General features: G+C 34.2%; 59 protein-coding genes and 7 pseudogenes (1 of these 66 running past the window's edge). 45 read left to right on the forward strand and 21 right to left on the reverse strand.

Annotated elements, in window-relative coordinates; translation table 11 throughout:
* The first annotated feature begins 198 nt into the window (after nt 1-198).
* Together ACQKNI_RS00270 and ACQKNI_RS00275 are read left to right on the forward strand one after the other, a co-directional pair.
* Entirely contained in the window at nt 199-1488 is a 1290-nt protein-coding gene (locus ACQKNI_RS00270; protein ID WP_088229834.1) for a VTT domain-containing protein, read from the forward strand.
* Nucleotides 1489-1542: 54 nt separating this feature from the next.
* Nucleotides 1543-1635 (forward strand): annotated as a pseudogene (locus tag ACQKNI_RS00275) (XRE family transcriptional regulator); the annotation flags it as partial.
* Between the two features lie 247 nt (nt 1636-1882).
* On the opposite strand, the gene ACQKNI_RS00280 reads toward ACQKNI_RS00275, so the two are convergent.
* Nucleotides 1883-2386 carry a GNAT family N-acetyltransferase gene (locus tag ACQKNI_RS00280; protein WP_088229833.1) on the reverse strand — a complete coding sequence of 168 codons (504 nt, stop codon included), beginning with the start codon at nt 2384-2386 and terminating at the stop codon, nt 1883-1885.
* A gap of 255 nt (nt 2387-2641) precedes the next feature.
* Between ACQKNI_RS00280 and ACQKNI_RS00285 the strand changes: the two genes are divergently transcribed.
* From ACQKNI_RS00285 to ACQKNI_RS00315, 7 genes are all read left to right on the forward strand, one after another.
* Nucleotides 2642-3043: a DUF2871 family protein gene (locus tag ACQKNI_RS00285; protein WP_098882776.1), complete on the forward strand. Its 402-nt coding sequence runs from the start codon at nt 2642-2644 to the stop codon at nt 3041-3043.
* A 124-nt stretch (nt 3044-3167) separates the two neighbouring features.
* Nucleotides 3168-4559 (forward strand): FAD-binding oxidoreductase, encoded by a 1392-nt coding sequence (locus ACQKNI_RS00290; protein WP_280147228.1) that lies wholly within the window; start codon nt 3168-3170, stop codon nt 4557-4559.
* 4 nt (nt 4560-4563) lie between these two features.
* Nucleotides 4564-5532: a bile acid:sodium symporter family protein gene (locus ACQKNI_RS00295; protein WP_098252703.1), complete on the forward strand. Its 969-nt coding sequence runs from the start codon at nt 4564-4566 to the stop codon at nt 5530-5532.
* A 12-nt stretch (nt 5533-5544) separates the two neighbouring features.
* Nucleotides 5545-5892: a DUF4260 domain-containing protein gene (locus tag ACQKNI_RS00300; RefSeq protein ID WP_098252704.1), complete on the forward strand. Its 348-nt coding sequence runs from the start codon at nt 5545-5547 to the stop codon at nt 5890-5892.
* Nucleotides 5893-5915: 23 nt separating this feature from the next.
* Nucleotides 5916-6443 (forward strand): GrpB family protein, encoded by a 528-nt coding sequence (locus ACQKNI_RS00305; protein WP_098882778.1) that lies wholly within the window; start codon nt 5916-5918, stop codon nt 6441-6443.
* 134 nt (nt 6444-6577) lie between these two features.
* The gene (locus tag ACQKNI_RS00310) at nt 6578-7219 is read left to right on the forward strand and encodes an FMN-binding negative transcriptional regulator (protein WP_280147229.1); all 642 of its coding nucleotides are present in this window, start codon (nt 6578-6580) and stop codon (nt 7217-7219) included.
* Between the two features lies 1 nt (nt 7220).
* The gene (locus ACQKNI_RS00315) at nt 7221-7430 is read left to right on the forward strand and encodes a hypothetical protein (protein ID WP_098252707.1); all 210 of its coding nucleotides are present in this window, start codon (nt 7221-7223) and stop codon (nt 7428-7430) included.
* A 45-nt stretch (nt 7431-7475) separates the two neighbouring features.
* Here the strand turns inward: ACQKNI_RS00315 and ACQKNI_RS00320 are convergent, their stop codons facing one another.
* The 5 genes from ACQKNI_RS00320 to ACQKNI_RS00340 form a co-directional block, all read right to left on the reverse strand.
* A complete protein-coding gene (locus ACQKNI_RS00320) occupies nt 7476-7664 on the reverse strand; it encodes a Phr family secreted Rap phosphatase inhibitor (RefSeq protein WP_098252708.1) in 189 nt (62 codons plus the stop codon).
* Nucleotides 7661-8755, reverse strand: coding sequence for a tetratricopeptide repeat protein (locus ACQKNI_RS00325; protein WP_098252709.1), 1095 nt, complete (start codon nt 8753-8755; stop codon nt 7661-7663). Before ACQKNI_RS00325 ends, ACQKNI_RS00320 begins: the two co-directional genes overlap by 4 nt.
* Before the next feature lie 273 nt (nt 8756-9028).
* A complete protein-coding gene (locus ACQKNI_RS00330) occupies nt 9029-10495 on the reverse strand; it encodes a protein adenylyltransferase SelO (protein ID WP_427282087.1) in 1467 nt (488 codons plus the stop codon).
* Between the two features lie 175 nt (nt 10496-10670).
* The gene (locus ACQKNI_RS00335; RefSeq protein ID WP_427282088.1) at nt 10671-11669 is read right to left on the reverse strand and encodes an NADP-dependent oxidoreductase; all 999 of its coding nucleotides are present in this window, start codon (nt 11667-11669) and stop codon (nt 10671-10673) included.
* Nucleotides 11670-11687: 18 nt separating this feature from the next.
* Complete coding sequence (locus ACQKNI_RS00340; protein ID WP_088229823.1) at nt 11688-12032, reverse strand: ArsR/SmtB family transcription factor; 345 nt, start codon at nt 12030-12032, stop codon at nt 11688-11690.
* Nucleotides 12033-12555: 523 nt separating this feature from the next.
* Between ACQKNI_RS00340 and ACQKNI_RS00345 the strand changes: the two genes are divergently transcribed.
* The 5 genes and pseudogenes from ACQKNI_RS00345 (at nt 12556) to ACQKNI_RS00365 (ending at nt 16480) form a co-directional block, all read left to right on the forward strand.
* A complete protein-coding gene (locus ACQKNI_RS00345; protein ID WP_240522844.1) occupies nt 12556-14175 on the forward strand; it encodes an FAD-dependent oxidoreductase in 1620 nt (539 codons plus the stop codon).
* Nucleotides 14176-14420: 245 nt separating this feature from the next.
* Nucleotides 14421-15128, forward strand: a pseudogene (locus ACQKNI_RS00350) (hypothetical protein); the annotation flags it as partial.
* Nucleotides 15129-15518: pseudogene (locus tag ACQKNI_RS00355) on the forward strand (type VII secretion protein); the annotation flags it as partial. It abuts the pseudogene before it with no gap.
* Nucleotides 15519-15534: 16 nt separating this feature from the next.
* A complete protein-coding gene (locus ACQKNI_RS00360; protein ID WP_098252712.1) occupies nt 15535-16185 on the forward strand; it encodes a hypothetical protein in 651 nt (216 codons plus the stop codon).
* 31 nt (nt 16186-16216) lie between these two features.
* Nucleotides 16217-16480 (forward strand): DUF4176 domain-containing protein, encoded by a 264-nt coding sequence (locus ACQKNI_RS00365; RefSeq protein WP_088229820.1) that lies wholly within the window; start codon nt 16217-16219, stop codon nt 16478-16480.
* Between the two features lie 365 nt (nt 16481-16845).
* Here ACQKNI_RS00365 and ACQKNI_RS00370 read toward each other — a convergent pair.
* Nucleotides 16846-17193 (reverse strand): annotated as a pseudogene (locus ACQKNI_RS00370) (DUF3916 domain-containing protein); the annotation flags it as partial.
* Nucleotides 17186-18037, reverse strand: coding sequence for a LysR family transcriptional regulator (locus tag ACQKNI_RS00375; protein WP_088229818.1), 852 nt, complete (start codon nt 18035-18037; stop codon nt 17186-17188). The gene ACQKNI_RS00375 and the pseudogene ACQKNI_RS00370, both read right to left, overlap by 8 nt.
* Nucleotides 18038-18145: 108 nt before the next feature.
* Here ACQKNI_RS00375 and ACQKNI_RS00380 point away from each other — a divergent pair.
* A pseudogene (locus ACQKNI_RS00380) lies at nt 18146-19354 on the forward strand (MFS transporter).
* A 109-nt stretch (nt 19355-19463) separates the two neighbouring features.
* On the opposite strand, the gene ACQKNI_RS00385 reads toward ACQKNI_RS00380, so the two are convergent.
* On the reverse strand, nt 19464-19694 hold the full coding sequence (locus tag ACQKNI_RS00385; RefSeq protein ID WP_088229817.1) for a hypothetical protein: 231 nt from the start codon (nt 19692-19694) through the stop codon (nt 19464-19466).
* Nucleotides 19695-19952: 258 nt separating this feature from the next.
* On the opposite strand from ACQKNI_RS00385, the gene ACQKNI_RS00390 reads away from it, so the two are divergent.
* The 4 genes from ACQKNI_RS00390 (at nt 19953) to ACQKNI_RS00405 (ending at nt 24768) form a co-directional block, all read left to right on the forward strand.
* Entirely contained in the window at nt 19953-21083 is a 1131-nt protein-coding gene (locus tag ACQKNI_RS00390; protein ID WP_088229816.1) for a serine hydrolase domain-containing protein, read from the forward strand.
* Nucleotides 21084-21366: 283 nt separating this feature from the next.
* Entirely contained in the window at nt 21367-22524 is a 1158-nt protein-coding gene (locus ACQKNI_RS00395) for an agmatine deiminase family protein (RefSeq protein WP_098357612.1), read from the forward strand.
* Nucleotides 22525-22934: 410 nt separating this feature from the next.
* Nucleotides 22935-23906 carry an agmatine deiminase family protein gene (locus ACQKNI_RS00400; RefSeq protein WP_427282090.1) on the forward strand — a complete coding sequence of 324 codons (972 nt, stop codon included), beginning with the start codon at nt 22935-22937 and terminating at the stop codon, nt 23904-23906.
* A 40-nt stretch (nt 23907-23946) separates the two neighbouring features.
* Nucleotides 23947-24768 carry a MerR family transcriptional regulator gene (locus tag ACQKNI_RS00405; protein ID WP_098841003.1) on the forward strand — a complete coding sequence of 274 codons (822 nt, stop codon included), beginning with the start codon at nt 23947-23949 and terminating at the stop codon, nt 24766-24768.
* 132 nt (nt 24769-24900) lie between these two features.
* Here ACQKNI_RS00405 and pepF read toward each other — a convergent pair whose 3' ends face one another.
* Both pepF and ACQKNI_RS00415 read right to left on the reverse strand, forming a co-directional pair.
* Nucleotides 24901-26688: an oligoendopeptidase F gene (pepF, locus tag ACQKNI_RS00410; protein ID WP_088229811.1), complete on the reverse strand. Its 1788-nt coding sequence runs from the start codon at nt 26686-26688 to the stop codon at nt 24901-24903.
* Nucleotides 26689-26805: 117 nt separating this feature from the next.
* Nucleotides 26806-27597: an arylamine N-acetyltransferase family protein gene (locus ACQKNI_RS00415; RefSeq protein ID WP_088229810.1), complete on the reverse strand. Its 792-nt coding sequence runs from the start codon at nt 27595-27597 to the stop codon at nt 26806-26808.
* A gap of 539 nt (nt 27598-28136) precedes the next feature.
* Between ACQKNI_RS00415 and ACQKNI_RS00420 the strand changes: the two genes are divergently transcribed.
* The 3 genes from ACQKNI_RS00420 to ACQKNI_RS00430 all read left to right on the forward strand — a co-directional run bounded on the left by ACQKNI_RS00420 (nt 28137) and on the right by ACQKNI_RS00430 (nt 31440).
* On the forward strand, nt 28137-30038 hold the full coding sequence (locus tag ACQKNI_RS00420) for an endonuclease MutS2 (RefSeq protein ID WP_098252718.1): 1902 nt from the start codon (nt 28137-28139) through the stop codon (nt 30036-30038).
* A 6-nt stretch (nt 30039-30044) separates the two neighbouring features.
* Entirely contained in the window at nt 30045-30569 is a 525-nt protein-coding gene (locus ACQKNI_RS00425; RefSeq protein ID WP_088229808.1) for a GNAT family N-acetyltransferase, read from the forward strand.
* Between the two features lie 160 nt (nt 30570-30729).
* Nucleotides 30730-31440: a histidine phosphatase family protein gene (locus ACQKNI_RS00430; RefSeq protein ID WP_098882781.1), complete on the forward strand. Its 711-nt coding sequence runs from the start codon at nt 30730-30732 to the stop codon at nt 31438-31440.
* 66 nt (nt 31441-31506) lie between these two features.
* Here ACQKNI_RS00430 and ACQKNI_RS00435 read toward each other — a convergent pair whose 3' ends face one another.
* Nucleotides 31507-32472, reverse strand: coding sequence for a quinone oxidoreductase family protein (locus ACQKNI_RS00435; RefSeq protein ID WP_098841000.1), 966 nt, complete (start codon nt 32470-32472; stop codon nt 31507-31509).
* A gap of 120 nt (nt 32473-32592) precedes the next feature.
* Here ACQKNI_RS00435 and ACQKNI_RS00440 point away from each other — a divergent pair, with 120 nt between their 5' ends.
* The 3 genes from ACQKNI_RS00440 (at nt 32593) to ACQKNI_RS00450 (ending at nt 34794) form a co-directional block, all read left to right on the forward strand.
* Nucleotides 32593-33486 (forward strand): LysR family transcriptional regulator, encoded by an 894-nt coding sequence (locus tag ACQKNI_RS00440; protein ID WP_088229805.1) that lies wholly within the window; start codon nt 32593-32595, stop codon nt 33484-33486.
* Between the two features lie 301 nt (nt 33487-33787).
* The gene (locus tag ACQKNI_RS00445) at nt 33788-34300 is read left to right on the forward strand and encodes a YjfA family protein (protein ID WP_098252720.1); all 513 of its coding nucleotides are present in this window, start codon (nt 33788-33790) and stop codon (nt 34298-34300) included.
* A gap of 17 nt (nt 34301-34317) precedes the next feature.
* Nucleotides 34318-34794: a DUF2690 domain-containing protein gene (locus ACQKNI_RS00450; protein ID WP_088229803.1), complete on the forward strand. Its 477-nt coding sequence runs from the start codon at nt 34318-34320 to the stop codon at nt 34792-34794.
* A gap of 113 nt (nt 34795-34907) precedes the next feature.
* On the opposite strand, the gene ACQKNI_RS00455 is transcribed toward ACQKNI_RS00450, so the two are convergent.
* Nucleotides 34908-35396 carry a DinB family protein gene (locus tag ACQKNI_RS00455; RefSeq protein WP_098357617.1) on the reverse strand — a complete coding sequence of 163 codons (489 nt, stop codon included), beginning with the start codon at nt 35394-35396 and terminating at the stop codon, nt 34908-34910.
* Between the two features lie 203 nt (nt 35397-35599).
* Here ACQKNI_RS00455 and ACQKNI_RS00460 point away from each other — a divergent pair, with 203 nt between their 5' ends.
* Entirely contained in the window at nt 35600-36055 is a 456-nt protein-coding gene (locus ACQKNI_RS00460) for a DinB family protein (RefSeq protein WP_098357618.1), read from the forward strand.
* 89 nt (nt 36056-36144) lie between these two features.
* Here the strand turns inward: ACQKNI_RS00460 and ACQKNI_RS00465 are convergent, their stop codons facing one another.
* A complete protein-coding gene (locus tag ACQKNI_RS00465; RefSeq protein ID WP_427282094.1) occupies nt 36145-36909 on the reverse strand; it encodes a DUF817 domain-containing protein in 765 nt (254 codons plus the stop codon).
* 258 nt (nt 36910-37167) lie between these two features.
* Here ACQKNI_RS00465 and ACQKNI_RS00470 point away from each other — a divergent pair, with 258 nt between their 5' ends.
* Both ACQKNI_RS00470 and ACQKNI_RS00475 read left to right on the forward strand, forming a co-directional pair.
* A complete protein-coding gene (locus ACQKNI_RS00470; protein WP_088229799.1) occupies nt 37168-37719 on the forward strand; it encodes a GNAT family N-acetyltransferase in 552 nt (183 codons plus the stop codon).
* Between the two features lie 99 nt (nt 37720-37818).
* A complete protein-coding gene (locus tag ACQKNI_RS00475; protein WP_001047525.1) occupies nt 37819-38046 on the forward strand; it encodes a hypothetical protein in 228 nt (75 codons plus the stop codon).
* Nucleotides 38047-38216: 170 nt separating this feature from the next.
* Here ACQKNI_RS00475 and ACQKNI_RS00480 read toward each other — a convergent pair whose 3' ends face one another.
* The gene (locus ACQKNI_RS00480; protein ID WP_088229798.1) at nt 38217-39542 is read right to left on the reverse strand and encodes an ArsB/NhaD family transporter; all 1326 of its coding nucleotides are present in this window, start codon (nt 39540-39542) and stop codon (nt 38217-38219) included.
* Nucleotides 39543-39793: 251 nt separating this feature from the next.
* Here ACQKNI_RS00480 and ACQKNI_RS00485 point away from each other — a divergent pair, with 251 nt between their 5' ends.
* The 3 genes from ACQKNI_RS00485 to ACQKNI_RS00495 all read left to right on the forward strand — a co-directional run bounded on the left by ACQKNI_RS00485 (nt 39794) and on the right by ACQKNI_RS00495 (nt 42020).
* Complete coding sequence (locus ACQKNI_RS00485; protein WP_000407040.1) at nt 39794-40144, forward strand: YojF family protein; 351 nt, start codon at nt 39794-39796, stop codon at nt 40142-40144.
* Between the two features lie 15 nt (nt 40145-40159).
* Entirely contained in the window at nt 40160-40822 is a 663-nt protein-coding gene (bshB2, locus tag ACQKNI_RS00490; RefSeq protein ID WP_000439461.1) for a bacillithiol biosynthesis deacetylase BshB2, read from the forward strand.
* A gap of 229 nt (nt 40823-41051) precedes the next feature.
* A complete protein-coding gene (locus ACQKNI_RS00495; protein WP_427282096.1) occupies nt 41052-42020 on the forward strand; it encodes a GNAT family N-acetyltransferase in 969 nt (322 codons plus the stop codon).
* A 144-nt stretch (nt 42021-42164) separates the two neighbouring features.
* Here ACQKNI_RS00495 and ACQKNI_RS00500 read toward each other — a convergent pair whose 3' ends face one another.
* Nucleotides 42165-42863 (reverse strand): Type 1 glutamine amidotransferase-like domain-containing protein, encoded by a 699-nt coding sequence (locus ACQKNI_RS00500; RefSeq protein ID WP_427282097.1) that lies wholly within the window; start codon nt 42861-42863, stop codon nt 42165-42167.
* An 800-nt stretch (nt 42864-43663) separates the two neighbouring features.
* Here ACQKNI_RS00500 and ACQKNI_RS00505 point away from each other — a divergent pair.
* On the forward strand, nt 43664-45055 hold the full coding sequence (locus tag ACQKNI_RS00505) for an amino acid permease (protein ID WP_427282099.1): 1392 nt from the start codon (nt 43664-43666) through the stop codon (nt 45053-45055).
* Nucleotides 45056-45104: 49 nt separating this feature from the next.
* On the opposite strand, the gene ACQKNI_RS00510 is transcribed toward ACQKNI_RS00505, so the two are convergent.
* On the reverse strand, nt 45105-46124 hold the full coding sequence (locus ACQKNI_RS00510; RefSeq protein ID WP_427282101.1) for a zinc-binding alcohol dehydrogenase family protein: 1020 nt from the start codon (nt 46122-46124) through the stop codon (nt 45105-45107).
* Nucleotides 46125-46301: 177 nt separating this feature from the next.
* On the opposite strand from ACQKNI_RS00510, the pseudogene ACQKNI_RS00515 reads away from it, so the two are divergent.
* From ACQKNI_RS00515 to ACQKNI_RS00525, 3 genes and pseudogenes are all read left to right on the forward strand, one after another.
* Nucleotides 46302-46415 (forward strand): annotated as a pseudogene (locus ACQKNI_RS00515) (IS3 family transposase); the annotation flags it as partial.
* A 239-nt stretch (nt 46416-46654) separates the two neighbouring features.
* Nucleotides 46655-47002 carry a hypothetical protein gene (locus ACQKNI_RS00520; RefSeq protein ID WP_240522845.1) on the forward strand — a complete coding sequence of 116 codons (348 nt, stop codon included), beginning with the start codon at nt 46655-46657 and terminating at the stop codon, nt 47000-47002.
* Nucleotides 47003-47016: 14 nt separating this feature from the next.
* A complete protein-coding gene (locus ACQKNI_RS00525; RefSeq protein ID WP_016126853.1) occupies nt 47017-47295 on the forward strand; it encodes a hypothetical protein in 279 nt (92 codons plus the stop codon).
* 192 nt (nt 47296-47487) lie between these two features.
* Here ACQKNI_RS00525 and ACQKNI_RS00530 read toward each other — a convergent pair whose 3' ends face one another.
* The 3 genes from ACQKNI_RS00530 to ACQKNI_RS00540 all read right to left on the reverse strand — a co-directional run bounded on the left by ACQKNI_RS00530 (nt 47488) and on the right by ACQKNI_RS00540 (nt 48996).
* Nucleotides 47488-47982: a hypothetical protein gene (locus tag ACQKNI_RS00530; protein ID WP_098357620.1), complete on the reverse strand. Its 495-nt coding sequence runs from the start codon at nt 47980-47982 to the stop codon at nt 47488-47490.
* 89 nt (nt 47983-48071) lie between these two features.
* Nucleotides 48072-48536, reverse strand: coding sequence for a DMT family transporter (locus ACQKNI_RS00535; RefSeq protein WP_098357621.1), 465 nt, complete (start codon nt 48534-48536; stop codon nt 48072-48074).
* Between the two features lie 13 nt (nt 48537-48549).
* Entirely contained in the window at nt 48550-48996 is a 447-nt protein-coding gene (locus ACQKNI_RS00540; protein WP_141552121.1) for a DMT family transporter, read from the reverse strand.
* 110 nt (nt 48997-49106) lie between these two features.
* On the opposite strand from ACQKNI_RS00540, the gene yeiL reads away from it, so the two are divergent.
* The 4 genes from yeiL (at nt 49107) to ACQKNI_RS00560 (ending at nt 51941) form a co-directional block, all read left to right on the forward strand.
* The gene (gene yeiL, locus ACQKNI_RS00545; RefSeq protein WP_098357623.1) at nt 49107-49799 is read left to right on the forward strand and encodes a transcriptional regulator YeiL; all 693 of its coding nucleotides are present in this window, start codon (nt 49107-49109) and stop codon (nt 49797-49799) included.
* Nucleotides 49800-49812: 13 nt separating this feature from the next.
* On the forward strand, nt 49813-50166 hold the full coding sequence (locus tag ACQKNI_RS00550; RefSeq protein WP_098252725.1) for a glyoxalase superfamily protein: 354 nt from the start codon (nt 49813-49815) through the stop codon (nt 50164-50166).
* A gap of 204 nt (nt 50167-50370) precedes the next feature.
* Nucleotides 50371-51414: a flavin-containing monooxygenase gene (locus tag ACQKNI_RS00555; RefSeq protein ID WP_098252726.1), complete on the forward strand. Its 1044-nt coding sequence runs from the start codon at nt 50371-50373 to the stop codon at nt 51412-51414.
* A gap of 278 nt (nt 51415-51692) precedes the next feature.
* Nucleotides 51693-51941: a hypothetical protein gene (locus tag ACQKNI_RS00560; protein ID WP_088229789.1), complete on the forward strand. Its 249-nt coding sequence runs from the start codon at nt 51693-51695 to the stop codon at nt 51939-51941.
* 370 nt (nt 51942-52311) lie between these two features.
* On the opposite strand, the gene ACQKNI_RS00565 is transcribed toward ACQKNI_RS00560, so the two are convergent.
* Nucleotides 52312-53358: a serine hydrolase domain-containing protein gene (locus tag ACQKNI_RS00565; RefSeq protein ID WP_088229788.1), complete on the reverse strand. Its 1047-nt coding sequence runs from the start codon at nt 53356-53358 to the stop codon at nt 52312-52314.
* 60 nt (nt 53359-53418) lie between these two features.
* Between ACQKNI_RS00565 and ACQKNI_RS00570 the strand changes: the two are divergent.
* The 6 genes and pseudogenes from ACQKNI_RS00570 to ACQKNI_RS00595 form a co-directional block, all read left to right on the forward strand.
* Nucleotides 53419-53655, forward strand: a pseudogene (locus ACQKNI_RS00570) (MazG nucleotide pyrophosphohydrolase domain-containing protein); the annotation flags it as partial.
* Between the two features lie 263 nt (nt 53656-53918).
* A complete protein-coding gene (hcp, locus tag ACQKNI_RS00575; protein WP_088229938.1) occupies nt 53919-55205 on the forward strand; it encodes a hydroxylamine reductase in 1287 nt (428 codons plus the stop codon).
* Between the two features lie 464 nt (nt 55206-55669).
* On the forward strand, nt 55670-55990 hold the full coding sequence (locus tag ACQKNI_RS00580) for a PadR family transcriptional regulator (RefSeq protein WP_098267474.1): 321 nt from the start codon (nt 55670-55672) through the stop codon (nt 55988-55990).
* Between the two features lie 75 nt (nt 55991-56065).
* A complete protein-coding gene (locus ACQKNI_RS00585; protein WP_088229787.1) occupies nt 56066-56407 on the forward strand; it encodes a DUF1048 domain-containing protein in 342 nt (113 codons plus the stop codon).
* Between the two features lie 153 nt (nt 56408-56560).
* Nucleotides 56561-57322 (forward strand): ABC transporter ATP-binding protein, encoded by a 762-nt coding sequence (locus ACQKNI_RS00590; protein ID WP_088229786.1) that lies wholly within the window; start codon nt 56561-56563, stop codon nt 57320-57322.
* On the forward strand, nt 57323-57532 hold the start of the coding sequence (locus ACQKNI_RS00595) for an ABC transporter permease (protein ID WP_088229785.1). It continues 540 nt past the right edge of the window; only the first 210 of its 750 coding nucleotides appear in the window; the start codon lies at nt 57323-57325; the stop codon falls past the right edge of the window.

Raw genomic sequence — 57532 nt, forward strand, 5'->3', positions numbered from 1 at the left:
GTTTTATTTATATATATAATGAAAAAAGAGTGGAGTGTTCGTGAGCTTACATGTTGATTTTATCTCGCATTAACGGGCGGCAATACTGCAACTTAACTACTTTACTTTCACCGAATTTTGAGGCGGGAGTATTACTGCCCGCAAATAGTGGGATAAATGAAATAAAAACAAAAAAAGAATGAGGCTCGGAGGAACGACATGGAACATTTAATTTCATTATTTGAGCAACACAGCTATAGTATTTTATTCATTGTTATTTTGATTGAACTGCTTGCGATTCCGATTTCGGCTGAATTTTTTATGAGTTTTGCCGGATATTTTGTGTTTCAAGGAAAAATGGATTACACCTTGGCTATTCTAACAGCTATTGCTGCTGGAGGAGTCGGAATTACAGTTACATACTGGATTGGCAGGTTAGGAGGCTATAAACTGATTGAAAAGTATGGCCGGTATATTCATCTTGGACCAAAGAACTACGAAAAAGTAGCCGCCTGGATGGAACGATCAGGAAGTAAATTGTTGGTAGTTGCTTATTTCATTACTGGGGTTCGGCACTTCACAGGATACGTATCTGGTATTTCAAGAATGCCTTATCGAACCTTTTTTATTCCAGCATATATAGGGGCAAGCTTATGGGCAATTAGCTTTATTACGCTAGGGAAAATATTAGGACCACGCTGGCACGATTTTCATAAATTGGCCGGACAATATCTTATCTACATTGTTTTTGTACTCGCTATCGTTATAGGGGGGTTAATAGTTTATAAATTTTACAAAAAACAAATCAAAAACTTTTTCGTACGACTGCTTAATTGGCTCATTTCCTATTTTCGAACAATCAGAGCAACAGAAGTGTTTCTTATCAGTCTTACACTGGTCTTATTAGGAATAATAACCTTAATGTTGGGAATGGCACTGGATTATTTATATAATGAGTTTACTCAGTTTAACGAGGTTACTACTTATATTGTTCATTCTGTACTTCAAACAGGATGGACAAGTAGTATCAAAGGATTTCTATCGTTGCAGTCACCTATCGCATTTAGTGTTCTCATTATTATTACGATTTTAGCCATTTGGAGAAAAGGAAGGGATAGATGGCTTGAAGGTCTCTTACTTATCGTTTCCATACTTGGAGCACATATATACCATAATGCAGTCTTACACACACTGTCTTATTTTCGTTTTATTGGAAAAGATGCGGCAACACGTTCTTCTGCTTTTCCAGATGAAAAAGCAACAATTACCATTATTGTGTTTGGCACCTGCTTATTTCTAATGGTACGTCACCTGAAGAATAAGTATATACAATTAGGTCTCCCTCTTCTGGGTATCGTGCTTTTGCTAGGTATAGCAATTGCAAACATTGCGTTTTCTCATATACTTCCAAGCGATATCGTAGGTGGATATGTATATGGAGGGATGTGGATCTTCTTGAATTTCTTGCTATTTGAGATGTTTCGCCTTATCGTAAATAAGCAAATTTAATATTCAGTGCACACAGGCATATGACAGACAATGAATGTAGAAAGAAGAGGGAATTATGAAGAACTTGATGGACGTCAACAAGGGTGTTTTACTAAGCAAGTTTCATTGTACGTGAAAATGCTGCAAAACAACAAAGATATACGATGATTTGAATAACCATCTTTTTTCATCTCAATCAATTTTCACTTTACTTCTTCTGGGTAATGTACTCTTTCTTTCAAATGAAAAACACCTCCGTTGAATTTGCATACTTATTATGCGAATTCAGGAGGTGTTTTTTTCATGTACCGCTATTCGGGTTCACTTCAGTACTGCATGAAAGGGTGTTTTAATTTTATTATTTTATTGATTTTCTTAAGTGGATGGCTATGGCCGTGAATGGCGCCCTTTTTTATTATGCGTTATACCCAAATAACTTTAGTTCTTCTCCTGAGTCTGAAATTATTTTTTCGAATCGCAATCCTACTTTTTCTAAAAGCTTACCTGAAGTAACATTATCTGTAGAAGTAATTGCTACAATACGTTTCATTCCTAGCTTCTGTACACCGTATTCGATTACCGCAGAAGCTGACTCGTAGCCATATCCTTTTGAACGGAATTTTTCTAAAAAGGCAAAGCCGATATCGACATCTTCTAATGAATCTCTTTTAATAAGACCGCACATACCAAGTGGAGTGAAATCGTCTTTTCGTTCTACTAAGTAAAGACCAAAGCCCATTTTATTATACATATCGACGGGTCCGTTTAAGATGTATTTTTTTGCGTCTTCTAAGTTTCTAACTCCTTTATCACCAATAAACTGAATCCATGCAGGGTCGTTTACTAATTCGAGAATAAACGGAGCATCTTGTATATCGAACCAACGAAGATTGAGACGTTCAGTTTCTAAAACTATCAATCTATTGCACCACCTTTAAAAGTTATAACAATTAGTATGGATTGAGAAATACAAAAGTGCAACATATTTTAATTATGCACTACTTGTTCACACAAAGTTCGTTTGTTTTATATAAAGGGATATTTTATAATTAGGATTAATTGTAAAGAGTGAGATGCTTATACAATGACTCCTAGGTGACTAGGAGTTTTTACTATATAACTATCATTATTACTAAATATGACACACTACACATTCTACTTAAGGAGGTACATAATGAAGAAATTATATAATGCATCGTTTACTTATTTGATTATTGGTTTATTGTCAGGAATTTTTGCTAGAGAGTATGGGAAATTTAAAGGGATTTTAGGGTCTACTTTGTTAAATCTATTGCACACACATACACTTGTACTTGGCTTTTTCTTTTTCTTAATTGCTTTAGGATTAGCAAAAGTATTCGCATTTCATGAAGTGAAAGGTTTTAATAAGTGGTTTGTTTTACATAATATTGCATTAACTTTAATGTTAGGTTCACTAGCAGCGAGAGGGCTTCTTCAACTAAATGGAGCGGACTTTAAAGGGTTAACTTATATTGTAGGTTTCTCTCATTCGTTGATGGCATTTACTTTAGTTTGGTTTATGCTGCTAATAAAGAAGTCATCTAATATGAAATGAAAAAAGAACTTGTAGCATTCGCTGCAAGTTCTTTTTGTTATGTTTAAGGTTAATAATCTTATTTTTCTAATTATTTTGTATAAAAATGGTATACTTATTTTAAAATTAAAAAGGAGAGATAGTTATGGAAATAACAATTGAACATTTAGTAAATGCATTAAAGGATATACTTCCTGAAGATCGAGTAGTAATCAATACGACAGTAAGAGAGTTACATAGTAAAGATGAATCTTACCATGCTAGTAGTTTACCTGATGTAGTTGTTTTTCCGAAAACGACAGAAGAGGTTAGTGCGATAATGAAAGTAGCAGGTCAGCAAGGAACAGCTGTCGTTCCGTTTGGAGTAGGGTCCAGTTTAGAGGGACATGTAATTCCTTACGAAAAAGGAATTACAATGGACTTTTCGCTTATGAATAAAATACTTGAAATAAGAGAGAAAGATTTTCTTGTGAGAGTACAGCCAGGAGTAACGCGCTCTCAGCTTAATAAAGAATTGAAAAAGTATGGATTGTTTTTTAGTGTGGATCCGGGGGCGGATGCAACGTTAGGTGGAATGGCTGCTACAAATGCGAGCGGAACGACGGCGGTAAAGTATGGTGTAATGCGTGATCAAGTTCGAGATTTAGAAGTGGTACTTGCTGATGGGGGAGTAATACATACCGGGAATTTAGCAGCGAAGTCATCATCAGGTTATCATTTAAATGGTATTTTCGTAGGGTCAGAAGGTACGCTTGGATGTTTTACGGAGTTAACTTTAAAAGTATATGGCATACCAGAGCATGTTATGGCTGCGAGAGCATCGTTTCCGACTATAAATGATGCAGTAGAAGCTGTTATTCATATATTGCAAGCGGGTATTCCAATTGCGAGAATTGAACTTGTAGATGAATTATCTATGAAACAAGTAAATCATTACAATGAAACAAGTTACAGAGAAGAGCCTACATTATTTTTAGAGTTTCACGGTAATGAAGCAGGTTTAAAGCAAGATATTGAATTCACGAAGGAAATTGTTTTTGATCATAAATGTAAAGAAGTTGCTTTTGAAACGGAAACTGCGGCGAGAAATAAATTATGGGATGCACGGCATAATCTAGCATACTCTTACGTTCATAGCTACCCTGGTAAAAAGCTTATGAGTACAGACGTATGTGTACCAATTTCAGAATTAGCTGGTGCCATCCAACATGCGAAAGAGACATTAGATAAGGTTGGTCTTGTTGGTGGTATTCTTGGCCATGTAGGAGATGGGAATTTCCACGTACTTTTAATGGTTGATCCAAACGATAAAGAAGAAGTGAAGAAGGCAGACGAAATAAATGAAAATATCGTTTTGTATGCTCTTAAACGAGGGGGAACGTGTACGGGAGAACATGGCGTTGGAATTGGAAAACAAAAGTATCAAGAAGAAGAACATGGGGCGGCACTATTCATAATGGAGAAAATAAAGACAGCTCTTGATCCACAAAATATTTTGAACCCGAATAAAGTTTTTCAGTTGAAAGATAGGGGATGATTGGGTGAAAGTGCTAGAAGTGATAAGTAATATAGCTGGAAAGTATTTTGCATTTTGGGTTATTTGTATAGCAGTTATTGCATATTTTATTCCTACTCCATTTCTCGGGTTAACTAGTTACATAACAATTTTACTTGGAGTGGTCATGTTTGGGATGGGATTAACATTAAAGGCTGTTGATTTTAAAATCATTGCTACAAAACCATTGCCAGTTATTATCGGTGTATGTGCTCAGTTTATTATTATGCCACTTGTCGCATACGTACTAGCCTACGTTATGAACTTACCAGCCGAATTAGCAGCTGGATTAGTGTTGCTCGGTTCAGTACCGGGCGGCACCGCATCAAATGTTATGGTTTATTTAGCAAAAGGGAACTTAGCGTTGTCTATTGCAATGACGTCATTATCAACGTTACTAGCACCAATTGCTACACCTCTTATTTTATTATTCCTTGCAGGACAATGGATGCCAGTGAATCCTATGTCTATGTTTCTTTCTATCGTACAAGTCATTATCATACCTATTATTCTAGGGTTAGTAGTGAAGAAGTTTTTCCCTACAACTGTTACGAAAGGAATGACCGTTATCCCTTTAATATCAGTTTTAGCAATTATCATTATTGTTTCTGCAGTTGTTTCAGCGAATGTAAGTAGCATTACTTCTTCAGGCCTTCTTATCTTTATTGCCGTTATGCTTCATAATGCTTTCGGTTTTTTACTCGGATATATAACAGCATTCATACTTAGACTAGACGAAGGGACAAGAAGAGCTATTTCAATAGAAGTAGGAATGCAAAATTCAGGCTTAGGTGTTGCGCTAGCAACAGCACATTTTGGGCCAGCCGCCGCACTCCCAAGTGTATTAGCTGCAGTATGGCATAACATTGCAGGACCAATATTAGCAACCATCTGGTCAAAAAATGCGAAGAACACTTTTAGTGATGAAAATGTATCGGTAAATATAGAAAAATAGGAATGATAAAGAATGCAAAAACGTATTGTACATTTTGAAGGACTGGTTGTTTTGTTAGCCACGATTTATACGTATTCCATATATGAATTTAGTTGGATAATATTTTTTCTGTTCCTTTTAGCTCCAGATTTATCAATGTTAGCGTATGGGATAAATAATCATATAGGTGCTAAAATATATAATATATGTCACACGTATATTATATCTATATTAATTGCTATAGTAGGTGTCTATTTTAAGGTAGATACCGTTATAATGATTGGCTTAATATGGACAGCGCATATTGGAATGGATCGAATGTTTGGATATGGCTTGAAATATGAGACGGATTTTAAAGATACTCATATTCAAAGGTTGTAATTGTTTTTGAGGAGAGGGATACTTTGAAACAGAGAATTACTATCGAAGAGTATAACATCAAATGGGAAAGTGAATTTAATAAGCTACAAACTCTCATTAACGATGCAATGGAAGACAGCATTTTATCCATTGAACATGTTGGGAGTACATCTATTAAAGGACTTGCAGCAAAACCAATATTAGATATTGATATCGTAATAGAAGATTATGAGATTTTTCCTGAAGTAGTAAGAAAGCTTGAAGCGATAGGATACTATCATCAGGCAGAATGGAGTTGCAAAGGGAGAGAGGCGTTTGGCAGAAAGGACGATTTCGTTCCGTGGGACGGAGAAAGTACAGATTGGATGGAACATCATTTGTATGTGTGTGATAAAGAAAGTGAAGAGTTAAGAAGACATATAGCGTTTCGTGATTACCTTCGTGAACATGACGGTGTTGCTGTTGAATATGGACATTTAAAGGGAAAGTTAGCAAGAGAGTCAAAAAGTAGAACGAACTATAGTGAAGGTAAGACGAAATTTATTACAAATATATTAGAAAAAATAAACTAAGGCGGCATGGAATACATGCTGCCTATTCTTTTGAAATAGAACGCTGCCATTATAAAACAAATACAAACTGGCCCTGTTGAATGCTACAAGACTTAAATATAATGAGAAATAAAAGACCGGAAAAGAGGGAGATTATGTACATACCAAAATACTTTGCAATACAAGATGAAGAGGTAAAGTATGAAATAATTGAACAAAATAGCTTTGCGACATTATTTTCTCAACATAACGGGGAACCATATGCAACGCATTTACCATTGTTGCTAAATAGAGAAACACTCACGTTACATGGTCACTTCGCACGTCCGAATGAACAGTGGAAAGATAGTGGGAATCAACAAGTACTAGCTATATTCCAAGGGCCACACAGTTACATCTCTCCGTCATGGTATGAAACAAATAACGCAGTACCAACATGGAATTATGTTGCTGTACATGTATACGGTGAATTAGAAATTGTTGAAGATGAACAGGCATTAATAGATTCTCTTCAAGATTTAGTACATACATATGAAGAGCCACAGAGCACCTACTCACTTGATGATGTAGATCCGAATTATATGGCGGGATTAAGTAAGGGGATAGTTGGTTTTAAAATTAAGATTAGTAAAATAGAAGGAAAAGCGAAGTTAAGTCAAAATCATTCTGTGGAGAGACGGAAATTAGTTGTGGAGAAACTTGAGAAAGTTGGTAGTGAGGGGAGCAGGGAGATAGCAGAGTTGATGAAAGAATTTAATGGTAAAAACAAAGATAGGACATTTTATGGGGGGATATAAAATGGAAGTGTTTTTAGTAGCTGCTTTTTCAGCTATTATCATAATGATGACTGTTTTTGTTATAATAAAAGCTTGTTTTACGGGCTACAAGAGGAATGATATATCATTTCGGAAATTTATTCTTTTATCCAGTATGTTAGTTGTGATAGGTTGTTTAGTTTCATTTGTACTACCATTTGGTTATGAGAAAATATTTGATTATATTAACTAAATACGTGCATTTAAAAAGACCTTCTGAATCGAAGGTCTTTCATTTTTAAAGTGCTTTTTCAGCTGTTGTTGAGTTGTAGTCTTTACTAACGTCAACGGATTGAACAAAGTCAGGTCTTTGTGGTGCAGGGAAATCCGCATGGCCTGCTTGATATGTAAATGAACTATTTAGACCGATAGATACAATACCTATAACAGACAACCCTAAAACGACAGAACTAATTTTTTTTATCATTTTAATGCCCCTTTCTCAAACGTTTTTTCTTTTGCTTGTAACGCTTTATGAAAATACTCACTTGCTTTTATATGACTATTTTCATCGTAAAGTTTAATAGCTAACTTTTCTGAATACTCCTGAGTGTAGTTATATAAAGATTCTTTGTCGAAATACGTAATTCCTTCAAGAATAATTTTTTCTAAGTCTTCAGTTGACTCGTTATTGTTAAGAGACTCTAAAATTTTAAAGTGAAGCATATATTCTTCGTTATTTAGTTCTGTACAAATCTTTAATCCTTTTTTAATAAGTTCTGAAGCGATATTTATTTCACCCAGTTTAGAATGTTCTCTTGCTTGTAAGAAAATCGCTTTAAAATGTGTCGGCATTTTTGTTGTCACTTCAGATAGATGACGAATAGCTAATGTCGATAAATTTTGATTGGCATATAGCCATCCTAAGTTATTACGCACTCTTAACAGTAATGATTCTTCATCTTGTTTCTGTAAAATATTGATTGCTGCATTATATTTTTCCTCTGCTTGCTCGTATTGTTTTAAATACACAAAGGCTGCACCTAATACGCTTTCACAAGAGGCGACGTTCTTTTCGTATCCTACAGCTTTTATAAAGAAATCTTTCGCTTTAGTTGCATATTCAATAGCCTCAATTGGCTGATAAAAGTGATAATGGAAAATAGCCAGTCGATAATAAAATTCCCCTTTTTCTAAATCATCAATGGCATTTACTAGTAGTTTCTCAGCCTGTTCATAATGTTCACTTGCTACATTATAGTTTGTTGTTAAAGTAGCATGAATCGCCTTAAACAAATGGTAGTAATAAGAAAGTATAGGATTAGCTGAGATTGCGTAAGAATCTATCATCTCAAAACTATCTTTTGAAATACTTAAACTATCTGTTAAAACTTTATATCGAAAATCTAGTAAGGAATGATATAATGCTACAGTTTTATCTTCCTCAAAGTTTAGTTCCTTTTCCTCAATTTCATGTTTTAAGTTTGTCGCCTGTGAAACATCTTGCTTTAGCATAGCCACATACCAATCATTAAATAGTTTCGTAACTTGTTCATTACCTTGTAGTTGAACGTTCATGAAATCCCCTCGCTTTTTTGAATATTCTTATAAATCATGTTATCAAAAATAACAATATTTAGAAATGGGGTTTTATATTTCTCAATATTTGTTTAGTAGATTTACTATTAAACAAATTGTAATAAAAATAGTTTTGATATTTAGCGTAAAGAAGGGGGATATAGTAAGGATAACTAAAAAATGTTTCAGTCCGCTTTTTTGAAAGTGAAGTAAAGTGTAAAAAAGGTGTGTTCACACAATTTGTATGAACACACCTTTTTACATATTAAACAATCAAGTCCCACAAAAAGTACGATAAGGACGATTCGTCGGTACAGGTGGAACGCCGTATTCTTCTTGATCTGCAGAATACGCATAAGGGTTTGATAAAGCCTCAAGAAGCTTCTCCATTACGCTATAATCTCCATTTGTAACAGCTGCTTCTAATGCTTCTTCTACACGGTGGTTCCTTGGGATGATTGATGGATTATTATTTTTCATCATCTCATAGGCGTTTGTTTTTGATTCTTCTTGCTTTTCTAATCGAGATTGCCATAGTCCGTACCATTCTTTAAATGCTGGACTTTCAAATAGTGGGGTATTTTCTAATGTATCGAGTGTTAATGAACAGAATGTATTTGTGTAATCCGCTTTATATTTCTCCATCATTTTTAAAAGTTTCTCAATAAGTAATTTGTCTTGTTCGTCTTCGCTAAATAGTCCTAATTTCTTTTTCATTCCAAGGAACCAATTATTTTCATACTGTACACTAAATTTTGAAATTTCGTCTTGGGCGATTTTTAGTGCTTCTTCTTCATCTTCGTGCAGAATTGGTATTAAAGATTCAGCTAATCGCGCGAGGTCCCATGCGGCCATATATGGCTGATTTCCATATGCGTAGCGACCTTGTGTATCGATAGAGCTAAATACGGTTCCTTGATCGTAATTGTCCATAAATGCACAAGGGCCGTAATCAATCGTTTCTCCACTAATCGTTATATTGTCAGTGTTCATTACGCCGTGGATAAATCCAACAAGTTGCCATTTTGCGATGAGACTTGCTTGTCTTTCAATGACTGCTTCTAGTAAAGCAGTATATCGGTTTTCATGAGCTTCAATTTCTGGGTAATGTCTTTTTATCGTATGGTCAGCTAGTGATTTCAGGTCCTCGATTGAACCGCGAGCCGCAGCATATTGAAATGTACCGACGCGAATATGGCTACTAGCTACTCTAGTTAAAATTGCTCCAGGTAACTTTGTTTCACGGTATGTAGGTTCTCCAGTTGTGACAACTGCTAAACTGCGGGTAGTTGGAATATCAAGTGCATACATTGCTTCACTTATAATATATTCACGTAGCATCGGACCGAGTGCAGCACGACCATCTCCTCGGCGTGAATAGGGAGTGAGACCGGAACCTTTCAGTTGAATATCAAAACGTTCACCTGAAGGAGTAATTTGTTCTCCTATTAAAAGGGCACGCCCATCGCCTAACATATTAAAATGTCCGAATTGATGCCCAGCATATGCTTGAGCTAATGGATGAGCACCTTCTGGGATTGTGTTACCAGCGAAAATCGCAATTTCGGCTTCCTTCTTCAGTTCTTCAGGGTTAAAGCCAAGAGATATCGCTAGTGAATGATTTAATTTAACTAGCTCCGGCGAACTTACGGGAGTAGGGGGGATTTCTGTATAAAATGATTGTGGTAAAGTCGTATAACTATTATCTAAATTCCAACCTGCTTCATTATTTTTAGTCATTGTATCTCCTCCTTTTGTATTTTTTACTATGTATTTGTACGTATGTATTCTTTGTTAAGTTAACTAAAAGTATAATATATTATTTCCCCTTGCAATCTATTGTAAGGACTTCAGTGTATTGTGTCTATTTTACAGTAAATATAAAAGCTCCATTTTTCAAAATGGAGCTTTTATATTATTTAATTTTTACAATTATTTTTCCCTTTGCTCTTCCAGACTCTGAATATTCCATTGCTTTTTGAGCGTCTTCAAAAGGGAAAATTCGGTCAATTATAGGTTTGATTTTTCCGACTTCAATATAATTTGCAATAATACGTAATTGATCCCCGCTTGGCTTCATAAATAAAAACGAATATTGCGCATTATGTTTTTTTTCAAGTGCAGTAAGTTTTTTACTTGCTAATGAAAATAAGAGTGTTTTAAAGAATCCAGAACCAAATTCTTTGCCAAATCGAGCATTCGGCATGCCTGAAACGGAAACAATGTTCCCTCCGTTTTTTATAATATTGAATGATTTTTCAAGTGTTGCACCGCCGATTGTATCAAATACTGCATCATAATCTTTTAGTACTTCTTCAAATTGTTCTGTTTTATAGTTAATCATTTCATCTGCACCAAGAGACTTTACTAAATCCGCACCAGCTTCACTAGCAGTCGTTGTAACGGTAGCACCCATTATTTTTGCTAATTGAATAGCGAAAGTACCAACACCACCAGATCCAGCGTGAATTAAAATCTTTTGTCCTTGCTGTAAGTGCATGATGTCATGTAATGCTTGATAGGATGTTAATCCAACGAGTGGAATCGAAGCTGCTTCCTCAAAACTTAAATTTTTTGGTTTTAAGGCTATATCATCTTCATGAATAGCTATATATTCCGCAAAAGTACCGATTTTATTTTTTCTTGGACGGGCATATATTGCATCACCAACTTTAAAACGAGTTACTTTTGCTCCAACTTTTACGATGACACCGGAAAAGTCATTCCCAAGGATTAGGGGCATTTCATATTTAAGCAACATCTTTACTTTTCCATCGCGTATTTTAAAATCAATTGGGTTAATACTAGCTGCATGAATTTCCGCAAGCACCTCATACTCATTTATTTCAGGAGTAGGCACCTCTGTCATACGCATTGGGGCTTTCCCATACTTATCAATTATCATTGCCTTCATTTCTTATGCCTCCAAATTTCAATAAAAGTTTTGCAATAGTTTCTCAATATCTAATACAAGATTTTTTAATAAACTTAATTTTGTACGTATATCAATATAATAAAAGTTTTTTGTGCCTTCTTTTCGCATTAAAATAATACCGGCTTCTCGTAAAATCCTAAGGTGATGTGATACAGCAGGTCGAGAAAGGTGTGTTTGCTTCGTAATTTCGCCTACACGTAATCCGGTTTGACATTCCGTTTCCATTAGAACTAACAAAATAGCTTGACGTGTTTCATCACCGATTGCCAATAATACTTTTTGAGAATCAATAAAATCTTTTTTTATAACATTTAATTGTTCTTGTTTATTCATTTCAATCACTTTGCCTCCTGGTAATTAGTCGAAAGGTTTAAAATGATGAACCATTACATCGATACGGTAATGCTACATGATTGTTGTATGAGCTGCAATATTGAGAAAGAAAATCGAGACGAATGAAATTTTTAGTGTTGAAAATTATAGGGGAATAGAAAAGGATTATATACCAGAATGGATGAGGTTTTAAAAAAAGAAAATGATTTAATAATAAGTTGTATCAGATGAGAATGGTTAAGCTATTGAGCAAAAAATAAGTGGTCGTAACCCTGTATAATTTTTAGGGTTACGACCACTTATAATGTTTTCGTTATTTTGGTGTCTACTAAAGTGAGTTCTTTAGTTTTACTTTTTCATACACGCATAATTCACGCGGATTATAGATGTATGAAAAAGTAAAATTAAAAGTAATTTTGGGCGTAATCTATCTATATGATAATTTAAAATGAAATATAAGTCTATATCTTTGTTGTTTTTTTGATTATATTTATATCACTGAGCTCAGAACAATGATGTGGAGGGTAAATATATGAAATCGAATGATGTACCAGTTTTAATTGTTGGAGGGGGATTATCAGGATTAGCATCTGCGTTATTTCTTGCAAAACATAATATTGAGTACTTACTTATTGAAAGGCATCCGTCTACTGCAATCCATCCGAAAGCAGGCGGGCTTACTTTACGCACGATGGAGTTATTTCGAGAGTTAGGTTTAGAAGATAGAATTAAATTAGCAGGAAAAGCATTAGAGAATTGCCGAGGAAGAATAGCGGTTCATACAATAGCTGAGATGAATAAGGAAGAATTGGCAAAATTGAGGACCTCTCAGTATGGAAATGATGAAAAGTTACTTCAAAAAGTAGAAGAGATTAGTCCATCAAAACAAACTGCTTGTTATCAAATTATTTTAGAAGAGATGATGTTGCAAGAAGCACAGAAATTAGGCGGAAAGCTATCTTTTTATTATGAATTAATTTCTTTTGAGCAAAATGAGCACGGAGTAATAGCAACGATTCGAGATCGGGAAACAGAAAAAGAAAGTGTTATACATTGTGACTATGTAATTGCAGCGGATGGGGCAAAAAGTAAAATACGTGAGCAGCTAGGGATTGCGACCGAGGGACGGGGTACAATCGGTGGCTATTATATGAATATTTATTTTGAAGCGGATTTAAGTGAATGTATACAAGGGGACGCATTCGGTTTTTCTATGGTACTTCATCCGGAGGTTCTTGGTGCGCTCATTCCAGTTGATAACGTAAAAAGGTGGATTTATCATGTAGCTTACGATCCATTGAAAGGAGAACGACCAGAGGATTTTACGATGGAACGTTGTAAACAAATTATTCAAACCGCAATTGGAAGTATAAATGTTGAGTCAGAAATATTAAGTGTTTTACCGTGGGAAGCGGCTGAAAGCACTGCTACAAAATTTCAAGATAATCGTATTTTTTTAGTTGGCGATTCTGCACATATTATGCCGCCAACAGGAGGATTTGGTTCAAATACAGGAGTACAAGATGCACATAACTTAGCTTGGAAATTAGCGGCTGTTATAAAAAGGCAAGCAAATCCAAAATTGTTAGAAACGTACCATGAAGAGAGATATCCAGTTGCAAAATTAACGACGGATTATGCGAGTAGTTTGCTGTTCCGTGCTGCCAATAGAGAGGAAGGCAGTTTGAATAATATGGACGGTTTAGCTGTTACTGTTGGGTATCAATATTGTTCAGAGGCAATTATAGATGACTTATCCATTCTACATAGAATGGATATAATAGCGTTGAACGGAAGACCTGGTACGCGAGCACCACATTTTTTTGGAATGTATGAAGGGAAGAAAGCTTCTATACTAGACTTATTCGGTAACAATTTTGTATTACTTACTGGAGTAGAAGATAATTCTTGGGCTGAGGCTGCACATGATGTTTCATCTAAATTAGGAATAAATATAAAAGTGTATCGAATTGGTTTAAGTGGAGACTTTATTGCTCAAGAAAATGTTTTTCGTGAACGATATGGGATAGGTCATGAAGGAGCTGTACTAATTAGACCAGATGGATTTATAGGATGGCGTTCGGAAAAAGTGATAGTAAATCCATATGTAGTGCTTGAAGAGGTAATGGGTAATTTATTATGTGATTTTTAAGTAACTACGGAAGTATGGTCTTATATAGGACGATACTTCTATTTTTTTAGCTTACAAAATAAAAATTATGTAGTGAAGAGACATTATTATTATAAAAATATATTTAAATTAATTCTCTTTCTTTTTGTTTTTATTAGAATGTTTTTAGTTTTTAGTTTTAAGTGTTGGCAATTACTAGATTGAATCATTTTTTTATTGTATTATATTTCTTAGGGATTATATATTACGCTAGAGAGTGGGACTATTTGACTATTGAACCTCTTATTTTATCAAATAAAGAAGTATATGTATTAACTGGTATGTTTGACCGTGAAACTATGATTGGAATTGAGAACCCCTTTGAAAATTGGTCAGATGAAGAAATAGACAAAGAATTAGATGTAATGTACGAGAATTGAAAAAACGAAGAGCTACTCATAATAAAAGAAGATGAAACATTATGTAACAAACAACTTTTAGAATATTTCCGCATTTATTTAACTACAGGATTTGTTATTGAAGTACAGATAGGTAAAAACAGCGCTTTAGAAAAAATTTTCTATTTTAGTAAAAAAAAGGTTATACAAAATGTAATAACAGATGCTAACGGTGAAAAACAATGTACATTTAAAGAATGCGGGACACCGGAGGTAGCTTGGCAATTTATATATCAAGCATTACAGCCTAAAAATTCTTTCTCTCGTCCAAATTATACATTTAAAATCCCTTCTTCTGCATATAAAGAAAACATTTTAAATCAATCAAACAAGCAATTAGTAGATTACTTGAAACTTTACTTAGATGATGAAGCTTCCTTAGAGTTAGCAAACATTATACATAATCGTGAAGAGTTAAATACTGTTCAAGTTCATTATTATATAAAGGACTCATGGTCTACAGACTGTATTCAGTTTTTATATAGTCAGAACCAATATTGGCTAATCCAAAAAGTTTTAGATAATGAGCAAACACAAATTTTATCACCAAAAGAAATTTTAAAGGATTCATTGAAATTAAAAACAAATGCTTTAGGCTATGCAGCTATAGGGTGGGATGTAATTAATGATACAAAGGAAAATATTGAAAATAAAGCTTCAAAAACTAAAATAGCTGGTGATATTATTGGTGATGCAGCAATTGGGATTGGCTCTACTGCTGTAAGTGCCTTTGCGGGAGCCCAAGTAGGTGCAGCTGTTGGAACTGTTTTTGGAGCTTGTTTTGGCTTTGGTGTTTCTATAGGAGCTAGTATATTAACAGATGGAATTAAGTTTAACAAAGGTGATTGGAATCATGATGGTAAACAGGATTCGATAAAAGATAGAGTTAAATCTGGAATCGGAGCAACTTTAGATAAAATTTTTTAGTTTTTGGGAGATTAATATGGAAAAATACCACGGAAAAAGTACAGAACAAATTATTCGGAAATTGATGCCTTACAGTGTTAGATCGAGTGTCATTATGGTGTGGGTAGTTATTAATTTTATGATTTTAACCCCATTTTTATTCCCTCCAACCTTTACCATATACTTATATATAATCTTACCTGTTCTATTGACTGCTAATATATGGGGGGGATGGGTATTTTTTTGTAAACCAAATGAGCCAAGGTTGGTACACATTTTATATAATGGATTTATGGGAATAACTTTTTCTTTTGGAAGCTTTATAGTGATTCAAAAGATTGCATATACTTTTATTAAAATTGAAACACCTCTGTTTTTTATTGTTACTTTTGTGCTTTACATTTTTACAATTTATAAATTGATTTCTATTGGAATGAAAAGTTTTTTAAAGCGATTAAACAATGAAGAAAATGGAAATATAAAAATTTCTCCAATTGTTTATTTTTCAGGATTGGGATATATTATTGGACAGATATGTGTAGGTTCATTATCACAAAATGCTTTAGCGACGGTCTTAATTTTGGTCTTTTCTTTATTGGCTGTTGTGTCTAGTATATATGGTATATATATGTGTGTATATATTGATTTAAAGAAGCGGAAAACCAAGCTAGGTTCCTTAAATTCTTAGCAAAAAACAATTAACAAGGAGGGGCCATACAATGAATTCGCAACTTTTTCCTATAGGCTCTATTGTAATTTTAAAAGAAGGTACAAAGAAACTCATGATTTTCGGGCGGAAACAACAAGTAGAAACGGATGAGATAAGAAAATTCGATTATATGGGATGTCCCTATCCAGAAGGCTATATGAATCCAGATTTCACTTATTTATTTAACCATGATGATATTCAAGAAGTTGTTTCAACTGGATATGAAGATCAAGAAGAACATACTTTCCAAGAAAATGTATTGTCTAAAGTATAATGCATGTTTTCAAAGTTAAGTATAGTTTCAAATATACTTTAAAATAAGTTCCAAGTAAGGATATACGAAACTAAGAATTTGTAATTAAGTAAAACGTAGATATACGTAAATATCAAGTGAAAGTTACTATAAAGAATTTGAACAGAATGTATCCTACATTAATGAGCAGTAAAAACTTCCACTAATAATCAGTAGGAGATGGATAATTCATCCTGATTAAAGCTTCACTTTATTGAAAAAATAATATTCACAAATTTTAATAGGTTTGGTATGATTAAAATCAACAAGTTAATAGAGGCCGGAGATATTTGAGAAAAGCCATAAATTTATTTAGGGATACAGAAGTGTCCTCTAAATAATTTATGGTTTTTTCTATTGAAAAAAGTATGAAAGTAGTCATTATTTTTAAATATGATAATTTGTGAGTTCCATAAATCTGCGATAGAAATCATAACAACAACTCGATATGTATTTGTATCGATTGGTTTCATTTTCAATAATCTATTTGCTTGATTTAATAAAGTTTGAATGCACAATCGCTTTACTTTTCTAGGTGTTTTACGAGAATCGATAAAAGCTTGTGAAACAGGTAACGGTATATACCAATATTCATCATTATGGAAAGTAGAAGGAAACGTTTTTGTATGTTCTTCAATTCGTTTTATCATAGTGTTTGTTCTTCGTTTCATACCACGTATTTTCTTCTCACGCATTGTGGATCATCTCCATAAATTTTTGTAATGCAGCAGAGTGAAAAATATCTTTTCTAGTAATAAAGGTAGTAGGAACTTTTTTGAAGCTGTTTGGTAAAGGGTTGAATGATACGTCATGTTTATGACCGTTTAAGATAGACTTCATCATAATTGCTATGCCCATACCTGATTTTACACATGCAAGTATCGCTTCAATTGTCCCAAACTCTAAAACTCGTTTAGGTGAAACTCCTTCTTCTTGAAGCCAGTCTTCCAATAATCTTCTATAATAGCACCCGTGACTAAAGGCAAGTAAATTCATGCAGTCTATTTCTTTAAAGGAGGATAAAGGATTTTTACTGATGAGAACTAATTCTTCTTCACGAAATATATTTGTGTGAAGTTCAGCGTGCTGAGTAATGCCAGCGATAAATGCCCCGTCCAGTTTTCGTTCTAATACAAGGTGAGTTAGTTGTTCCGTTGTATTTGTTTCTAAAATCAATTCGACTTGTGGGTATTTCTCATAGTAGGTCGCTAATATGGAAGGAAGCCGAACAGCGGTTGTAGATTCTGTACATCCGATTTTTAAAGTTCCTTTTGGCTCGGTTCCGTTACTTTGAACCGCTTTAATAGATTGATCCATTAAGTGGATGATTTGTTTTGCGTATGTTAATAAAATCTCACCATTAGAAGTCAACGTAACTCCTTTTCCATTTCGATAAAATAACGGAACACCTAATTCGTTTTCTAATTGCTTTATACGCATTGTTATGCCAGATTGTACATAGTTCAAATTTTTAGCTGCGTGAGATATATTTCCTTCTTTCGCAACTTCGTAAAAAACAGTTAAATCTTTTACGTCCACGTGTCATCCCCCCGAAAAAGGTATCAATTTTTTTGATGGATTATATGGTTAATCTTTATTTTATATGATATTAAAACTTTCATATAATGAAAGGGGGGAGAGATTTTGATGTTAATGGAAGAGAGTGTAAATAGTACGTATAAGTGGATGGTGTTAATTTTTGCGACGATTGCTCAAGCGACAGCAACACTTATAACGTATGGTGTCGGAGCTTTCGCTTTATTTTGGAAAGAAGAATATGTGCTTACGAATATGGAGAGTGGATTGTTAATAAGTGTTGTAAATATTGGTCCGTTATTTTGTATGCTTTTTGTCGGGCGGTTACTGGATCAATATAATGAAAAAATGTTAATTAGCATAAGTTCTTTTTTACTAGGTGGTTCGCTTTTATTGACTAATATAGTAAATGGATTTATCGGACTACTATTCGTACTTTTATTAGTTGGAACATTTTATAGTGTGTCCCAGCCAGGAGGAAGTAAAGTGATAATAAATTGGTTTCCAAAAGAAAATCGTGGATTAGCGATGGGGATAAGGCAAGCTGGGATACCGATTGGTGGTGCGTTAGCGGGAGTATTGATTCCGTTTTTTACGATAAAATACAATGTGACGTATACGATAAATATTATAGGAAGTATCTGTATAATAGGTGGTCTTTTATTTTATATATTTTATCAGGATCCACCATGTGTTCGAGAGGAAGAGAAACAAGAACGTAGTAATATCTCTTTTTGGATGCATCTAAAAGCAGTGATATGTAAAAAAGGGTTGTATTCAATTTATATAACGGGTATTTGCATGATTTCATTGCAAATGGTGTTAGTTGGACATTTTATAAAATATTTAGTTATAGAACAATCAATTACACCTATTTTAGCTGGGAAAGTATTTTCCGTTATGTTCTTTTCTGGAATGATTGGTAGGGTTATATTAGCAGCTATTAGTGATTTGTTCTATAAGGGAAATCGGCGCATTCCTTTATTTATAACTGTTTGCACTTCTATCTGCTTCATTCTCATGTTAGTAATGAGCATACATGTAAGAACGAATGTATTGTATGGTGTAAGTGCATTGTTAGGGTTCTTTTCAATTGGATGGTTCAGTCTTTTTATAGCCGAAGTTGCAGAATCAGCAAGTGAATAATCCGTAGGGATGACAGTGAGTTTTGCACTTACATTAAATCAAATTGCTATTATTGTTGCGCCTGTTTTATTTGGCTATATTGTAGATGAAAAAGGGTATACGTATGCGTGGCTATGTATAGTTGTATTACTAAGTATTTCAGCGGCCAGCTTATATTGGAAGAATAAAAAATAAAGGAATGTTAGCAATGTAAATTTTTTATGAAGAAAGTCTAAAGAAATGCCATATGAGCGACATTTCTTTTTGAATATGCTGTATAATCAAAAAGAAATGAGATTCGTTTTCAATGACGTTCATTTCCTCTTTTGAAATTACCTGTAACTTTAGCCATAATGAGTTGTTTTTCTTTATCGTTATTTGCATGATGTATTTTGTTTAAAAATTTTTCAGCATCATGTCCTTTTAATAATTTGATCTGTTTTCCGTAATATTCAATTGAAACTATGTTTTTTTTTGTTATCCGATAATGAAACATCCTATCATCTAAACGATTGCGTTTATCAGTATTTTTCATATTACATCTCCATTCTTATAGATATGTAACAAATGTTACATTAGAAATTGAAATTATAGTTGGATGCATCCGATTGTATGGTGTAAATTTTGTAAGAAAGAAATACAATAGAGAGTAGTCAAAAATTGAATATGAAAAAGAGGGATCTAGTTTTAGTAGAGTGAATGTTAGATAATATTATAAAATATTTAAAAATTAAAAGATATAGAATAGAATGGATGCGCGTTAAGTGAAACTAGATAAAAGAGGGTTCCTATTATGTTAAAGAAATGGTTAATCGTTTCCTTTATTTTTGCTGTTTTTTGTGGAAGTGTCGTTGCACTCATACATGCAAATAAAGGTAAGAAATATGATATAAAGTCATTTTCTAATTTAAATGATAAGCGTAAGGACGATATGCAAGAAGTTAGCGTAGCTGAAAAAAAGCGTTATGAAATTGCAGCTGAAAAACTAGATCAATATTTAAAAGATAAAGGATTCAATGGAAGTGTTCTTGTAGCAAGTAAAGATCATGTGATTTTACGAAAAGGTTACGGTTATGCGAATGTGAAGGATAAAGTATTAACGACGCCAAGAACGAAATATCGCATTGGTTCTATTACGAAAACGGTAGTTGCTATATCTATTATGCAACTAAGAGAAAAAGGAAAATTAAATATTGAAGACAATGTAAATAAGTATATTCCATCGTTTCCAGCCGATAAAAATATTACATTACGAAATTTGTTAACACATACGTCTGGTTTGCCGGATCAGGGACAAGGTAGTGTTGACGCAGCTTCACGTTTAAAGTTAGTCACATGGATTGGTGCGCAATCGTTACAATTTCCTGCAGGGACAGGATGGAAATATACAGATTATAATTATATGGTGCTTGCGTATATTGTAGAAAAGATTTCGAATAAACCGCTCGCTGAATATGTGAAAGAAAATATTTTTACGCCTGTTGGAATGCATGAATCTGGAATGGGGGCAACTCTCCCTGAAGATATTTTCTTAGCAGAAGGTTATACGAAAAAGGATAATGAGTTAATAGATGCACCTCGTTTAAAAATGAACTGGCTGTATGGTTGTGGTGAAATGTATACGACTGTTGAAGATATGAAAAGGTTAGATGAAGCTATTATGGACGGTAAACTACTTTCTAAACAAAGCTTAACGGATATGTTTTCTGCATCACCTGCAAGAAAATATGGATTTAGTTTTTATGTTTACCCAGATTATTATCATAACCACGGTGTGTTAGCTGGCTGGAACACATTTAATAATTTTAATTGGGATAAACGAACGTTTGTAATATTATTCTCTAACGTACAAAATGGTATGAATGATGCATTTAATCAAGAGTTTAGAAAAATGGCGAATGATTTAATAGAAGGAAAACAATGATGGGAAAATCGGTATTGATATGTAATTATCAATACCGATTTTTTATTTAGTAAGGTTCTACTTAGTGAACAAACAGCTAGGAGGTAGTTAATAATAGAATAAATTTATGGGGGAAGTTAAATGATATTAATGTTAAATAGAGGAAAGATGCTATATGAAGTTCATTTATTTGTACGGAATTTATGATGAAGAGTAATTGGTAAATTTTATATTTATGAAAAAACTTGAGCTTCACACTATGTGAAGCTTTACATTATTGGAGAGAAGAACAGGAGGTTGAAAAATGAAAAAAATAGTAAAGCTTTGTTTCATAAGTGCATTATCTACAGCGATTATTAGTGGATGTTCTTTTGAGGGGAATCATGAAAATGTAAAAGGGAAAGAGGATGAGAAGGTAGAGGTACAGAAAAACGCTGGGAAATATACGATGCCGGATGAAAAAGGTAAACATGAAGGTACATGGTTGCAATGGCCACATGAATACACATATGGACAAGAATATAAACAAGAAGTCGAACCAATTTGGGTTAAGATGGCAAGTGCTTTAACAGAGGGTGAAAAAGTCCACATTGTTGCATATAATCAGGAAGAAAAAGAGAGAATCAATAAGCTTTTAACAGATGAAGGGCTAAATATGGATAAGATTGATTTCTTTATAGCGCCTACGGATGATGTATGGGCAAGAGATAGTGGACCGATTTTTGTTTATGATAATAATAAAAATTTAAAAGTATTAGATCCAGCATTTAATGGTTGGGGAAAGAAAACACCTTATAAAAATGATGCTCGTATACGTGAGAATGTTAGTGAACAATTAGGGATTGAAAGAATTGATTGGGGAGAATTTGTTCTTGAAGGTGGCGCAATTGAATTAGACAGTAATGGAACAGCTTTATTAACTCGAAGTGCAGTAACGAATAAAAATAGAAACCCTGATTTATCAGAAAAGGAAATTGAAGAATATATAAGTGACCTTGGGGTAACAAACTTTATTTGGTTAGATGGAGTGCCTAATTTAGATATTACGGATTTTCATATTGATGGATTTGCTAAATTCCATGATAAATCTACCATTGTAACGATGAAAGAAGATGACCTAGCTGAATGGGGTTTATCAAATAAAGATATGGATACATTGTTAGATGCGAAAAATGCTTCAGGAAAGAAGTATAAGTATGAATACTTACCGCTTAGTAAAGAAAACGTTGCTTTAGAAAACGGGAAAACTCTCGATTATAAGGGATCATACATCAATTATTATATTGGGAATAAAGTGGTATTGGTGCCTAATTATAATGATCCGAATGACAAAATCGCAAACGATACGATTCAGAAGTTATACCCGGATCGTAAAGTAGTCGGTATTGATGTGAGAGAGCTTTATAAAAATGGCGGCATGATTCATTGTGTGACGCAACAACAACCCGTTAGTTTGAAGTAGTAAATGGAAGTGTAATTATCGGCAGGGATGTCCCATAGTCGACTTTTGGCTAGGTGGCATTCTTTTTTATTTGTATAAAAAGGAGTAACGGTGTTGAAAGAAATCATTTTAATTAGCTTCATAATGATTGGATTTATGATTCTAGTATTTAATTGTATGCTTTAATAATTTTAAAGATTAAATAGGATTCATTACAATCATCAAATATTTATATTTTGAATCCTTTTCAAGATTCAATTTACGGCTTAATGACGGCTTTAAATTTTTTATATAAATATATAATATTTTCCCATGCTATAATCCATTCAAGAAATGTGCACGTTTTAAAAATTGTAATGAAAAGTATTGAGGAAGAGCGGGCGTTTTTAAATCGGCTACTCAATTATTATAAAAAAAGCGAGGTAAAATATATGGAACAAAAGGGAATTATTTTTACTGCGATACCAGATGAATCAAATGAATATTATGAACCGTTTTATGAAGAACTTATTTATTTTAATGAAAATTTAAATGGGAAAAAGGGGGTTACAGACCAGCTTATTTCTTTATCAGTTGAAGAACAAGAATTCCATACGAGCTTTTTTGAGTATGATGATATTTGGTTAAGAGATGTTGCGCCAGTTGTAACGAATCATCTTGTTAAATTTAAATATCTACCAAATTATTTGCCAGAGGATCAAGGACGATATTTAGATCAACAATTTAATAAATGGTTGAAAAAGAACGACTTTGAGTATGTGAAATCACCATTAATATTGGACGGTGGTAATCTTATTTGGAATAAAAAAGATACTGTTATTTTAACAGAACGCATATTTGATGATAACGATGATTGGACAGAAGAGGAAATTATTGAGCAATTAGAGTGGGATTTAGATGTGAGCCGGGTTATTATTATTCCTGCTGAAGAAGGAGATGTACTTGCGCACGCAGACGGAATGGTTAAATTTATTGATGAACATACAATGTTTATTAGTGATTTTCTAGGGGATCATGAATTCAGATATCATGTTCAAGAGATTATTCAAGAGCAAATGCCAGAAGCTGAATTTATTGTTGTTCCTTCGTCATACACAGAGAAAGGGCAATATGATCAAGAAATAGCATCGGCAAAAGGCTTATATATAAATATGTTGGAAACATGTGACGCCATTTATGTTCCTAAGTTTGGATTAGCTAAAGATGGGGAAGTATTACGATATATTCAACAGTATACGGAGAAACAAGTTATTCAAATTCATGTAGGAGAAATATCGACTATGGGAGGCGCAATAAATTGTTTAACATGGTATTGTCCGAGTCATTTGTTACCTTCAAAAATGAAAAGATTAAACAATCAGAATGAAGGTTCTTCAATTAGAAAGTTTTTTGATTGGTTTTAAGAAATAAGCTTATAAGAAAATGTAGCCAAGGGGTATTTATATGTATACAATTACTGAATTTTCGCGGATTTGTAAAATGAGTACACGGATGTTAAGACATTATGATAAAGAGGAAATATTGAAACCAGCATATGTAAATCCAGTGAATGGATATAGATATTATGAGCAAGGACAGCTAGCGATAGCGTTGAAAATTAAAAAGCTCAGGGAGTACAAGTTTCCTTTGCCGAAAATTAAAGTCATTCTGCAGTCATCAGATCAAGATTCCTTTATTCAACATATGCAAGAGCAAATTGTAGAGTTGTCCCACGAGGTGAAACAAAATTTACAGGTTATTTCTGAAATGAATGAAATGGTCAATATGAGTACGGCTTTAAATATTGCTCGCCATAGAAATTACGACATATTAATTGGAATGAGAAATGGAATAACAGTAATTGCTCAACGATTACAAATAGATATAGATGAGATGGATGATTATTTTTATGACTTATATGAAAAAGTACAACAAAATAACTTACAAATAGTCGGTTCTCCTTCTAGCGTTTTTTATGATGAAGAGTATATGGCGAGTCACAGTGATATTGAATTAAGAATACCGATTATGGATGGAGACTATAAAGACGTAATACAAGAGTGCGAAATAAAAAAGTTAAATCAGCATCAATTCGTTACTACTATACATTATGGTAGCTATGACTATATAGGTTATGCATATATGGCATTAGAAGAGTGGGTCGAAAGGAATGGCTATATAATGAAAAGTCCTCCATATGAAGTCTATATAAAGGGACCTGAATGTGATTGTTTAGTAGAGGAGTATGTAACACAAATATGTTTTTTAGTTTCGAAAATAGAATGAGAATATTGTTGGTATATATATTAATGAATTGTATGCGTATGGTGGCATGATTCACTGTGTGACGCAGCAACATATAGGATAAAGTGATTTCAATAAAAAAGCATGCAGATTATATATTCTGCATGCTTTTTTCTACAATGCTGAAAATTCTTCAACAAGTTCACTAAAACGATTTAATGCACTTTCAATCGGTTCTGGTGTAGTTAAATCGACGCCAGCTTTTTTCAGTAGATTTAGTGGATAATCTGAACTCCCGCCTTTAAGGAATTCGATATAGTTTTTCTGTGCATTTGGATCGCCGCTTAACAATTTATCGGCGATTTGAATGGCAGAGGCAAATCCGGTTGCGTATTTGTACACGTAAAATGGACGATAGAAATGAGGAATTCTAGACCATCCGTATTTTACTTCTTCATCAAATACAAGTGAATCACCATTATATTCTCTAAATAGATTTTCATAGATTTCACTGAAGATTTGTTCGTTTAATGGTTTACCTTGCTCAGCCATTTCATGTGTAATTTTTTCAAATTCTGCAAACATAATTTGTGTAAAGAAAGTACCTTTAAAGCTATCGATAAAGTAGTTAATTAAATGATTACGCACGTTCGTTTCTTTCGCTTCTTTTAATAAATAATGGATTAATAACACTTCATTTACTGTAGAAGCGACTTCTGCAACAAAGATGGAATAGTGTGCAGAAATTCTTGGTTGGTATCCGTGCGAATAATGCGTATGCATACCGTGACCACACTCGTGAGTAAGAGTGAACAGGCTATTTAAATCATCGTGATGATTTAAAAGAATGAAAGGATGAACGCCATATACACCAAAGTTATAAGCACCAGAACGTTTTCCAGGCGTTTCTCTCACATCTATATATCGTTTATCTTTAAAGCTTTTTAATGTTTCAATATATTCTTCTCCTAAAGGAGCAAGTGATGCAATCATAATATCAAATGCTTCGTCATATGGAATTTCTTGTTTCACACCCGTTACTAAATCGACGCTTAAGTCGTATTGTCTTAGTTCGTCTACATTTAATTTTTCTTTTCGAAGTTCATTATATGTGTGTAAAGATTGAATGTTTTTCTTCGTTGTATCAATTAAATTGTCATATACTTCTTTCGGAACCATATCACCGAATAATGATTTCTCTAAAGCAGATGGATACTTTCTTAGCTTTGAAACAGTAACGTTATTTTTAATTGCAGCAGATAAAGTAGAAGCGATGGAGTTCTTTAATTGAACATACGGTTTGTAATACGCTTTATACGCTTCTTTTCGCTTATCGCGATTCTCATCTTCTATTAATTTTGCATACATTCCGCGTGTTAAGTTTACTTTCTCACCATTATCAGTCGTCACTTCACCAAAAATAATATCTGCATTATTTAACATACCAAATGTGTGCTGCGGAGAAGAAAGTGCTTCACCCATTTGTGATAAAATTTCTTCCTGATCCTTATTTAATACGTGTTTTTTATAGCGGTACAATTCAAATAAATCTTCTTTGTAATATTGCAAGCCTTCTGTTTCTTCTATGTAAGTATGTAATGTGTTTTCATCGATGCTAAGTAAGAATGGAGAGAAGAATGATTTAGCTGCACTGACTTTCACATGTAATTGTGATACTTTATCAACGAGTGATTGGGAGTTCGTATCACGTGTATCTAGGTCAGATTGTAATCGTGCGTAAGCAAACATTAAAGATAATATGCTAGATACTTCTTCACTCTTCGTTAAATAAGATAGTAAACGATTGCCGTCGTGAATGTTGCCGTTAAATTCTTTTAGTTCGTTTGTTAATAAATCTATTTTTTTATAATCATTTTCCCAATCTTCAAGTGTGTCGTATATATCAGTTAAGTTCCATTTTTCACTATCAGGTACGTTTAATCGATCTGTAAGTTCTATCATAATCATTCCCTTTCTACATATGTAGTTATATTCCTATATAACTATGAAATACAACAAATTGCAAAAAATCCCTGCTGGAAATTGAAAAGCATCGCCAAAAGTGGCGATGCTTAAAGGTTATAATGTAATTCCAAATTTCGAATGTAAAAGGTTTGCATATTGTTCGTCTGTAACTGTTTCTTTCGTTTTTTTGCCGTTTTTCGTTACTGTAAGACTATCTTTCGTTAAAGAGGCATGCCCATCTTCTGTAAGTTTTACAATAAGAGGCATTTTATTAAATGGTGAACCTTCATGTTCAACGATAATTTTTTGTGCTGCATTTGCTTTTTCTTCATTTACTGCATCTGAATAAAATGCATAGCCTAACGTCCAATCATCAGCAGAAGATTGATCTAAAAACTCATTGTTTTTACGCATTTCTAACATGTAATTTCCTTTTTCAGTCGTTTCTTTACGAATACGATAATCTCCTGTAACAGAGTGAACAACTTCACCAGAGAAAGGGACAGGCGCAAGAGGTAAGTATGATCCGAAACCAACTTCAATTAAATAAAATGCATCCTGATATTTTAAAACAGTTGCAATATGTCCAGAATCAACAGCCCATATAGAATTTGCTGCATTATACACTGTTCCTGAGACGATATGAACATCGAATCTAGAGTCTTTAAGGAAGTAATACATAGTAGGATTTAATTCATAACAAAGACCGCCACGGTTGTTTATTAAAATTTTTTCTTTTACATTTTTTTTTGATATTTCTTTAAAGTTCTTTTCGAGAACATTTAAGTTTTCAAATGGAACAGTTTGTGCCATTGCTTGCATGATGTAAGGTAAATCCTCAAATGAAATTGTTTCTTTTTCTTCTATATGTAATCGTGCGAAAAACTGTTTTTGAAAGTCTGTCATGGAAACCCCTCCGTTAAACGATTTATATATATTGTATCTAATATTGCAAGGGGAAACATCTGCATATGTGCGTACGACTAAAGTATGACACCTTTACTTCTAGCTATACATATAGTATGATGATTTCAGTAAATTAGATTTCAATGACTATAATATAAATTAATGAGAGGTGCTTTTTGTGAGTGCGGTAGGTACTAAATAGGAAAAATTTAATGAAATAAATCGGATAAGATCAGGGGATTTTTATGTATATCATACCCCTAACTTTGTCATGGATTTATTTCGATACCTATGAAGATACCTACAATACTTTATAAAGCGTGTAATAAGAGGAATGCCATATACTTTTTAGGTGGCTTATTTTCTCATACGTTATTACACATGCCTTGTAAATGTAAAAGCTGCGGTATCCCCGCAGCTTTTTTGTATATGTTTTTAATGTATAAAAATGGTAATTGATTAATGTAGAGCTCATTGGAACCTAATGAGTAGGTATCTTCATTTTTGATGAAAATCAATCAAAGTGAGGAGAAACAAAAATGAATACGATGACTTTTGAAAAGTTACAATATAACGAATTAAAGGATATAGTGAAATCTTATTGTGTAAGTGGATTAGGGAAAGAATTATTAAATAAATTAGAACCGAGTACGAGTATAAAAGTAGTAAGGAATCGATTAAATGAAACAACCGAAGCACGAGCTATATTAGATGCAGAAGGGCATGTTCCTTTCTTCGGCATTTCAAATATTGCTAGTACAATTCAAAAACTAGAAAAAGGGATGATTTTAGATTCAGAAGAATTAGTAAGTGTTTCAGACTTTTTACGTGGATGTAGAAAGATTAAAAATTTTATGTTAGATAAAGAATTCTTTGCGCCAGTATTAGCTTCTTATGCAAATTCAATGAGCGAGTTTAAAAGTATTGAAGAGGAAATTAACTTTTCAATTAAAGGAAATAGCATCGATGCAGCTGCTAGTAAAGAGCTAAAAAGAATTCGAAATAATATCGATGCTGTAGATGGGAAAATAAAAGAACGTTTAACGAAGTTTTTAAATAGCAGTGCAAATAAGAAGTATATTCAAGAATTCTTTATTAGTAAAAAGGATGATCGCTATACGATTCCAATTAAATCTTCTTATAAAAACCAAGTTGCTGGAAGTATTGTTGAAGCCTCGGCAAAAGGTTCTACTGTATTTATAGAACCGCATACCGTTACAAAGCTGAATGCAGAACTAGCAGGTTTGAAAGCAGAAGAAGCAATGGAAGAGTATCAAATTTTAGCGACGTTATCAGGAATGGTAGTAGAAAATATTTATCATATAAAAATTAATATGGAACTTATTAGCCAGTATGATATGGTATTTGCGAAAGCGAAGTTTAGTAAATCAATTGATGGAATAGAACCGAAGTTAAACGATCATGGCTACATTCATTTAGTGAATTGTAAGCACCCGCTTTTAACAGGGGAAGTTGTACCGTTAAACTTTGAAATCGGTCAAGAATACCGTAGTTTAATTATTACAGGGCCGAATGCGGGTGGTAAAACAATTGTGCTAAAAACAATTGGATTACTAACATTAGCGACAATGTCAGGCCTTCATATTGCTGGAGATAAAGAAACGGAAATTGCTATTTTTGAAAAGGTGTTTGTAGATATTGGTGATAATCAAAGTATCGAAAATGCACTAAGTACATTCTCATCTCATATGAAAAATCTATCTGAGATTATGAGAATGTCAAATAATAATACGCTTCTATTGTTTGATGAAATAGGAAGTGGTACAGAACCGAATGAAGGCGCAGCACTTGCGATTTCTATTTTAGAAGAGTTGTACCTAGCGGGATGTATTACAGTTGCGAGTACGCATTACGGAGAAATTAAACGATTCTCAGAAATGCATGATGACTTTATGAATGCAGCGATGCAATTCAATAGTGAAACATTAGAGCCGCTTTATAAATTAGTAATCGGTAAATCAGGGGAAAGTAATGCACTTTGGATTGCAAATAAAATGAACGTAAGAGAGCGTGTACTGCAAAGAGCGAAAGAGTATATGGGGAATAAAGAGTACGCTCTAGAAAAAGTGAATGAAAGTAAAATTAGAAAACCGAAATTTGTGCAGGAAAAAAGAGAAAATCATTATGAGTACAAAATCGGTGACCGTGTAAATTTATTGGATCATGATGATTTTGGTATCATCTATAAGGAAATAGATAATTTCTATAACGTCGTTGTATATTATAACGGTGAATTCGTTGAAGTAAATGTAAAACGTATTACTTTAGAGGTAGCAGCAAAGGAATTATACCCAGAGGGATACGATTTAAATACACTATTTGTCGATTATAAAGAAAGAAAAATGCAACACGACATGGAGCGCGGATCGAAAAAAGCGCTTCGTAAAATTCAAAAAGAAATAAAAAAGAATAGAGGATAAATTAAAATGGTAACAATCAGACAAGAGCAAAAAAATGATTATAGAAAAACAGAAGAAGTTGTACAACAAGCATTTTTACATGAAGAATTTAGTGATAAAAAAGAACACGAACTTGTAAAACGTATTAGAGAATGTGACGCGTTTATTCCGGAGTTATCTATCGTTGCTATAGATGAGGAAATCGTTGGTCACATTATGTTATCGAAAATTACGATAGAACAGGATGGGACTTCTGTAGATTCGTTAGCACTTGCACCAGTTTCAGTTGCTAGGGGCCATCAGAAAAAAGGAATTGGCGGAAAGCTTATCGCGGCTGCTTTAGAAAAAGCGAAAGAACTTGGATATGGATCAGTTGTTGTGTTAGGACATCCAGAGTATTATCCAAGATTCGGTTTTAAGAAAGCAAGTGAGTGGAATATAAAGGCACCATTTGAAGTGCCTGATGAAGTGTTTATGGCGATGGAATTAAGAGGGGATGCTCTGCAAGGTGTAGAAGGGATTGTACAATATTCGAGTGCTTTTGCTGAGTAGAAGTATCGGTTAAGAAATGTATCATAAAAAACGCTATCTTTTTGTTGGGATATACAGAAAGGTAGCGTTTTTTTATTAAGTAAATCCAGTTACGTATATTTTGCTCAATGAATAATTAAGATGGTAAAATTGATATAGAAATGTAAAGGGAGAGAAGAGAATGAATAAGCGAGAAACAAATAGCAATGAGAATGTAGTTACGTTATATGTTACAAGACACGGTAAAACAATATTAAATACGAATCATCGCGCGCAAGGTTGGGCAGATTCTCCATTAGTAGAAAAAGGTGTGGAAGTTGCCACAAATTTAGGAACAGGATTAAAAGATATTCATTTTACGAATGCGTATAGTAGTGATAGCGGCCGCGCGATTGAAACTGCTAATTTAGTATTAAAATATAGTGAGCAGTCAAAATTGAAACTTGAGAAAAGAAAAGATTTACGAGAATTAAATTTCGGTATTTTTGAAGGTGAAAAACTTGAAAATATGTGGGATGTGGTTGGAAAAGCTGCAGGCGTTTCATCACCAGAAGAACTTATGAAGTTTTCTATTCAGGAAGTTATTGATCTTATTAGAGCAGCAGATCCTACGAAACAGGCGGAAGATTGGGAATTATTTTCTACTCGTATAAAAGCAGAGATTGATAAAATTAGTGAAGAGTCTGCTAAAGATGGCGGCGGTAACGTTTTAGTTGTAGTTCATGGACTTCTGATAACTGCATTAATAGAAATGATAGACAGCAGTAAAACAAAACTTGGAGTAGAAAATGCAAGTGTAACGAAAATTGTATATAAAGATGGGGAATACATCGTCGAGTCGGTTGGAGATATGAATTACGTTGCAAAAGGGAAAGCAAGTGTGGAAATATAAAAAATCACATATAGAAATAAGAAAAGGAAGGTAGAGAAATCTAGCTTCCTTTTTTAATTGGAACGATTATGGGATTAATAAAATCTTCCCAGTACTTTTTCTGCTCTCTAATAATTCATGGGCACGGGCACCGTCTTGTAAAGAGAATGTAGTAGGGCTCGCAATGTTTAATTTTTCGCTAGTGATCCAATCAAATAATTGAGTAGAGCGCTGCTTACGTTCTTCGAAAGTAGTAAGCACGTTCCAAAGGTCGCCGCCAGTTAAAGTTTTTGAAGTATCCATAAGCATACGTGGATCAACGGGCGCAGGATTACCGCCAGCCATTCCGAAAAATACGACAGTACCACCAATTTTAGTAGCGTTAAAACTTTCCTCAAGTGTAGAGCCTACTGATTCATATACAACATTTACTCCCGTACCATTTGTTATTTCAAGTACTTTCGTAGGCCATGATTCAGTATATAAAAATACGTGATCGGCACCAGCTAACGTAGCTACCTGTGCTTTTTCTTTTGATGATGTTAGACCAATTACTTTTCCGCCTTGTAGTTTAATCATTTGAATAAGAAGTTGACCAACACCACCAGCGGCAGCGTGTACTAAAGCTATATCACCTTGTTTTATTTGATAGCTATCTTTCGTTAAATAATGTGCTGTTAGACCTTGCAATAAAACAGAAGCGGCTGTTTCAAAAGAGATAGAATTTGGAAGTGGGATTGCTTTTTCTGATGGAACGGCAACTAATTCTGCATTTGCAAATGGGACATCAGCAAATGCAATACGGTCTCCAGCATTGAGAGTCGTAACGTTAGCTCCTACCTTTTCAACAATACCAGCGCCTTCATAACCTAATACATAAGGTGGATTTCCAGCGAGATGATAATCACCGCGGCGTCTATAAATATCGGCAAAGTTTAAACCGATTGCTTTTGTGCGGACAAGAATTTCATTTGGATTTATAATTGGATCCTTTAGTTCTTTATATTGTAGTACATTAGCGTCTCCGAATGTTTCGAAACAAAGTGCTTTCATATGGAATACCTCCATTAATATTGTTTGTAGATGTTCTTTATCATACAATACTAATATCAATAGAAAAAGAGGATTATTTCGATGGAATCAATCGGAAATATCGATTAGAGGGGATAGCAAATGGAGATAAAACAGTTAATTACATTTAAAGTAGCTGCAGATACTTTAAATTTTACACAAACTGCGAAGAAATTAAATTTTGCTCAATCGAGCGTAACGGCGCAAATTAAAACGTTAGAAGCTGAGCTCGGTACGCCGTTATTTGAGAGATTAGGAAAACGACTTTTCTTAACTGAAGCAGGAAGGAAGTTTCAACTATATGCCGATAAGATGATTGCACTTAGTAATGAAGCAAAAATGGCTGTGAAAGATGATGAAGAAATAGCAGGTACGTTAATAATTGGTGCGCAAGAAAGTCAGTGTACATATAGGCTTCCTTCTATATTAAAGAGGTTTAAGGCACAGTTTCCCCAGATAAAACTTATATTTAAACCAGCGCAGTCCAATAAAGATGCGAAGGAACAATTGATGGAGGGCAAAGTAGATCTTGCATTTATTTTGGATGAATGTAAAACGGAAGATGTTTTACATGTGGAGCCGCTTATGAAAGAAGAATTAAAAGTAGTAGCTGCCCCAGGGCATCATTTACTCGAGCAAACTTCCGTTTCTATAAAAGATTTAGAGAAGGAAACACTTTTGTTAACAGAACTAGGGTGCTCATATCGGACTTTATTTGAAGAGTTATTTCGTACAGAAGATGTGTATCCAGCAAATAAGATTGAGTTTGTTAGTGTCGAGGCAATTAAACAATGTGTCATTGCGGATTTAGGTATAGCAGTTTTGCCCGCAATAGTAGTAGAAAAAGATATACGAGAGGGAACGATAAAAGAGTTACATCTAGAAAATACTATCAATCCAATTTTCACACAAATTGCTTGGCATAAAGATAAATGGATGACAACGCCGTTGCAACAATTTATTGATGTAACAAGGGAGTTTTTTACAACGGATTAAGTGGAGAAATATTTATTTTATATAAAAGAAAAAATGGCAATTTTGTATAAAGAACCGATGCTTGAATGAAACAAGTATCGGTTCTTTTATGTTTTAAATAAAGAATGCTATAAAATGTGTATTTCTCAACTTTTTTTCTTAGACGGATAAGTAAATTTCTTCGTATATTCCAATAATCATAAGGGAATTTACAACGTTTATTTGTTTCTGTAAGATGCCTCTAGGAAGCATGAAAGGAGGGCTTACATAGGGGATAACTTGTCTTTATTATACGTACTTATTTTGAGGGAGGAGATTGAGAATGTTAAAAAAGCTAATGAAAGTGTGTGTGTTAAGTGTAGCGAGTGTAGGAGTATTATTTAGTTTTCAAGGAAGTACATTTGCAGCTACTGATTTAAGTAGTTATTATGACGGGAAAAATCCAGCAACAACGAAAGTATACGGGGGAAGTACAACGTGTGATGCAGATGGTTTTAATGCGAAGTCTACAGCAGTTTACGAAGGTAGTAAAAAAGTAGGGACAGTGTATTTACGTTACAGCAATAAATGTCATGCTGCATGGGCTAAGTTTGTGTTAGATCAACCAGCACCAGCTGTTTCGGGAGGGGTGTATGCGTACGCTGTTGTGAATAAATACAAAAATGGTGTATTCCAAAAATCAGTTACTTCTAATCAGGGGAACGGCACAATAAAAACAGGTCAAACGAGCACGTATACAGGAATGGTATTTGATTTAACTGCAGATTTCGGATACACAGCAGATGCTGAAGCGGTTACGTTTAATAACGGTTACGGGAAAACAGCACGTTATTAATAAAGGAGTGAAATGATATGAAACTTGTAAAAAAGGCAAGTGCATGTTTATTGCTATCTTTACTCGTTGTAACTAGTATGTTTAGCACAACTAATAGAGATAAAGCGTATGCGGAAGACCATTCGTATGATGGGAAAAGTCCGTATTACAATAGTTGTGATCAATCAGCAGTAACGAAAGAAAAGAAATGGATCGATTCAAATTCTTATGTGGAATTAAAATTTAGCACGACGTGTAAGACAGCATGGGCAAAAGTTACTGTAACCCGCCCAGCAGTTTATAATAACGAAGCTGATGCAAGAATCGTTAGAAAAACAGATGGAAAGGCATATACTTGCGGAAGTGCTGGAGGAAATGGTGTTGTAAATAAAGGGCAAACATCATGCTATACGCCAATGGTATATGATTTAGATCCAAGAAAGGCGCAAGCGCAAGGGAAACATGCCATTCCGAATAGTGATGCATATAATTATGCTGAGACTATTTGGTATTGATGATATTATAAAAGTTTTTAGATGGCATATTTCAAGAGCATGTTTTGATTGGTTTTCAAAACATGCTCAACCTATATTTATTTTAATCTTTTCGATAATCTGTGACTATAGAATTAAATAAGATCTGTGTCAGGAGGAGTATATCCAAGGTGACGAGCCATAGATACAATTTGCCCTTTATGATGAAACTCATGTGTCTCCGTATGAGTTAAAAGCCATAGTGGAGTTGTGCCCCAAGGTTCTTTTTGCCATTTCACTTCATTTGCTATATTTTCGAGCCACCGGTCATTGTATTCATCTAAAAAACGTAGTGCAACCTCATCTACTAACTTAAACCTAGCACGAACCTTTTCGACATCTGCATGCTCAATTTCATAATCACTAGCAAATGAAAAATCTGCTCGTTTTTGTTTGAATGCGAATGATCCGAGCCAGTATCGATAGCAATCGGCTACATGAATATGAGTTTTTATAATGCTACCGCTTCCGAAATTCGGAATTGTGTTATGTAATTTTTCTAGTGGGATTTCTTCCAAAAACGTAAATAGGGTTTCTCTTGTAGAACGAATAAGGTTATATTGTTGTTTTAAAACATGTAACATGCGATTACACTCCTCTTTTGTTTGCTGAAATATCAGTGTAGTAAGTAATTCTATATTTACGAGGGATGAACCTTTTAATTATTTTTACTAAGCATATTAGGTGTATTTCTTAATTGTTTCTGATAGATTAAACAAGGTGAGGTTATAATAAGTGGAACATTATTAGTTCATAATAAATTGTACATAAAAAGGGGAACGATAAAATGAATAGAACAGTTGGTTTAAAACAATTTGAATTAACGCGCGGGGCATTACTTAAATTTATGGAAACGTTAGATGATAAAACTGTGGATACGCAGCCGGATGGCTTTAACAATACAATTCGCTGGCATATTGGTCATGTGTTAACGGCAGCAGAAACTTTTATGTTTGGAAGAGAATTTAAACAATTACCAACTGAATATCCAGGTATGTTTGGATATGGATCAAGACCATCTAAATGGGAAAAAGAAGGACCATCATTAGAAGTGTTAACGGCTCAATTAAAAGAACAAGCAAAGCGTATTAACGAAATTCCAGCAGAAGCATTTGAAAACAAACTTCCAGAACCATTCCTAGGATTGGAAACAGTAGGGGAGCTTTACGGTATGATGCTTTATCATGAAGCGGATCATATTGGGCAAATGAAGGCGATGGAACGTATTATTAAGGCTCTTTAGTAAAAAAAACGAAATCCTAGATGGATTTCGTTTTTTTATTGAGCAAATAGAGTAAATGAATTAAGGATAATGCTTTAACATCATTAGCATTATCCTTTTGACTCCTTCAAATGTTTTAACTGTGTAACAATCATAATACTAATGACAACGAGTAAAAACCATGAGCTAATTTTACTAAGATGAACGAGGTTCCATGCTTCCTGTTGATTTGGATATTGCCATGCTCCGAAAAATGTTACGATGTTCTCTGCAATCCAAATGAAGAAACCAATAAGAAAAAAGGAGAGAACGAGCGGCATTTTATATGTAACGCCTTGTAATGAAAATTCCACAAATGTGTGAAAGAAAACAATGAATAATAGTAAAGTTAATACCCATCGAAAGTCATATAGAAAATGATGTGTAAAAAAATTAAAGTAAATCATAGCGCCTAACGGTATGGCAAAAATAGCTTTAGGCCAATGATACATTTGTAAATGCAATCTTCTCCACGCTTGGCATATGTAACTTGCGACACTCGCATACATAAAACCGCTGTAAAGTGGAACTCCGAACACTTTTGAATACGCCTCTTCAGGATAACTCCATGAACCGAAATGAACTTTATATATTTCTAGAAAAAGCCCGATGAGGTGAAAGACAGTAATTACTTTTAATTCGTCTTTCGTCTCAAGTCCAGTCTTGTACATAATCCACTGCATAAGAAGACATACGATGAGTATGAAATCATAGCGATATAACCCTGGAATAGAAATGATTTTTGAAAGGGCTAGTGTCAAGAAAATAACGACTGGGAATAAGCAAGATAATGCTTGTTCGTAAGTAAAATAGAGTAGTTGTTTTACATAAAACATTGTGTCACCTTCTGTAAGTTCTTTTTGATTGAATAATCTGAAGAATAATTAAGTATACTATAGTTCTAAATAATAGAGAACTATAATTAGTTTGTTTGAAAAAGCATAAAAATGTAAAATGAAGTTAATTTAATGAGAGGGAGTTGTGCCAATGTCAGCGCTTATTGTAAGTATCCCGTTTATAAAGCAGTTTATGGAACAAGGGGATAAATAGGCTAGAATAATTATCCCCGTTATTTAATAAAGGGGGAGTTTGAAATGACAATGAATCTTTTTCAAAATAAAGCTATTACATTATCAGTTATGAGAGAAACGGATGCGAAAGTAATGGCTACGTGGCAAGAGGATAGTGAATATTTAAGAAATATAGATACAGATTTGGCATTCCCGCAATCGTTACATGAAATAGCGAGTGACAGACTATTAAAGGGGCGAAAATCAAATAGTGTTTCTTTCATGTTAAGGACAGTTCAAGATGATCGCTTAATTGGTTTTGTGGCAATCCATGGCGTAGAGTGGAATAACAGAACGGGTTTGTTAGCAATTGGTATAGGAGATGTAAATGATAGAGGAAAAGGATACGGGAAGGAAGCAATACAACTTATTTTAAAGTATGCCTTCTATGAAATGAATTTACACCGCGTTGGTCTTGATGTCATTTCGTATAATAAAGCAGCTATTGCATTGTATAAAAAAATGGGCTTTCAGATGGAAGGGTGTATGAGGGAAGCAGTGCAAAGAGATGGGAAGTGTTTTGATCGTATCATTATGGGGATATTGCGGGATGAATGGATTATGCTGCAAGATTAGAAAGTACATTCAATATTACACATGTAATATGCAGGAGATATAATATTAATTGGCGAATTTTTACAGTGAACTAATTGCATTTATAAGGAGTTATGTGAGATGAACTTAGAAAAATCAAAACCAGTAAATGAAGAGGTCGCTGAATTAAAAGAACTAATTAAAGAATTGCATGGAAGTGTACACCAACTTCAAAGTGAAGTACAGCAACTAAGGCACGAAAGACCGGTTGTTGAAGTGAGAAAAGGTGTTCAATTATCTCCAACAATCGTCGGACAAATTGGTGGTATGATTTTAGGTGGTTTAGCAATTATAGGGATATTTTGGTGATGAAAAAAGGTATGCAGTTTAGCGCTGCATACCTTTTTCGGTGTCATTATTTGTCGGTAAGTCGATATTCTCTGTCGAATCGCCGGTATATTTAGAAAATTGTTGATATATTCGAAGGAACGATCGATATATTTTAAAAATCGTCGATATAATTTCACACACCATAACCTCTACATTAAGTAACGTAAATATATATAAGCATGTGATAATAATAATGCAATGATTGTTAATGGTAAACCAATTTTTAAGAAGTCCATATAAGAGAAAGCATGTCCTTCACGTTTCGCAATACCAGCAACGACTACGTTTGCTGATGCTCCGATTAATGTTCCGTTTCCTCCTAAGCAAGCTCCAAGTGATAACGCCCACCATAGTACTTCGATTTGCGGAGAATCGACAGATAGTCCGAGTCCTGTAGCTAAATCTTGAATAAGAGGGATCATTGTCGCGACAAATGGGATGTTGTCAATTGTCGCAGATGCGATGCCGGATACCCATAGGATAAGTATCGCAGCGAAACCGATGTCGCCATTTGTTACGTCAAGTACTTGTTGTGCAAGAGAAGAAATGAGTCCGATGTCAATTAACCCGCCAACGAGAACGAATAGTCCGGCGAAGAAGAAAATGGTTACCCATTCAACGTGAGCAAATATATCTTCTATCTCATGTTCTTTCACGCCGATTAACATAAGAAGTGTAGCACCTGTCATCGCAATAACCGCAGCATCTACATGAATAATCGAATGAAGTACAAAGCCTAAAATAGTTAGTCCTAAAATCGTAATCGATTTTAAAAGGAGACTTCGATCTTTAATATAATCTTTTTCATTTAATGCCATTAACAATTTAATTTGCTCAGGCGTTGTTTTTAGTTTGTTACGATACATGAAGTAAATAATGCCAAGTGTTACGATAGAAATAATAATTACGATAGGAGCTAAGTTAAGTAAAAAGGCATTGAAATCTAAATGCTTATTTGCTGATCCAATCATAATGTTAGGTGGATCACCGATTAATGTTGCTGTTCCGCCTATATTTGAAAATAGTACTTCTGAAATCAAATAAGGAACAGGATTAACTTTTAAAATACGTGTAATGGATAATGTAACAGGTACGATTAATAAGACGGTCGTTACGTTGTCCAAAAATGCAGAACCGACAGCAGTTAATAGGGAGAGTAATAATAAAATGCGAATCGGTTTTCCACCAGCTGCTTTTGCCGCTTTAATGGCTACAAATTCAAAGACGCCTGATTGACTCGTAATATGTACGAGAATCATCATCCCGATTAAAAGGGTAATCGTTTCCCATTGAATATGTGATGTGAAAGCAGTATGTAAATCTACAACTCCAAAAATAACCATAATAGCAGCACCGAATAGTGCGATTACAGCACGATTCAATTTCTCAGAAATAATAAATCCGTACGTGACTAAAAATACGGCAATTGCAAAATAATATTGCCAATTTGCTACTTCATGTGCTGATTGTTCCAATCGTGTCACCTTCTTTAAAGTATGTATTCAATTGTAAAAATGCATCCCTCTGCATAATTTATATTGTAGCAAATTCAAAAAAGAAAGAAAACTAATTAACAAAGTGAAGGAAAAAATGTATTTTTTACATATGATATAAAAAATATAAAAAACACAGTGCAAATTATTAGGAAAAGTGAGCGTTGTCCTCTAATATAGAGATAGCAATTTACATTATTTTTGCGTAAAATGGTTTAAAGAGGTGAATTCCGATGGAAATAGTAAAAGATAGTTCTCTTATTCAAAATGAAATTGAACGTTTTGTAAATAAAGATGTATATATTCATTTAGAAACGACGAACGGAGCGTATGCGTCACACTTTAATGAAAAGATGATGACAGTTGGAGCATTCATTCGAAATGCAATTATTCGCTTTGAACGCGGGAAGATTACTGGAACAAACCCATACCGAGTTGGTCTAAAGATGGATCATGGTTGGGTGTATGCAGAAGGTATTACGCACTGGGAAGTAGACGGTCAAGAGCGTTTATTACTAGCAGGGCACGATAATCAAGGTCGCTTAGCGGTAGCGCTTGAGTTAAGCTTAACGCCATTTAAGTAAGAAGGAGGGAAACTTATGGAGAGACATGTACTTGTTGTATTTCCGCATCCAGATGATGAAGCATTTGCTGCGGGAGGAACAATTCGCTTATTAACAGACCAAGGAGTACCTGTAACGTATGCATGTGGTACTCTTGGGCAAATGGGACGTAACATGGGGAAAAATGTATTCGCTAACCGTGAAACGATTCCAAATATCCGAGAAAAAGAATTAAAAGATGCATGTGAAGCGATGGGAATCAAAGATTTAAGAATGCTTGGTTTCCATGATAAAACGTTAGAATTTGAAGATGTTGATTTCGTTGCAGATAAAATTGAAGCGATCATTCAAGAAGTAAATCCATCTCGAATTATTACATTTTATCCAGAGCACGGCGTACATCCGGATCATGATGCATTTGGCCGCGCTGTAGTTCGCGCCGTATCACGTATGTCAAAAGAAGAACGTCCAGTTATTCATGCGGTTGCGATTACAAAAAATCGCGAAGCTGTACTAGGTGAGCCGGATGTTGTAAATAATATTAGTGAAGTATTCGAGCATAAATTAGCTGCACTAGGTGCGCACCGTTCACAAACAGAAGCGATGCTTGAAGAAACGCATGCAAAAATAAAAAATAAAGATGCAGCAACATTAAAATGGTTGCAACTTGAACAATTTTGGACTTATAAATGGGAGTAGGCTAGAAGGATATCTTCTAGTAGCTCTTACATAGAAAAAGCGCCGTCATTTGTGATGGCGCTTTTTCTATGTAAGAGTATAAATATTAGAAATTCAAACGATTCTTCGTGAAGGTGTAGATGGATATAGACGCCACGTTATGTTTGGATCTGAAATAATATTCTTTATTTACTGATTATTAAAATAATAATAAAATTTAATTAACTCAAAGTCAGGGGGATAGTACTATATGAATGGTATAAATATTAAAGCAACCTCAAAAGAAGATCTACAACAAATTTTCAAACTATGTACAATTTATGATCAAGCTATGTACGGTGAAATTGATACAACGATAGAGGATATAACTAATTCATGGAAAGGTATTGATGTTGGTAAAAGCTCTTATGTTGTTATGAATGGAGAAGAAATAATCGGATACGGAATTTTGACAGGGAATGAAGGGCAGTTTCCATCTGCTGTACTTATTCATCCTAATTATATGAATCAAGGCATCGAACAAGTAATATGGTCAAAGCTTGAAGAGCGTGCTACAGATCTTGTTAGTAATTCGTCTTGCTCGAATGGCACGATTATAACACAAGCAAATAATTTCTATGAGGAAAAAGTGTTAGGGGAAGCTAGGTTTATTCCAACTCGTATTTGGTGGGGAATGGGGATTGAATTAAAGGAAAGTGTTCCAACACCAATATGGCGAAATGGTGTTACAGTGCGACATTACATACCTGGTGTGGATGATGAGAGATTACATCAAGCTTTTAATGAAGCCTTTGCAGACCACTGGAATTCGCAATCTTCTACGTTAGAAGAGTTTTTGCAGCGTACAGAAAGAGATGGGTTTCATCCTACACTATGGTCACTAGCCATGCTTGATGATGAAGTAGTTGGTTTTATCTTTAGTAAAAAGGGTGCTGACAATAAAGCTGAAATTACTCATTTAGGTGTAAGGCGTTCTAAGCGGAAACAAGGATTGGGATTAGCGTTGTTACATCATGCATTCGGTCAATTATATGAAGAAGGGATTTCAAAGGTCCATCTAAATGTAGATTCTGAAAATATTACAGGTGCACCTCGCGTATATGAAGCAGCTGGAATGGAAGTACAGAGTAAATTTGTGCGTTTTGATAAGGAAGTATTGTTAGAAAATAAAGAGGAAGTCAAGATATTTCGAGAAACCCTTAATAACATTATATTTTAATTTAATGTCAGACATTATAAGGGGTAAATTAAAAAGGATAAATGAGCAGAATAAAATATGCTCATCTATCCTTTATTTGTACTACAAATGCCCTATTTGCTATAACAAGAAATTGTAATGTTGTTGTAGTAACGCCCCGTTAGTTCAATAAGAACCTAAAAATTCTGTTTGAAGTTCTCTCTCTATAACCTTCTTTTCGAAGGAAACACTATACGCCTTAGCATTAGGCCTTGAGCTAACTATTTTATTAATTCCTTGTTCCTTGTAATGAATAGCAACCCCATCATCTGTCGCGACCCCTGATTGTATTTTTTTTGATTCAATAAGTTTGTGATATGTAGGTCTTCTTTCTATTTCTCCATCGTAATGTGGACAATTACTCCCCTTTAAAAACCCCAAACATTTTATTGGTTCGAGTACATCCCCATACGAATCAGTAACCCCTTCTTCAAACCAACAAATGGAACCTGCGCTTAACCCAGCTAAAATAACGCCTTGATTCCACGCTTTTCTTAGAATACCGTCTAAACCCCATTCTTTCCACAAAATTAAAAGATTTTTAGTATTTCCTCCACCAACATATACAATGTCTTTCTCTAAAATAAAGCTCTCAAGATCCCTTGTCGGAGGTTCAAATAAAGATAAATGAGATGGTTTACAATCTTGTTGATTAAAAAAGTTATAATACCTTGATATATAATTATCAGAATCTCCACTTGCAGTAGGGATAAAGCAAATTTGTGGTTTAGCTTTTTTTGCTTGCTTTAATATATATAAATCTAACAATGGGTTATCTGGTTCCATTGAAAACCCACCACCACCAAGAGTAATTATTTGTCTCATATACGTACTCCTTTCAAAACAAAATATTAAGTGATAAGTTCTACAAATAATAAATAATCCCTTGTTGAACTAACCTATCCGTTAGTTTAATAAGAGTAGGTGATGCCTTTAGGTACATCACCTACTCAAATGATTCAAAGTAACTCGAAACCCATTTAGTGTTATTTTCTGCAATATATTCTTTTGCAAGAATTAGTCTTTGGACAAGTTCTTCCTGAGTTAATTTCATATATTTCCATCTCAGATTATCGAGATTAAGATTGGACGGATGTATTAGGTATGCAAAGATAGGTAATTTTACTAATATACTAAATCTCCAGGTGATATATGAAAATAGAATTTTTACGTGATAGTAGCAAGGGAAATAAAATGCATTTAAATGGTGGAAAATGACGTTATCAGATATAGATATTAAAGTACATGCAGTATGAAACCGAGGAAGATATACTTTCCTCGGTTATTTATATTGTAATAATATTAGTGCAGGAATCATATTGAATAGATGTATTTTATTGTTAAATTAGTTAAAAATTAATTAGATTTATGAATAATAATTTATTGAAAAAATAATTGAATTTTTCAGATAAATAAATTAATATAAAGTAAGAAATTTTCAGATTTATAGAAAATCGGAAAATGAGAGGTTTTGGAAATTTTATAAGAGGAAATAAACGATTTTAAGATAGCTTTAAAGCTATCTTAAGATGACGTTTGCTTCATCATTTTCAGACCAAATAGGAATTAGGGTAAAGTATCGTGTTTTAAATGCGGCTATGAATCATCTAAGAGGGGGAAGTGAAGTGGCAAACAAAGAATTGAAAAGAGGTTTAGAAGCACGTCATATTCAAATGATAGCTTTAGGCGGAACAATTGGTGTTGGTTTGTTTATGGGATCAGCCAGCACGATTAAATGGACAGGTCCGTCAGTCATGCTTGCTTATGCAATTGCAGGTATTTTTATCTTCTTCATCATGCGTGCCATGGGAGAAATGTTGTATATGGAGCCAAGTACAGGCTCATTTGCGACGTTCGGTCATAAGTATATTCACCCGTTAGCTGGTTATATGACAGCGTGGAGTAACTGGTTCCAGTGGGTTATTGTTGGAATGTCAGAAATTATTGCAGTTGGGGCGTATATGCAGTATTGGTTCCCAGATCTACCAGCTTGGATACCAGGTGTTATCGCAATGGTTATTCTTGGTGCAGCTAACTTAATTTCTGTTAAGTCATTTGGTGAATTTGAATTTTGGTTTGCGATGATTAAAATCGTTACAATTCTATTAATGATTATTGCGGGATTTGGCCTAATTTTCTTCGGAATTGGTAACGGCGGAGAAGCGATTGGTATATCGAATCTTTGGTCAAATGGCGGTTTCTTTACAGGTGGTTTTTCAGGATTCTTCTTTGCTTTATCACTTGTAGTTGGAGCATATCAAGGTGTGGAATTAATCGGGATTACTGCTGGTGAAGCGAAGGATCCGAAGAAGACACTTACAAGAGCGATTCAAAGTACAATTTGGCGTATTTTAATTTTCTACATCGGTGCGATTTTCGTTATTGTAACTGTGTATCCGTGGGATCAATTAAGTACAATTGGTAGCCCGTTCGTAGCAACTTTTGCGAAGGTTGGTATTACGGCTGCTGCAGGACTTATTAACTTCGTTGTTATTACAGCGGCAATGTCTGGTTGTAATAGTGGTATTTATAGTGCGGGACGTATGTTGTATACGTTAGGTGTAAATGGACAAGCACCGAAATATTTTGCGAAAATTTCTAAAAACGGTGTACCTTTATTCGGTACAGTTGGCGTAATTATCGGTTTAGCGGTTGGTGTTGTTTTAAGCTACATTGCACCAAAAAATTTATTCGTATATGTATATAGTGCGAGTGTACTTCCTGGTATGGTACCATGGTTCGTCATTTTAATTAGTCAAATTAATTTTAGAAAAGAAAAGGGAGCAGAGATGAAAGATCATCCGTTCAAAATGCCATTTGCTCCTGTTACAAACTACTTAACGATTGCCTTTTTAATTATGGTATTAATCGGAATGTGGTTTAACGATGATACTCGTATTTCACTAATTGTAGGTATTGTTTTCTTAGCTATCGTTACAATTAGTTTCTATGCTTTCGGAATAGGGAAACGTGTTCCGTTAGATGTTCAAAATAATCAAGAGGTTTCAAGTAAATAAAGATAGTAAAAAAGTCCGATTTCTTATTTAGAAATCGGACTTCTTGTTATTAAAATTTCTCTAATACAATCTTCCCAATTGTACGCCCACCCTCAAGTAATGCATGTGCCTTTTTAAGATTTTCTGCATTTATCGGTGTTAACGTATCGTTTAAAGTTGTATGAAGGATACCTTCATCTAATAATTCGCTCACTTTGTTTAATAACTCGTGCTGCGTAATCATATCACCAGTTTCATACATCGCTTTTGTGAACATAAACTCCCAAACGAATGTAGCGCTTTTACTTTTTAAAATACCCATCTCAAGAGGGTGCTCATTTTCTACGATAGAGCAAATTTTACCTTGTGGCTTAATGAGGTCACATATTGCTTGCCAATGTTGATCTGTGTTGTTTAAGCAGAAGATGTAATCTACATCTTTTAAGCCAAGTTCTACGATTTGATCTTTTAATGGTTTATGGTGGTTAATTGTATGATCAGCGCCAAATTTTTTCACCCAGTCTATCGTTTCACCACGTGAAGCAGTTGCGATGACATTCAGTCCAGCCCATTTCGCAAGCTGAATTGCAATTGAACCTACGCCACCAGCTCCGCCGATAATTAAAATGTTTTTAAATGTATTTTCACTTTTCTTAGCGTAATCAATGCCTAAACGTTCGAATAAACCTTCCCACGCCGTAATAGCTGTTAAAGGAATTGCTGCAGATTCAGCATCGCTTAAAGTTTTTGGTTTTTTACCAACGATTCTTTCATCAACTAAATGGTATTCACTATATGTACCTTGTCTCGTAATGCTTCCAGCGTAAAATACTTCATCGCCTACTTTAAATAATGTACAACCTTCGCCAGTTTGAACGACAACACCACTAGCATCCCAGCCGAGTATTTTCGCTAGATCTTCTTTTTTATCTTTTGGAGAGCGGACTTTTGTATCAACTGGGTTAACGGAAATCGCATTAATTTTAACAAGTATATCTCTTCCTATCGCAACAGGTCTTTCAATTTCCACATCAATTAAACTGTTTTCTTCTTCAATAGGTAAGTATTCATGTAAACCAATTGCTTTCATTTTAATTTCCTCCATTAAAGTAAGAATCTTATTCTCTTTCATTATAGGGGGGAAAGGTTGTTATGTAAAAAAAGGATACGCTAATTGTTTTTTGGTAATTTAGAAACTATTTTAAATATTAAGTGTATATGGTGTCCTTATGGTAGAAAATATTGTGAGGTGAATGGCTAATGACAATACAGTCAAGAATTAGCAAAGTACATAGCATAATATAATCATAAAAGAATTAAGGGGAAACTAAAAGGCATGAGTCCGGTACAATACCGGACCCATGCCCAAGAAGCTGCCTAATGAAATAATGTGTCTAACTTTTTGGGGTCACTGCAAACAGGATGGCTCTTCTTTATTTCACATATACATAGGCTTTATTTACAATTAAGCAGATTTTATTTTATATAAATATTACTATACTAATCTAAAATTTCTGTGTTTACATTTTTTTCTTTTTATCTCATAATTTTAATTGGGAAAAGGGAGGAAAGAAATGGTTCAAATCAAATGGAAACTTAATTCCAGCAAATAAAGAAGGGATGTATAAGGGCCGACAAGTAACTGTCACTGAACATATCTTAGGTGGATATCGAAGGGGAGCAAAACATAATAGCCCTTATACTAGTTTCTCAATAAATCCTGAAGTTGCAAGCAATTATGGTAAAAATATTATTGATATTGACTTACCTGCTTTAAGAAAGGGTATTAGAGAAGGAGAAGTAACAGACGTTGCTATTTTGAGCCCTAAGCAAATAGAACGTTTAATAAAGCAAGATTCCGCAACTACAGATCATTGGAAAAATCTCGCTTTAAATTGGACTAAAAGGGATACGGAATACCTTATAAGAGGAGAAATTCCTAGTAAGTACTTTAACATTAAGAAATGAGAGGGATATTCGCTATGAAACTATACTTTAAAGACATACATTTAGGTGATATTTCAAATGCAAATGGTGATGGTTTTTGGATGTATGGGGATATTAACTTCACTAATAATATTTCTGATTTCAAAGAGTTTCTTAACAAAATGGTAGATGAAAATAATCCATCTTTAGATGATGTAAATCCAATTCTATTGGATGAAAACAATTGGTTTGTATCTAAAAATGATCAATTAGAGGGAATTGGAATACCCGCTGTCTATTTTGATTCAAATGAAATAGAATGGCGTTGGAGATAAATAAAAAGGTTCTCAGTTAAGAGAACCTTTTTCACCTCACTTCACATAAGATGAATTTTGTTGTCGCTAACAGGGGGATAACAAAATCAATTTTAATTTCTTCTATATTTTGTTCAAGGGATGAAAATAAAAAATGAAAAAACGTGTCTAACTTTTTGTGGTCACTTCACATTTCGCTCATGACTTTTTTAACTAAATAATCTTTTTAAATAAGTTATATACTTTTTTTGAACTATCTTCATTTAATTGATAATACGTAAGGTTTAAATCATCAGGAGTATCTTGCTGAGCGATCATCACTTCGCCATTGTCGTGATCAACTACCCATATGAAATATTTTTTATAAGTTCCATCTTCAAACGTAATCCACATATCACAATCTATTAAATCTGAGCCTTCTTCATCTAATGTTAATTTCCCTTTTTTCGCGGTATCTATACTCGTAATGAACGTTTTTAATTCATCTGTTTTTGTGAGAAAGATATCCTTTTTCGTCTTAATTGATTCTACATGTATATCTTTTATTTCCTGTTTCCCTAAAAAAACAGGGGGTTCATTTGGATCTCGTGAAGTTGAAATAATAGTCACTTTCTTTTTCGGTTTGTTTGCTGTATAGAGATCTTGAATAGATTTTCCAGAGTTTAAAAACCATACGATTCCAAAAATAATAAATGCGCTACCTAGCAGTAAAATGATTTTCTTAATAGAATATTCTCCTCTCTACTACTTCGTGTGAAGAGTTTTTCTATTAATATATGATAGGTAAGCGTAAAGTATTATAGTTGTACGTGGCTATTCTTCACAGTTTTAATAGGGCGATCAACGAATAAATTGTAAGTAAGCCCAATTAATACGAGAATTCCACCGATAATTTTGCCAATTGATAGCTCGTTTGTCATGAAGAAATCAATGATAGTTCCCATAAACAATTGTCCGATAAAGATGAGTAACGTTAAATAAAATGCTGATATTTTAGGAGTAATATAGTTAGATAATGAAATAACGATAACGCCTACTAATCCGCCTAAGTATACAGCGATAGGAATGGATTGTAATGTATGCATTGGAATATAAAATGAATCTGAACTGAAAATTAAAAATATCATAGAGAAAAATAATCCAGTAATATAATTGAAAAACGTTCCTTCCCAATTTCCAATTTTCTTTGCTAAATTCGCGTTAATAATTCTAGCAACAACGATAGAAACACCAGCTAAAATAGCGATACAAATATATAGCATTTTCTTACCTCCATTAATAAATTGTCATGACTATAATTCCAGAAGAGATGAATAATAATCCAACTAGTTTTTTCTTTTCAAACTTTGCAACCTTCATTCCTAATAAACCGAAATGATCAATAACGATAGAAGCAATAGATTGACCGAGTAAGCTTAATGCAATCGTAATAGAGGCACCAAGTGCGGAGAAACTTATATTGCTAAAAAGAACAGTGAATACTCCAATCGCTCCAGCGCTATATAAATAAAGCGGAATGCCTTTTTCAAAGTGAATTTTATTTTTGTTAAGGATTAGCACGAAAACAACTGCTATTAATCCTACAAGATGAATGACGACACTGGCTGTATAATTGCCAATCATCTCAGATAAAATCCCGTTCAATGGAAGCATAATGGCAATAAGCACCCCGATAAAGACAGAAAGAAAGTTATACAATGTAATATCCCCTTTATATTTCATGTTTGTAATGACTGTATCACGCTGAAATTGTGTATTGTTATGACATATGTCATAGTGAAAGAAGAAAATTTTGTATACAATGGGGATGAGCTGTAAAGGTGGGGGGAAGTATGAAGAAAGTATGTAACAAGAATAAATTAGCAGAGTATATGAAACAAAATAATATTGATTCATTTTTTAGTAATGATATGAAACCATATATGGAACTTATATTTTTTAAAAAGAATGAGTTCATTTGTAGGGAGAATGAGGAGATAGATTACTTATATTTTTTTGTGGAAGGAAAAGCGAAAGCGTTTAATACATTAAGTAACGGGAAATCCGTATTATTATGCTTTTATGATAGTTTACAGTTACTAGGGGATGTAGAATTAATACACTCCCAAAAGACTGCTTCTAATGTGCAAGTGATGGCAGATTCATACTGTGTTGGTCTGCCTTTAGGAAAAGTGAGAAATCAACTATTTCATGATGCAAAGTTTTTAAGATGTATTTGTGGATCATTAGCACATAAGTTAAATCGACTTTCAAAAAACAGTACAATTAATTTATTATACCCGCTTGAAAATCGACTCGCAAGTTACATGTTAGCGGCAGGAGAAAGGGCAGCTCAGCACGGAAATAGAATTGTGTTTAGCGGGAATTTAACAGAAATAGCTGAATTGCTAGGAACGAGTTATCGGCATTTATTGCGCACCTTGAATACCTTTTGTGATAAAGAGATAATCAAGAAAAACAATGGTTGCTTTGAAGTGATGAATGTAGATATTTTGAGGGAATTGGCAGCAGATGTGTATAAATAGGAGGAGAGCATAAATAATTATACCTATATTTAGAATTTTTGATATTGAAAAAGCAAAGCTATTTTACTTAGATTTTTTAGGATTTAAGTTAGATTGGGAACATCGGTATGAGGAAAATATGCCATTATATATGCAAATTGCATTAAACGATGCTGTGATACATTTATCAGAACATCATGGTGATGCTTCGCCAGGCGGTGCAATTCGGATGAAAATAGAGGATTTAAAAAGTTATTATGCTATTTTATCAAGTAAAGATTATGCTTATTCAAAGCCTGATATAGAAAAAACACCTTGGGGTACAATCGAATTAACTGTGATTGATCCATTTTCAAATAGAATTACACTGTATGAGGAAAGATTGTAAAAATGTAATAACTTAATATATAAGTTTTCATAAATTGAGTAGTGTAATTACGTGTTAAATGAGTGGAATGAAGAGTAGTTCATAAAGTAGTGAACTGCTCTTTTTTATATTGTTAAACAGATTGAATTATTGGAAAACAAATCGTATGATAAAACATATGAACAAATGAACATATATTCATTTGTATTAGAAAGGAGGAAAAGAATGCTAGATGTAATTATCGTTGGAGCTGGTCAAGCTGGATTAACAATGGGATATTACTTGAAGCAAGAAGGATATAATTTTTTACTACTTGAGGCAGGAAACCGAGTTGGTGATTCATGGAGAAACAGATATGATTCTTTACAGCTCTTTACACCGAGGGAATATAGTAGTTTACCAGGTATGATATTAAAAGGAGAAGGAAATGGGTTTCCACATAAAGATGAAATTGCAATGTATTTAGAAGAATATGTACAGTATTTTCAACTACCGGTACAATTGCAAACGGAAGTTTTAAAAATAAGGAAAGAGGAAGAAATATTTGAATTACACACTCCTACAGAAGTTTTACAATCGAAAAAGGTTATTATCGCATCAGGTGGTTTTCAGCAACCGTACATCCCCTCATTTTCACAACATCTTTCATCACATGTTTATCAAATACATTCATCACAATATAAATCACCATCACAAATTGCTAGGGGGAAAGTGTTAGTAGTAGGTGGAGGGAATTCAGGAATGCAAATTGCAGTAGAACTTGCAAAAACTCATGAAGTTACAATGTCTATCGGTCATCCATTAACATTTTTACCGTTACATCTTTTTAGAAAAAGCATTTTTTATTGGCTAGAAAAAATGAGTTTACTATATGCTGGAATAAATACAAAGCGAGGAAGGTGGTTTCAAAAGAAAAAGGATCCCATTTTTGGTTTTGAAGGTAAGGAACTCATTCGTAATGGAGCAATTAAACTACAGGAAAAAGTGATAAGTGCATCAGAAAATAAAATAATGTTTCAGAATGGTAAAACATATAGTGCAGATAGTATTATATGGTCAACTGGTTTTGTTTCAGAGTATAACTGGATTGAAATAGAAAAGGCAGTAAATGAGAATGGATTTCCTAATCATATAAAGGGAATTAGTTCAGTAAGTGGATTATATTATCTCGGTTTGCCGTGGCAATCTCAAAGAGGTTCTGCACTTATTTGTGGTGTAGGAAAAGATGCAGTGTATTTACTTTCTGAAATCAAAAAAATAGATCAGTAGTAGCAACTACTGATCATCCATATGTACATGAATTAGGAGAGGTCAAACATTTATTAACTTTATTATAATAGATTTTCATTGAATTAAAAACTGAAAATTCTCATTTTTTATTGAGAAAGTTTTTTGCATCGAAATATATAAGAAATAGGGATTTTTACTTGATGAAAATATGATAGTTATATTTTGGTAAATTATGATATAGTCAATATAGGAATAAACTCCTTAAATTTGATTGTTTTCATAGTAATGACAATTGTAAGTAGGAAGGGGAAACGATTGTGAAGTTTGATGATCAGCGCCTGCTAGGAGTCCGATTAGGTTCTGTACTTGTAACAGAAGAAAATCAATATTTAGTAATTAAGAAGAAAGATCATTACGCACTATTAAACTTACATAATTTAGAATGCACACATGTTGAAGTGCAGTTAGAACATATTGAAGAACTGTTGCAGGAAGATTTCCAAGAAAGTATAACGGAGATTATCGCGCCGGAACATATAAAAATTGTTGCGAAAAATGTTATATAGAGAAAGAAGCTGGAAGGAGCAGCTTCTTTCGTTGTAGTATAAGGATAACGTTTTTAACGAATTTACCGAAAGAATTCCCCTTCCTCAACCGTGTGAAGGGCGATAGCCCGACAATAGGTGGGAGATGAATTTCGGTTTGGCATAGCCAAAAACTTTTGATAGACTAGCTATATGAAGTTCTTTGATAACTTGATATAGAAGGTAGCAGGAAGAAAATAGAGTGCAAAAACCAAGCCATTCGGTTCCTGCGTAAAATATCAACCGTACCAAAAGAGCGTCCAAGCGTTGGACAACTAGGGGTGGAACATCCCGAAGTAACGCTCAGGGAGACGAAAGGTTACTTTCGTCGTGGAACTGAGAAACTCCCACTTCAAGCTTTGCTAAGTGACGAGTAGTTCACAACGTCACCAATGATGCCCTCCATTTGATGAACACCTAAGTCTGTATTTGTCATAATTACAGCCCCATTACCTCTATATGGATAACAAACCATCATACATTGAAATCCAACGCCCCATCCAAGTGAATAAATTTGTAGGTCCTCATCCGAATCATCTAGAAAAACACCTAATCCAGTCCATTTTGAACAGCCTTGAGGGGAAATCATATCTTGTACTGTTTTTTGAGAAAGTTTTAGTTTGCCTTTTTCATGTAAGGAATGAATGAGTTCGATTACTATAGTCGCTAAGTCAGTCGGTGTTGTCCAAATGCCTGAAGCAGCTGCGAATGGATAAAATGGATATTTTTCATTTGTAACGGTGCCGTTTTTATTATGTCCACAAGCAAATGTATCTAATTTATTTATATCTTCAGTAGAGAATATCGTACTATTTTTCAGTTGGAGTGGCTGAAAGATATATTCTTCAAGTAAAAAGTTGAATGGTTTTCCAGTTATATCTTCAAGTAGTAATTCGATTATACAAAAGTTTGCGTCAGAGTAGTGAAATTCGCTTTCAGGTTCATAACTCACTTCTAGAGCTACTGGGCAATATAATGTTTTACCGGCAAGGAGTTTTGACATGTTAGGTATTCCTTTTGAGAGTGTATAATGTTCAAAACTATTAGGAGGATCAATGATTCCAGATTGGTGAATTAATAAGTTTCGCAACGTGATTTTTTTCTGTGAAGTAAATAGATTAGTAGGGATGTTCCAAGATGTGAGTTTATCATTTACGTCTTCATCTAAATGCACGATTTCTTGATCTGATAACGTTAGTACGAGCATTGTAGTGATGAACTTGCTAATAGAACAAGAATTGAAGATAGAATCCGTAGTGACAGTTTTAGTTGTTCCAGATTCCAGTGTTCCGAAGGCAGTCGCTTCATTTAGTTTACCATCACGTATAACAGCAAGGCTTAAACCTGCAACGGAATATTGATTCATTTTCTCATATATAGTGTTACTTTTTAAGTTCATAGTGACTCCTTTCTTCTAAAGGACAGAATATTAGTTCTATTATACAGTAGTTAATAGAGAGAAAAAGGGTTTCAAGATACAACAATTGAAGAACGTACGATGTATACAATGGCAGAATTAGGTGAGTTGGCAGAGGTAATATTAAAGCGTGATAAAATACAAGATTCAAAACGAGAAATTGGTTTAGAAATGTTTGATGTAATTTGGAATGTATGTGATTTAGCCAATAAGTTAGAAATTGATTTAGAGAAGGCGTTTAAAGAAAAAATGATGATTAATAAAGAGCGTGAATGGTAAGTTGAGTTTTAATTGTACCATTAAAAAGGGGGAAATTGTTAAATATTAGATGGATATGTTATTTGTATTCCTTAAAAGTCATCCGATACATTATGCGAATAAATGATCACCAAGTATTAATATAAGAAGACAGTAAAAATGTTATGTCAACAATGTGAACTGTCACAAATTTATACATATTATTGTGATTGATATCACATCCCTTTTCCTCAATAGGCATTATGCTTAGGTTGTAAGGAATGATTGGGAAAGGGTGGGATGATATGTTTTGTTATCAATGTGAACAAACGCCAACAGGCGGATGTAAAGTAATAGGTGTTTGCGGTAAAAATGAAACAATTGCAAGTTTGCAAGATACAATTGTGTTTGGATTAAAAGGAATTGCTGCTTATCGTACACATGCTGCTCAGCTAGGGTATACTGATGCATTTGTAGATGCTACGACGCAAGAAGCGCTGTATATGACATTAACCAATTCTAACTTTAACGAACAAGAACATATAGATATGGCTATGAAAGTTGGGAAATCAGCTTTACGAGTAATGGAGTTGTTAGATGAGGCACATACGAATCACTTTGGTGTTCCAGAGCCTGTTCAAATTACACAAAACCATGTAGAAGGTAAAGCAATTGTAGTTACTGGTCATAATTTATTTGCATTAGAAGAATTATTAAAGCAAACAGAAGGAAAAGAAATTAATATTTATACGCATTCTGAAATGTTACCAGCACACGGTTATCCGCAGCTGAAAAAATATAAGCATTTAAAAGGAAACATCGGTAAGGCATGGTATGATCAACGACGTCTTTTTGAAAAATTTACAGGTGCCATATTAGCGACAACGAATTGTGTTATGCCAATTAAAGGATCATACTCTGATCGATTCTTTTCATATGATATTGCAGGCCTAGAGGGTGTACAGAAAATTGAAAATGATGATTTTGCACCATTGATTCAAAAAGCGCTAGAACTTCCAGAAGTACATATGGAGTCGGATGAACAGTTAGTGACAGGTTTTCATCATAATACAGTATTATCATTAGCTCCAGAAATTATTGAGGCAGTAAAGGAAGGAAAAATAAAGCGTTTCTTTGTTATCGCCGGTTGCGATGCACCGGGAAAAGGCGGAGAATATTATCGTGAATTAGCAACTTCACTTCCGCCAGAAACAGTTATTTTAACAACTTCTTGCGGGAAATTCCGCTTTAACGATGTGGATTACGGTATGGTACCTGGTACGGAGATTCCGCGCTACATTGACTTAGGCCAATGCAATAATTCCATTTCTACAGTGAAAATAGCGGCTGCTTTAGCTGATGCTTTCCAATGTGAAGTAAACGAATTGCCAGTAAGCATTGTCCTATCATGGTTTGAACAAAAAGCGGTTGCTATTTTACTTGGGTTATTTAGCCTTGGAATTCAAGATATTCGCATCGGTCCAAAGGCTCCTGAATTTATTTCGCCTGGTGTGCTTGATGTATTACAAGAAACATTTGGTCTAAAACTAATTACAACTGCAGCAGAAGATATGGATATGATGTTATCGTAACAAAAATATGATCCGACTTATTAATTTCGGTATAGTATAGCGCTCCAAAACAAAAATGTAGAATATTTGTTTTGGAGTATTTTCTTTTCTTAGCGGGGGAGGTATGTGGAGAAATTTCTTCGGAAAGAAAATTGACTGTATCTAATAGGTAATAGTTGGTTTTAGAAAAATATAAAAATCGAGTTGACATTCACGACTACTCAGTCATACAATGTACTTGTAATAGGTAATACTGAGTAGTGTTGTTTCTCAAAATATTTTCAGTAAACAATAGGTAATAGCGGATTTTAGAAAAATTTTGAAAAACAGTTGACATCCACCGCTACTTAGTCATACAATGTAGTTGTAGTAAGTAATACTGAATAGTGCAGTTTCTCAAAATCTATTCAGTAAAAAATTCGCCTTAGTACTCTGTGATACTGAATATAAGTCAGACAGAATAGGGGGTAAAGGAGGATCAGAATATGGAAAATTTAACTGAAATGCTGAAAGGTTCACTGGAAGGGTGTGTGCTGGAAATCATTAGCCGCCGTGAAACGTATGGTTATGAGATTACACGTCACCTGAATGATCTTGGGTTTACCGAAGTCGTGGAAGGAACGGTCTATACCATCCTCGTACGATTAGAGAAGAAAAAGCTTGTGAATATTGAAAAGAAACCGTCAGATATGGGGCCGCCTCGTAAGTTTTATTCACTTAATGAAGCTGGCCACCAGGAGCTTGAATTGTTTTGGAAAAAATGGGATTTTGTATCTTCAAAAATTAACGTCTTGAAGTCAAATTAGCCTCATAATATAAAATGTTCCGGCTCATATTTGGAGAGTTTCTTGTTCTGCTGTATAAAAAAGGAGGAAAATAAGATGTTGGAAATGTTCAAAAAATTAATTGGTGATAAAAAAGAGTACAAAATGATGATGGGACGTGTTGAAGCACTGCCAGAGGACTATCAGTTTGTGTTTAAGAAAATTCAAAACTACATGTGGAATTTCTCGGCGGGTAACGGGATGGATATGTTACACATCCAGTATGAATTAATCGATTTGTTTGAAGCTGGTGCAGCGGAAGGCAGACAAGTGCTTGACATTACTGGGGAGGACGTAGCATCGTTTGCTGACGAACTAGTGGCAAATGCTAAAACGTATGTCTCTAAGTATCGTGAAGATTTGAATGAAAGTATTATGAAGAAATTGGGGAAAAAATAAATGCAATAAGTAATACTGACTGATTAGCTGGTTATAAATGTGAACTGCCGCCATCGCTATTCAGTTATATTTTCAAGCGCTACTAAGTAATACAGATTATCAGTGATACTAAATAGAGGTGTAGGTAATTTAATTTTATAAGGGGGAACAAGTATGAGCCATGCAGTGATTTCTGTAAAAGGGTTAAAAAAATCTTTTAAAGATAAAGAAGTCTTAAAGGGAGTCGATTTTGAGGTGCAGCGCGGTGAAATTTTCGCGCTGCTGGGATCAAATGGAGCGGGAAAGACGACAACGGTCAATATCCTTTCGACGCTGATGAAGCAAGATGGTGGTGAAGTAAGTATTTGCGACTTTGATGTTCAGTGTCAATCGAATCATGTTCGTCAAAGTATCAGTTTGACAGGGCAGTTCGCAGCTTTAGACGGCATGCTGACTGGAAGGGAAAACTTAATAATGATTGCCAAGTTGCGCCAGGTTCCTAATCCTACTCAAGTCGCTGACAATTTGCTTGCAAGATTCAGCCTGACTGATGCAGCAAACCAAAGGGCAGACCAGTATTCGGGAGGGATGAAACGCCGACTTGATATTGCTATGAGTTTGATTGGGACGCCAGCAGTCATTTTTCTCGACGAACCAACGACAGGGCTTGATCCTGAAGCGCGGATTGAAGTTTGGGATACCGTTAAGGAACTTGCCGGCGGAGGCACAACGATCTTATTGACGACTCAGTACTTGGAGGAAGCAGAACAACTGGCGGATCGTATTGCGATCTTGCATGGCGGAAAAATCATTACGACTGGTACTCTTACTGAACTTAAAGAAATGTTCCCACCAGCAAAAGTGGAGTATATCGAGAAGCAGCCGACATTAGAAGAAATTTTCCTTGCGATCATCGGCAAAAAGGAGGAGATGTAAATGAAAAGCAAAACAGGAGTATTACTAGGCCGTTTAATGCGCAACATCATGCGCAGCCCAGATACGATTATTACAGTAGCGATTACGCCAATTATGATGATGTTGTTGTTTGTTTACGTATTTGGTGGTGCTATAAAGACAGGAACGGATAACTACGTTAATTATTTATTGCCAGGAATCTTGCTGATGGCTATCGCATCTGGTGTTGCT

The organism is Bacillus sp. NPDC094064 (assembly GCF_050279585.1).
GTDB lineage: Bacteria > Bacillota > Bacilli > Bacillales > Bacillaceae_G > Bacillus_A.

What these genes read in the sequence shown, in the direction of transcription:
- ACQKNI_RS00285 (WP_098882776.1), top strand. Translation starts at nt 2,642, where the DNA reads ATGAAGAAATTATATAATGCATCGTTTACTTATTTGATTATTGGTTTA.
- ACQKNI_RS00400 (WP_427282090.1), top strand. Translation starts at nt 22,935, where the DNA reads ATGGAACAAAAGGGAATTATTTTTACTGCGATACCAGATGAATCAAAT.
- ACQKNI_RS00430 (WP_098882781.1), top strand. Translation starts at nt 30,730, where the DNA reads ATGAATAAGCGAGAAACAAATAGCAATGAGAATGTAGTTACGTTATAT.
- ACQKNI_RS00365 (WP_088229820.1), top strand. Translation starts at nt 16,217, where the DNA reads ATGAATTCGCAACTTTTTCCTATAGGCTCTATTGTAATTTTAAAAGAA.
- ACQKNI_RS00540 (WP_141552121.1), bottom strand. Translation starts at nt 48,996, where the DNA reads ATGAAATATAAAGGGGATATTACATTGTATAACTTTCTTTCTGTCTTT.
- ACQKNI_RS00415 (WP_088229810.1), bottom strand. Translation starts at nt 27,597, where the DNA reads ATGACAGACTTTCAAAAACAGTTTTTCGCACGATTACATATAGAAGAA.
- ACQKNI_RS00585 (WP_088229787.1), top strand. Translation starts at nt 56,066, where the DNA reads ATGTTGGAAATGTTCAAAAAATTAATTGGTGATAAAAAAGAGTACAAA.
- ACQKNI_RS00385 (WP_088229817.1), bottom strand. Translation starts at nt 19,694, where the DNA reads ATGAAAAATACTGATAAACGCAATCGTTTAGATGATAGGATGTTTCAT.
- ACQKNI_RS00460 (WP_098357618.1), top strand. Translation starts at nt 35,600, where the DNA reads ATGAATAGAACAGTTGGTTTAAAACAATTTGAATTAACGCGCGGGGCA.
- ACQKNI_RS00525 (WP_016126853.1), top strand. Translation starts at nt 47,017, where the DNA reads ATGAAACTATACTTTAAAGACATACATTTAGGTGATATTTCAAATGCA.
- ACQKNI_RS00565 (WP_088229788.1), bottom strand. Translation starts at nt 53,358, where the DNA reads ATGAACTTAAAAAGTAACACTATATATGAGAAAATGAATCAATATTCC.
- ACQKNI_RS00325 (WP_098252709.1), bottom strand. Translation starts at nt 8,755, where the DNA reads ATGAACGTTCAACTACAAGGTAATGAACAAGTTACGAAACTATTTAAT.
- ACQKNI_RS00395 (WP_098357612.1), top strand. Translation starts at nt 21,367, where the DNA reads ATGAAAAAAATAGTAAAGCTTTGTTTCATAAGTGCATTATCTACAGCG.
- ACQKNI_RS00450 (WP_088229803.1), top strand. Translation starts at nt 34,318, where the DNA reads ATGAAACTTGTAAAAAAGGCAAGTGCATGTTTATTGCTATCTTTACTC.
- pepF (WP_088229811.1), bottom strand. Translation starts at nt 26,688, where the DNA reads ATGATAGAACTTACAGATCGATTAAACGTACCTGATAGTGAAAAATGG.
- ACQKNI_RS00470 (WP_088229799.1), top strand. Translation starts at nt 37,168, where the DNA reads ATGACAATGAATCTTTTTCAAAATAAAGCTATTACATTATCAGTTATG.
- ACQKNI_RS00440 (WP_088229805.1), top strand. Translation starts at nt 32,593, where the DNA reads ATGGAGATAAAACAGTTAATTACATTTAAAGTAGCTGCAGATACTTTA.
- ACQKNI_RS00445 (WP_098252720.1), top strand. Translation starts at nt 33,788, where the DNA reads ATGTTAAAAAAGCTAATGAAAGTGTGTGTGTTAAGTGTAGCGAGTGTA.
- ACQKNI_RS00315 (WP_098252707.1), top strand. Translation starts at nt 7,221, where the DNA reads ATGGAAGTGTTTTTAGTAGCTGCTTTTTCAGCTATTATCATAATGATG.
- yeiL (WP_098357623.1), top strand. Translation starts at nt 49,107, where the DNA reads ATGAAGAAAGTATGTAACAAGAATAAATTAGCAGAGTATATGAAACAA.
- ACQKNI_RS00500 (WP_427282097.1), bottom strand. Translation starts at nt 42,863, where the DNA reads ATGAGACAAATAATTACTCTTGGTGGTGGTGGGTTTTCAATGGAACCA.
- ACQKNI_RS00310 (WP_280147229.1), top strand. Translation starts at nt 6,578, where the DNA reads ATGTACATACCAAAATACTTTGCAATACAAGATGAAGAGGTAAAGTAT.
- ACQKNI_RS00300 (WP_098252704.1), top strand. Translation starts at nt 5,545, where the DNA reads ATGCAAAAACGTATTGTACATTTTGAAGGACTGGTTGTTTTGTTAGCC.
- ACQKNI_RS00420 (WP_098252718.1), top strand. Translation starts at nt 28,137, where the DNA reads ATGAATACGATGACTTTTGAAAAGTTACAATATAACGAATTAAAGGAT.
- ACQKNI_RS00485 (WP_000407040.1), top strand. Translation starts at nt 39,794, where the DNA reads ATGGAAATAGTAAAAGATAGTTCTCTTATTCAAAATGAAATTGAACGT.
- ACQKNI_RS00360 (WP_098252712.1), top strand. Translation starts at nt 15,535, where the DNA reads ATGGAAAAATACCACGGAAAAAGTACAGAACAAATTATTCGGAAATTG.
- ACQKNI_RS00290 (WP_280147228.1), top strand. Translation starts at nt 3,168, where the DNA reads ATGGAAATAACAATTGAACATTTAGTAAATGCATTAAAGGATATACTT.
- ACQKNI_RS00435 (WP_098841000.1), bottom strand. Translation starts at nt 32,472, where the DNA reads ATGAAAGCACTTTGTTTCGAAACATTCGGAGACGCTAATGTACTACAA.
- ACQKNI_RS00320 (WP_098252708.1), bottom strand. Translation starts at nt 7,664, where the DNA reads ATGATAAAAAAAATTAGTTCTGTCGTTTTAGGGTTGTCTGTTATAGGT.
- ACQKNI_RS00465 (WP_427282094.1), bottom strand. Translation starts at nt 36,909, where the DNA reads ATGTTTTATGTAAAACAACTACTCTATTTTACTTACGAACAAGCATTA.
- ACQKNI_RS00510 (WP_427282101.1), bottom strand. Translation starts at nt 46,124, where the DNA reads ATGAAAGCAATTGGTTTACATGAATACTTACCTATTGAAGAAGAAAAC.
- ACQKNI_RS00495 (WP_427282096.1), top strand. Translation starts at nt 41,052, where the DNA reads ATGAATGGTATAAATATTAAAGCAACCTCAAAAGAAGATCTACAACAA.
- ACQKNI_RS00390 (WP_088229816.1), top strand. Translation starts at nt 19,953, where the DNA reads ATGTTAAAGAAATGGTTAATCGTTTCCTTTATTTTTGCTGTTTTTTGT.
- ACQKNI_RS00335 (WP_427282088.1), bottom strand. Translation starts at nt 11,669, where the DNA reads ATGAAGGCAATGATAATTGATAAGTATGGGAAAGCCCCAATGCGTATG.
- ACQKNI_RS00405 (WP_098841003.1), top strand. Translation starts at nt 23,947, where the DNA reads ATGTATACAATTACTGAATTTTCGCGGATTTGTAAAATGAGTACACGG.
- ACQKNI_RS00475 (WP_001047525.1), top strand. Translation starts at nt 37,819, where the DNA reads ATGAACTTAGAAAAATCAAAACCAGTAAATGAAGAGGTCGCTGAATTA.
- hcp (WP_088229938.1), top strand. Translation starts at nt 53,919, where the DNA reads ATGTTTTGTTATCAATGTGAACAAACGCCAACAGGCGGATGTAAAGTA.
- ACQKNI_RS00580 (WP_098267474.1), top strand. Translation starts at nt 55,670, where the DNA reads ATGGAAAATTTAACTGAAATGCTGAAAGGTTCACTGGAAGGGTGTGTG.
- ACQKNI_RS00535 (WP_098357621.1), bottom strand. Translation starts at nt 48,536, where the DNA reads ATGCTATATATTTGTATCGCTATTTTAGCTGGTGTTTCTATCGTTGTT.
- bshB2 (WP_000439461.1), top strand. Translation starts at nt 40,160, where the DNA reads ATGGAGAGACATGTACTTGTTGTATTTCCGCATCCAGATGATGAAGCA.
- ACQKNI_RS00425 (WP_088229808.1), top strand. Translation starts at nt 30,045, where the DNA reads ATGGTAACAATCAGACAAGAGCAAAAAAATGATTATAGAAAAACAGAA.
- ACQKNI_RS00330 (WP_427282087.1), bottom strand. Translation starts at nt 10,495, where the DNA reads ATGACTAAAAATAATGAAGCAGGTTGGAATTTAGATAATAGTTATACG.
- ACQKNI_RS00555 (WP_098252726.1), top strand. Translation starts at nt 50,371, where the DNA reads ATGCTAGATGTAATTATCGTTGGAGCTGGTCAAGCTGGATTAACAATG.
- ACQKNI_RS00345 (WP_240522844.1), top strand. Translation starts at nt 12,556, where the DNA reads ATGAAATCGAATGATGTACCAGTTTTAATTGTTGGAGGGGGATTATCA.
- ACQKNI_RS00590 (WP_088229786.1), top strand. Translation starts at nt 56,561, where the DNA reads ATGAGCCATGCAGTGATTTCTGTAAAAGGGTTAAAAAAATCTTTTAAA.
- ACQKNI_RS00270 (WP_088229834.1), top strand. Translation starts at nt 199, where the DNA reads ATGGAACATTTAATTTCATTATTTGAGCAACACAGCTATAGTATTTTA.
- ACQKNI_RS00520 (WP_240522845.1), top strand. Translation starts at nt 46,655, where the DNA reads ATGTATAAGGGCCGACAAGTAACTGTCACTGAACATATCTTAGGTGGA.
- ACQKNI_RS00455 (WP_098357617.1), bottom strand. Translation starts at nt 35,396, where the DNA reads ATGTTACATGTTTTAAAACAACAATATAACCTTATTCGTTCTACAAGA.